Origin of the sequence: Janthinobacterium sp. P210006, from assembly GCF_036231885.1 — a bacterium.
In the GTDB taxonomy this organism is placed as follows: domain Bacteria; phylum Pseudomonadota; class Gammaproteobacteria; order Burkholderiales; family Burkholderiaceae_D; genus Janthinobacterium; species Janthinobacterium violaceinigrum.
Window position 1 is genome coordinate 168,523 of record NZ_JAZARD010000006.1, and the last position, 55,215, is coordinate 223,737.

At 62.7% G+C, this 55,215-nt stretch carries 57 protein-coding genes and 1 other RNA gene (2 of these 58 cut by a window edge); 41 read left to right on the forward strand and 17 right to left on the reverse strand.

Annotation, left to right across the window (positions count from 1 at the left end; all coding sequences use genetic code 11):
• The 5 genes in view from VPH41_RS26205 to VPH41_RS26225 are tightly spaced (at most 44 nt apart) and all read left to right on the forward strand, a layout consistent with a single transcriptional unit that may run on beyond the window.
• Positions 1–1,087: the 3' portion of a hypothetical protein gene (locus VPH41_RS26205; protein WP_328572012.1), read on the forward strand. Its footprint begins 383 nt before the window's first position; the window shows 1,087 of its 1,470 coding nt (coding positions 384–1,470); its start codon lies beyond the left edge, outside the window; the stop codon is at positions 1,085–1,087.
• Positions 1,088–1,131: 44 nt separating this feature from the next.
• Positions 1,132–1,581, forward strand: a complete 450-nt coding sequence (locus VPH41_RS26210) for a hypothetical protein (protein ID WP_152285109.1) — start codon at positions 1,132–1,134, stop codon at positions 1,579–1,581.
• 36 nt (positions 1,582–1,617) lie between these two features.
• Positions 1,618–5,313, forward strand: coding sequence for a tubulin-like doman-containing protein (locus VPH41_RS26215; RefSeq protein ID WP_328572013.1), 3,696 nt, complete (start codon positions 1,618–1,620; stop codon positions 5,311–5,313).
• Positions 5,314–5,346: 33 nt separating this feature from the next.
• Entirely contained in the window at positions 5,347–6,582 is a 1,236-nt protein-coding gene (locus tag VPH41_RS26220) for a hypothetical protein (protein WP_328572014.1), read from the forward strand.
• Between the two features lie 15 nt (positions 6,583–6,597).
• Complete coding sequence (locus tag VPH41_RS26225) at positions 6,598–7,356, forward strand: hypothetical protein (RefSeq protein ID WP_328572015.1); 759 nt, start codon at positions 6,598–6,600, stop codon at positions 7,354–7,356.
• 113 nt (positions 7,357–7,469) lie between these two features.
• On the opposite strand, the gene trmL is transcribed toward VPH41_RS26225, so the two are convergent.
• Positions 7,470–7,940: a tRNA (uridine(34)/cytosine(34)/5-carboxymethylaminomethyluridine(34)-2'-O)-methyltransferase TrmL gene (gene trmL / locus VPH41_RS26230; protein WP_152283819.1), complete on the reverse strand. Its 471-nt coding sequence runs from the start codon at positions 7,938–7,940 to the stop codon at positions 7,470–7,472.
• A gap of 31 nt (positions 7,941–7,971) precedes the next feature.
• Positions 7,972–8,739, reverse strand: a complete 768-nt coding sequence (locus VPH41_RS26235) for a ComF family protein (protein WP_328572016.1) — start codon at positions 8,737–8,739, stop codon at positions 7,972–7,974.
• A gap of 57 nt (positions 8,740–8,796) precedes the next feature.
• Here VPH41_RS26235 and VPH41_RS26240 point away from each other — a divergent pair, with 57 nt between their 5' ends.
• From VPH41_RS26240 to VPH41_RS26270, 7 genes are all read left to right on the forward strand, one after another.
• Positions 8,797–9,720 (forward strand): methyltransferase domain-containing protein, encoded by a 924-nt coding sequence (locus VPH41_RS26240; RefSeq protein WP_226941462.1) that lies wholly within the window; start codon positions 8,797–8,799, stop codon positions 9,718–9,720.
• A 477-nt stretch (positions 9,721–10,197) separates the two neighbouring features.
• Positions 10,198–11,406: a cytochrome c oxidase subunit II gene (coxB, locus tag VPH41_RS26245; protein ID WP_152283817.1), complete on the forward strand. Its 1,209-nt coding sequence runs from the start codon at positions 10,198–10,200 to the stop codon at positions 11,404–11,406.
• A 13-nt stretch (positions 11,407–11,419) separates the two neighbouring features.
• Entirely contained in the window at positions 11,420–13,018 is a 1,599-nt protein-coding gene (gene ctaD, locus VPH41_RS26250) for a cytochrome c oxidase subunit I (protein ID WP_152257709.1), read from the forward strand.
• Between the two features lie 94 nt (positions 13,019–13,112).
• Positions 13,113–13,232, forward strand: a complete 120-nt coding sequence (locus tag VPH41_RS26255) for a cytochrome oxidase small assembly protein (protein WP_218965284.1) — start codon at positions 13,113–13,115, stop codon at positions 13,230–13,232.
• Between the two features lie 8 nt (positions 13,233–13,240).
• Complete coding sequence (locus VPH41_RS26260) at positions 13,241–13,801, forward strand: cytochrome c oxidase assembly protein (RefSeq protein WP_328572017.1); 561 nt, start codon at positions 13,241–13,243, stop codon at positions 13,799–13,801.
• Positions 13,802–13,810: 9 nt separating this feature from the next.
• A complete protein-coding gene (locus VPH41_RS26265) occupies positions 13,811–14,017 on the forward strand; it encodes a DUF2970 domain-containing protein (protein WP_152283815.1) in 207 nt (68 codons plus the stop codon).
• A gap of 40 nt (positions 14,018–14,057) precedes the next feature.
• Positions 14,058–14,918 carry a cytochrome c oxidase subunit 3 gene (locus tag VPH41_RS26270; protein ID WP_099665459.1) on the forward strand — a complete coding sequence of 287 codons (861 nt, stop codon included), beginning with the start codon at positions 14,058–14,060 and terminating at the stop codon, positions 14,916–14,918.
• Between the two features lie 123 nt (positions 14,919–15,041).
• Here VPH41_RS26270 and VPH41_RS26275 read toward each other — a convergent pair whose 3' ends face one another.
• Positions 15,042–15,242: a twin transmembrane helix small protein gene (locus VPH41_RS26275; RefSeq protein ID WP_034748996.1), complete on the reverse strand. Its 201-nt coding sequence runs from the start codon at positions 15,240–15,242 to the stop codon at positions 15,042–15,044.
• 36 nt (positions 15,243–15,278) lie between these two features.
• Here VPH41_RS26275 and VPH41_RS26280 point away from each other — a divergent pair, with 36 nt between their 5' ends.
• From VPH41_RS26280 to VPH41_RS26305, 6 genes are read left to right on the forward strand one after another with little or no spacing between them, the layout of a single operon-like run.
• Positions 15,279–16,037, forward strand: coding sequence for an SURF1 family protein (locus VPH41_RS26280; protein WP_328572018.1), 759 nt, complete (start codon positions 15,279–15,281; stop codon positions 16,035–16,037).
• A 4-nt stretch (positions 16,038–16,041) separates the two neighbouring features.
• Entirely contained in the window at positions 16,042–16,647 is a 606-nt protein-coding gene (locus VPH41_RS26285; RefSeq protein ID WP_152257722.1) for an SCO family protein, read from the forward strand.
• An 18-nt stretch (positions 16,648–16,665) separates the two neighbouring features.
• Positions 16,666–17,835: a COX15/CtaA family protein gene (locus VPH41_RS26290; RefSeq protein ID WP_328572069.1), complete on the forward strand. Its 1,170-nt coding sequence runs from the start codon at positions 16,666–16,668 to the stop codon at positions 17,833–17,835.
• Positions 17,836–18,735, forward strand: a complete 900-nt coding sequence (cyoE, locus tag VPH41_RS26295) for a heme o synthase (protein ID WP_328572019.1) — start codon at positions 17,836–17,838, stop codon at positions 18,733–18,735.
• On the forward strand, positions 18,732–19,325 hold the full coding sequence (locus tag VPH41_RS26300; RefSeq protein ID WP_328572020.1) for an SCO family protein: 594 nt from the start codon (positions 18,732–18,734) through the stop codon (positions 19,323–19,325). The genes cyoE and VPH41_RS26300 overlap by 4 nt, the downstream gene beginning before the upstream one ends.
• A 42-nt stretch (positions 19,326–19,367) precedes the next feature.
• Positions 19,368–20,447, forward strand: a complete 1,080-nt coding sequence (locus VPH41_RS26305; protein ID WP_328572021.1) for an AI-2E family transporter — start codon at positions 19,368–19,370, stop codon at positions 20,445–20,447.
• On the opposite strand, the gene VPH41_RS26310 is transcribed toward VPH41_RS26305, so the two are convergent.
• From VPH41_RS26310 to nhaR, 4 genes are all read right to left on the reverse strand, one after another.
• Positions 20,444–21,784 carry a hemolysin family protein gene (locus VPH41_RS26310; protein ID WP_034749482.1) on the reverse strand — a complete coding sequence of 447 codons (1,341 nt, stop codon included), beginning with the start codon at positions 21,782–21,784 and terminating at the stop codon, positions 20,444–20,446. The genes VPH41_RS26305 and VPH41_RS26310 overlap by 4 nt on opposite strands.
• An 88-nt stretch (positions 21,785–21,872) precedes the next feature.
• Entirely contained in the window at positions 21,873–22,550 is a 678-nt protein-coding gene (locus tag VPH41_RS26315; protein ID WP_328572022.1) for a suppressor of fused domain protein, read from the reverse strand.
• Between the two features lie 86 nt (positions 22,551–22,636).
• Positions 22,637–23,980: an MFS transporter gene (locus VPH41_RS26320; protein ID WP_328572023.1), complete on the reverse strand. Its 1,344-nt coding sequence runs from the start codon at positions 23,978–23,980 to the stop codon at positions 22,637–22,639.
• 123 nt (positions 23,981–24,103) lie between these two features.
• On the reverse strand, positions 24,104–25,018 hold the full coding sequence (gene nhaR, locus VPH41_RS26325) for a transcriptional activator NhaR (RefSeq protein ID WP_152283808.1): 915 nt from the start codon (positions 25,016–25,018) through the stop codon (positions 24,104–24,106).
• Positions 25,019–25,135: 117 nt separating this feature from the next.
• On the opposite strand from nhaR, the gene VPH41_RS26330 reads away from it, so the two are divergent.
• The 5 genes from VPH41_RS26330 (at position 25,136) to VPH41_RS26350 (ending at position 28,897) form a co-directional block, all read left to right on the forward strand.
• Complete coding sequence (locus VPH41_RS26330; protein WP_328572024.1) at positions 25,136–26,218, forward strand: DUF475 domain-containing protein; 1,083 nt, start codon at positions 25,136–25,138, stop codon at positions 26,216–26,218.
• A 157-nt stretch (positions 26,219–26,375) separates the two neighbouring features.
• Positions 26,376–26,951, forward strand: coding sequence for a TerD family protein (locus VPH41_RS26335; RefSeq protein WP_152283806.1), 576 nt, complete (start codon positions 26,376–26,378; stop codon positions 26,949–26,951).
• Between the two features lie 197 nt (positions 26,952–27,148).
• Complete coding sequence (locus VPH41_RS26340) at positions 27,149–27,844, forward strand: TIGR00266 family protein (protein ID WP_152283805.1); 696 nt, start codon at positions 27,149–27,151, stop codon at positions 27,842–27,844.
• Positions 27,845–27,878: 34 nt separating this feature from the next.
• Positions 27,879–28,460 (forward strand): TerD family protein, encoded by a 582-nt coding sequence (locus VPH41_RS26345; RefSeq protein WP_152257699.1) that lies wholly within the window; start codon positions 27,879–27,881, stop codon positions 28,458–28,460.
• Positions 28,461–28,723: 263 nt separating this feature from the next.
• Entirely contained in the window at positions 28,724–28,897 is a 174-nt protein-coding gene (locus tag VPH41_RS26350; protein ID WP_319633301.1) for a YqaE/Pmp3 family membrane protein, read from the forward strand.
• 70 nt (positions 28,898–28,967) lie between these two features.
• On the opposite strand, the gene VPH41_RS26355 is transcribed toward VPH41_RS26350, so the two are convergent.
• The 3 genes from VPH41_RS26355 to VPH41_RS26365 form a co-directional block, all read right to left on the reverse strand.
• On the reverse strand, positions 28,968–30,608 hold the full coding sequence (locus tag VPH41_RS26355) for a patatin-like phospholipase family protein (protein ID WP_328572025.1): 1,641 nt from the start codon (positions 30,606–30,608) through the stop codon (positions 28,968–28,970).
• Positions 30,609–30,841: 233 nt separating this feature from the next.
• Positions 30,842–31,705: a DUF3667 domain-containing protein gene (locus VPH41_RS26360; RefSeq protein ID WP_328572026.1), complete on the reverse strand. Its 864-nt coding sequence runs from the start codon at positions 31,703–31,705 to the stop codon at positions 30,842–30,844.
• 132 nt (positions 31,706–31,837) lie between these two features.
• Positions 31,838–32,536, reverse strand: a complete 699-nt coding sequence (locus VPH41_RS26365; protein ID WP_328572027.1) for an ArsR/SmtB family transcription factor — start codon at positions 32,534–32,536, stop codon at positions 31,838–31,840.
• A gap of 76 nt (positions 32,537–32,612) precedes the next feature.
• On the opposite strand from VPH41_RS26365, the gene VPH41_RS26370 reads away from it, so the two are divergent.
• Positions 32,613–33,782 (forward strand): cytochrome P450, encoded by a 1,170-nt coding sequence (locus VPH41_RS26370; RefSeq protein WP_328572028.1) that lies wholly within the window; start codon positions 32,613–32,615, stop codon positions 33,780–33,782.
• On the forward strand, positions 33,779–34,126 hold the full coding sequence (locus tag VPH41_RS26375; RefSeq protein WP_152257694.1) for an antibiotic biosynthesis monooxygenase family protein: 348 nt from the start codon (positions 33,779–33,781) through the stop codon (positions 34,124–34,126). Before VPH41_RS26370 ends, VPH41_RS26375 begins: the two co-directional genes overlap by 4 nt.
• Here VPH41_RS26375 and VPH41_RS26380 read toward each other — a convergent pair.
• Positions 34,123–34,575: a hypothetical protein gene (locus tag VPH41_RS26380; protein ID WP_152283800.1), complete on the reverse strand. Its 453-nt coding sequence runs from the start codon at positions 34,573–34,575 to the stop codon at positions 34,123–34,125. The genes VPH41_RS26375 and VPH41_RS26380 overlap by 4 nt on opposite strands.
• Before the next feature lie 178 nt (positions 34,576–34,753).
• Here VPH41_RS26380 and VPH41_RS26385 point away from each other — a divergent pair, with 178 nt between their 5' ends.
• Positions 34,754–35,020: a hypothetical protein gene (locus tag VPH41_RS26385; RefSeq protein ID WP_152283799.1), complete on the forward strand. Its 267-nt coding sequence runs from the start codon at positions 34,754–34,756 to the stop codon at positions 35,018–35,020.
• A 90-nt stretch (positions 35,021–35,110) separates the two neighbouring features.
• On the opposite strand, the gene rpoH is transcribed toward VPH41_RS26385, so the two are convergent.
• The 5 genes from rpoH to VPH41_RS26410 all read right to left on the reverse strand — a co-directional run bounded on the left by rpoH (position 35,111) and on the right by VPH41_RS26410 (position 40,326).
• A complete protein-coding gene (gene rpoH / locus VPH41_RS26390; RefSeq protein WP_070222520.1) occupies positions 35,111–36,004 on the reverse strand; it encodes an RNA polymerase sigma factor RpoH in 894 nt (297 codons plus the stop codon).
• Positions 36,005–36,488: 484 nt separating this feature from the next.
• Complete coding sequence (gene ftsX, locus VPH41_RS26395) at positions 36,489–37,409, reverse strand: permease-like cell division protein FtsX (RefSeq protein ID WP_099665445.1); 921 nt, start codon at positions 37,407–37,409, stop codon at positions 36,489–36,491.
• A complete protein-coding gene (locus VPH41_RS26400) occupies positions 37,406–38,143 on the reverse strand; it encodes a cell division ATP-binding protein FtsE (protein ID WP_152257691.1) in 738 nt (245 codons plus the stop codon). The genes ftsX and VPH41_RS26400 overlap by 4 nt, the downstream gene beginning before the upstream one ends.
• Before the next feature lie 8 nt (positions 38,144–38,151).
• Positions 38,152–39,219, reverse strand: coding sequence for a signal recognition particle-docking protein FtsY (gene ftsY, locus VPH41_RS26405; RefSeq protein ID WP_152283798.1), 1,068 nt, complete (start codon positions 39,217–39,219; stop codon positions 38,152–38,154).
• 165 nt (positions 39,220–39,384) lie between these two features.
• On the reverse strand, positions 39,385–40,326 hold the full coding sequence (locus VPH41_RS26410; protein ID WP_287775594.1) for a MerR family transcriptional regulator: 942 nt from the start codon (positions 40,324–40,326) through the stop codon (positions 39,385–39,387).
• A gap of 204 nt (positions 40,327–40,530) precedes the next feature.
• Between VPH41_RS26410 and VPH41_RS26415 the strand changes: the two genes are divergently transcribed.
• The 10 genes from VPH41_RS26415 (at position 40,531) to VPH41_RS26460 (ending at position 50,202) form a co-directional block, all read left to right on the forward strand.
• A complete protein-coding gene (locus VPH41_RS26415) occupies positions 40,531–41,844 on the forward strand; it encodes an NAD(P)/FAD-dependent oxidoreductase (RefSeq protein ID WP_328572029.1) in 1,314 nt (437 codons plus the stop codon).
• Positions 41,834–42,631, forward strand: coding sequence for a DUF1365 domain-containing protein (locus VPH41_RS26420; protein ID WP_328572030.1), 798 nt, complete (start codon positions 41,834–41,836; stop codon positions 42,629–42,631). Before VPH41_RS26415 ends, VPH41_RS26420 begins: the two co-directional genes overlap by 11 nt.
• A gap of 23 nt (positions 42,632–42,654) precedes the next feature.
• Positions 42,655–43,881, forward strand: coding sequence for a cyclopropane-fatty-acyl-phospholipid synthase family protein (locus VPH41_RS26425; protein ID WP_328572070.1), 1,227 nt, complete (start codon positions 42,655–42,657; stop codon positions 43,879–43,881).
• Positions 43,882–43,883: 2 nt separating this feature from the next.
• On the forward strand, positions 43,884–44,438 hold the full coding sequence (locus tag VPH41_RS26430; RefSeq protein ID WP_328572031.1) for a chalcone isomerase family protein: 555 nt from the start codon (positions 43,884–43,886) through the stop codon (positions 44,436–44,438).
• Positions 44,435–45,715, forward strand: a complete 1,281-nt coding sequence (locus VPH41_RS26435; RefSeq protein ID WP_328572032.1) for an MFS transporter — start codon at positions 44,435–44,437, stop codon at positions 45,713–45,715. The genes VPH41_RS26430 and VPH41_RS26435 overlap by 4 nt, the downstream gene beginning before the upstream one ends.
• On the forward strand, positions 45,703–46,263 hold the full coding sequence (locus tag VPH41_RS26440; protein ID WP_328572033.1) for a DUF3833 domain-containing protein: 561 nt from the start codon (positions 45,703–45,705) through the stop codon (positions 46,261–46,263). Before VPH41_RS26435 ends, VPH41_RS26440 begins: the two co-directional genes overlap by 13 nt.
• Complete coding sequence (locus VPH41_RS26445; RefSeq protein WP_328572034.1) at positions 46,260–47,027, forward strand: SDR family NAD(P)-dependent oxidoreductase; 768 nt, start codon at positions 46,260–46,262, stop codon at positions 47,025–47,027. Before VPH41_RS26440 ends, VPH41_RS26445 begins: the two co-directional genes overlap by 4 nt.
• Positions 47,024–47,479 carry a nuclear transport factor 2 family protein gene (locus VPH41_RS26450; RefSeq protein ID WP_328572035.1) on the forward strand — a complete coding sequence of 152 codons (456 nt, stop codon included), beginning with the start codon at positions 47,024–47,026 and terminating at the stop codon, positions 47,477–47,479. The genes VPH41_RS26445 and VPH41_RS26450 overlap by 4 nt, the downstream gene beginning before the upstream one ends.
• A 573-nt stretch (positions 47,480–48,052) precedes the next feature.
• On the forward strand, positions 48,053–49,525 hold the full coding sequence (locus tag VPH41_RS26455; RefSeq protein ID WP_328572036.1) for a porin: 1,473 nt from the start codon (positions 48,053–48,055) through the stop codon (positions 49,523–49,525).
• A gap of 149 nt (positions 49,526–49,674) precedes the next feature.
• A complete protein-coding gene (locus tag VPH41_RS26460; protein ID WP_328572037.1) occupies positions 49,675–50,202 on the forward strand; it encodes a hypothetical protein in 528 nt (175 codons plus the stop codon).
• A 73-nt stretch (positions 50,203–50,275) separates the two neighbouring features.
• Here the strand turns inward: VPH41_RS26460 and VPH41_RS26465 are convergent, their stop codons facing one another.
• A complete protein-coding gene (locus tag VPH41_RS26465) occupies positions 50,276–51,979 on the reverse strand; it encodes a thiamine pyrophosphate-binding protein (protein WP_328572038.1) in 1,704 nt (567 codons plus the stop codon).
• Between the two features lie 226 nt (positions 51,980–52,205).
• On the opposite strand from VPH41_RS26465, the gene rnpB reads away from it, so the two are divergent.
• The 5 genes from rnpB to VPH41_RS26490 form a co-directional block, all read left to right on the forward strand.
• Positions 52,206–52,545: RNase P RNA component class A (rnpB, locus tag VPH41_RS26470), an RNA gene on the forward strand.
• Between the two features lie 661 nt (positions 52,546–53,206).
• The gene (gene mraZ, locus VPH41_RS26475; protein WP_034748899.1) at positions 53,207–53,635 is read left to right on the forward strand and encodes a division/cell wall cluster transcriptional repressor MraZ; all 429 of its coding nucleotides are present in this window, start codon (positions 53,207–53,209) and stop codon (positions 53,633–53,635) included.
• 9 nt (positions 53,636–53,644) lie between these two features.
• Complete coding sequence (rsmH, locus tag VPH41_RS26480) at positions 53,645–54,622, forward strand: 16S rRNA (cytosine(1402)-N(4))-methyltransferase RsmH (RefSeq protein ID WP_152257680.1); 978 nt, start codon at positions 53,645–53,647, stop codon at positions 54,620–54,622.
• Positions 54,619–54,888, forward strand: a complete 270-nt coding sequence (ftsL, locus tag VPH41_RS26485; RefSeq protein WP_010394930.1) for a cell division protein FtsL — start codon at positions 54,619–54,621, stop codon at positions 54,886–54,888. Before rsmH ends, ftsL begins: the two co-directional genes overlap by 4 nt.
• Positions 54,888–55,215: the start of a peptidoglycan D,D-transpeptidase FtsI family protein gene (locus VPH41_RS26490; RefSeq protein ID WP_034748891.1), read on the forward strand. 1,451 nt of this gene lie beyond the right edge of the window; 328 of the gene's 1,779 nt are visible here — the first part of the coding sequence; its start codon is at positions 54,888–54,890; the stop codon falls past the right edge of the window. Before ftsL ends, VPH41_RS26490 begins: the two co-directional genes overlap by 1 nt.

The following is a 55,215-nucleotide window of genomic DNA, read 5'->3' on the forward strand; positions in this document are numbered from 1 at the left end:
GTCCGCGTCCGGCATCGTGTGGATTTTTACCAATAACAAGAACAGCCCGAACAACGACAGCCAGACGGCCGAGCGCAACCGCGACTTCTATCGCTTGCTGCACCTGGAGCCGTCGATCGCCAAGACGGTGGTGTTTCCGTTGCGCATGCCCGTGCAGGGCAAGCTGTACAGCGCCAAGGGCTTGATGGTGTATGCGCTCGCGTATGGCCAGCCGGCGTCCGAGGCTTTGACCCGCATCCTGGCCGAAGGGCGGCTGTCGCAAGTGCTGACGCGTCCGCCCGCGCGCCTGAAACCCGTGGACCAGGATGCCGTGCGCATCGTGCCCCAGTCCGTCAAGAACAGCGCCAACGTGCACGCCAGCCTGGGCCGCGACGGGCGCACCATCGTGCTCGACGTCGATGCGGCAAAGCTGGTGCCGCAAGTGGTGCTGCAGGCGTCCCTGCAAAACATGTTTTTCCCGTACGTGATCGACAGCGCCAGGGTGCACGCCAGCCTGGCGGGCCAGAATGCGCCACTGCACGTTGCGCCGGATCAAATCCGCCACCTGCAGCCGGGCGCCAGCCAGTCCGTGCAGGTGCAGTTTTCCCTGCCGATGGCGCAGATACCGTCGCCGTGGTCGGCGCAGGCGATTGCCGCCATGGGCAAGCAGGTGATGCTGCCCATGCAGGCGCAGGTGGGCCTGTCGGAGCAGCGGCTGGCGCTGGCGTCCAGCTTTGGCAAGGACTTGCAGGAACTGTTCCCTGGCGACCCCATCTCGGAAATGTTCACGCCGCCCGACAGCGTGCGCGCCTCGCAGGCAACGATACCGCTGCTGGTGCGCATCCAGTATCCGCTGCTGCCCGTGCTGGCGATGCTGGGCGGCATCCTGGCGTTCGTGCTGGGCTTGCTGGCGCTGGGTCTGGTCAGCACGCGCGCCACGCGCTACAAGGTGATGGCTGACGGCGTGCAGCGGCAAGTGCTGCTGAAACCATTTAAAAGCGTGCAGATCCGCGACGATGACGGCCGCGACATTGGCGAACTCAAGCGGGGCCTGGGCCAGCCGCAAGTCGTGCGCGTGGCCGAGGGCCATACGCTGAGCCTGGCCTGAGCAATATTTCTTTTTAAACTATTCAAACCCATTAGAGGCATACCATGGCGCAAGACACTCCAAAAGACAACGCAGGTTTCACTTTGCCGGCCCCGGTAACGGCGCCGGCATCGGCACCTCCCGCCGCGGATGCTTCCGCCGCGGCCAGTGCCACTACCGCAACGACCGAAGCTGCGCCCGCGTTTGACGCTGCGGGCACCACCGACACCTCGTCGCGCGACACCCTGGTGGGCGGCGTCGTGCTGTTGCTGCTGTTCATCGCCTTTTTCTTTGCCAAGAATGCCTATGCGAATGGCCTGGTGGCCAAGCGCGTGCCGCCGAACAAGGCCAATGCCTCGGGCTGGTGGCTGTTCATCTTCCTGGCCAGCCTGGCGACGGGCGTGGTGCTGGCTGCCGTGAACGCGCATAAGTTCCTGGCGCCATTGTTCATGGGACCGCTGGTGCTGGTGGGCCTCGTTGCCCTGTTGCTCACATTTACCTCGAGCCGCCGCTAAGAACACGCCGTTGCACGCATCATCGAAGGAACCACCATGGCAGAGAACCTGAACCAAACCATCACCGGCGGCGCCAGCGAGCGCAAGCAGGACAAGATCATCGAACTGCGCCCGACCCTGTTCATCGGCATCGGCGGCACGGGCATGCAGGTGCTGATGCGCGTGCGCCGGCGCATCCTCAACACCCTGTGGGGCGGCGCGGGCAACCGCACGCGCATCGAGGGCTTGAGCGACTTTCCCATCGCGCAATTCATCCATTTCGACCTGGACAATGGCGCCGTGATCGAAAGCGGCGAGTCGCAGGCGAAGGACTTGCAGTTCGACCAGGTGAAGTTCACGGATGACGACAAGGTGGTCGAATCGTTCGACATGGACAAGTACAGCCGTGATGAAGATTCGCTGGAGAAATATCCGCACATCAAGGAATGGCTGCCTTTGACGCCGCAGCGCATCCGTGAGCTGCGTTTCGACATGAGCAGCGGTGCGGGCCAGATCCGCGCCGTGTCGCGCCTGTATTTCTTCGACAAGTATGCAAAGATCCGCGACAAGATCCGTTTGAAATTGAAAGCCTTGAAGGCGGGCCTGTCGCACGAGCGCCAGCTGGCCGAACTGGGCTTGCGCATGGAAACGAACCGTTTCCGTATCGTCATCGTTGGTTCCGTGGCGGGCGGCACGGGGTCCGGCTCCTTCCTGGACATGGGCTTGCTGGCGCGCTGGCTGGCGCGCAGCGAAGTGGGCGCGGCCGACGTCGAGCTGATGCTGTTCTTGCCGACCGGCTACACCAAGGCCAACAAGGACCGGGTCGAGGCCAATGGCTATGCGGCGCTGATGGAGCTGGAATCGGCCATGATGGGCAACAAGGGCTATGTGGGCCGCTGGGATGCCTATGACCGTCCGGAACTGTCGCGCGAGCCGTACAGCGAGGTCTATTTGATCGATTCGGGCAATCTTGCGCAGCAGCACACCAAGGATGTCAGCGACGTCTACCACATGGTGGCCGACTCGCTGTTCGAAGATTTCGCCTCGGCCGACTTTGCGCGCGCCAAGCGCTCGATCGCCGTCAACCAGGCACAGCACAAGAATTCCCTGTACAACGCGCCCGTGCCGCAAGACCGCTTCGGCGACATGCGCCTGTATTTCTCGAAGCGCTTTTCCTCGTTCGGCATGGCCGTGCTCGATACGCGCCAGGAAGCCGCGCGCGACGAGCGGGCCCACCGCTGGGCCGGCGCCATGCTGCAAGCGTTCTTCGGCGTGGGCGGCACGGATGCGGGCGCCAACCGCGCCACGGATACGCAGCGCGATAATTTCCTCGCCGCCAATATGTTCCTGAAGGGCACGCCGTTCAGCGATTTCCCCGAGTTTTCCGACAAGAGCATCGAGCTGAAGCGCTCCAGCGGCGACTTCATCGATTTCCGCGTCGTCGACGAATTGCTGGAAGACCGCCACGGCCACCTGCTGGCCGGCGTGGAAAACCGGGTCAATACGCGCATCAACGATATCCGCACGGGGTTCGACCGCAGCGAATGGCCGGCCCAGGTGCGCGATGCCATGAAACACCTGGAACGCGACGCCGTGCGCGACCAGGATTCCACGGCCGACACGACGGAAGACCGCATCAGCAAGCGCCGCCGCGAAGTGCTCGACGACGTCAAGAAAGTCGTGCGCGACCAGCTGTATGGCTACCTGGACAACAAGGAATTCGGCGGCCTCGAATACGTGCTGTCGCTGGTGGAGCAGATCAAGGACCGCATCGAGGCGCCGGGCAGCGGCTTGACGGCGCAGATCGGCGCCAATGCCGAGCGCTACCGCGAAATCAAGGAAGCCGTGCGCTCGCGCGAATACGAGCGCCTGCTGAACAACCTGGAACAGACGCGCAGCACCTTCGGTTTCCTCAGCAATGGCGAAAAGCAGGCGGGCGTGGTGATGGACCATTTGCGCACGGAAATGGCGAATGCGCTGAAATTTCATTTGCGGGCCAAGGCGGCGGACGAGTCCGTCATCCTGCTGGGCGAACTGTCGCGCTGGCTGGGCAACCGGGTCGGCGTCGATGCGCAGGGCCGCGCGCAGTGGAATGGCCTCGTGGGCGAGCTGCAATCGGGCCGCGAAGGCGTGCTGGCCATGCTGGCGGAACTCAAAACGGCCAATACCATCCTGCAAAAGGACCTGGACAAGGAACACGCGACCCTGATCGTCATTCCCGTCACGGAAAAAGACATTGCGCTGCCCTCGGCAGCCACCTTGCGCCAGTGGGCCGATGAAGCGTTCAAGGACATGGGCGGCTCGAAAGCGCTGTTCCCCATGCTGGGCGAACCGGCGCAGCGCGGTTTGATCCTGGCCAAGGTGACGCGCATGGCCGAGAACATGATCGCCACGGCGGGCCTGGCCGAAGGGGCGACGAGCACGCCCGATCCCCTGTTCGACGCGCTGGAACAGATGGACGTGTCCGAACGGCTGGACCGTTTCCGCAAGCTGCTGGCCTGCTCCATGCCGTGGATCGACGCCAACATGGCGGGCGATTTCACGGTCGTGTCGGACCAGTTCAAGTGCGTGATCGGCGTGGCCAACGCGGCCGCCTTCAAGGCGAAGTTCGGCGCCGAGCTCGAATCGTGCATGCCGACCCAGGTGGGCATCACGGTGAGCCAGCTGGAAATCGTCGAGACGGGCATCCGCGGGCGCGCCGTCTGCTATTGCGAACTGGCCGGCGTGCCGATGACGGTGCTGCGGGGCCTGGAAGGCTGGCGCACCAGCTACCGCAAGGAAGGCGACAACGACAAGGCGCCGACCCACACGCATATCGATCCCACGCAGTTCACGCATCCGATCGCGCCGAACACGGACGAGATGAAGCGCCTGGCGGAAGACTTCGGCGAATTCCTGCAAGCGATCATGCTGGGCGTGCTGACGCGCCACACGGGCCGGGTCGTGCCGCCGGGCCAGTACCAGTTTGCCGTCGAACCGGGCGACTTGCGCCGCATCGGCAATGAGCGGGCCATCCGCCAGAACGGCATGCCCGCCTCGTACGAGAAAAATATCGCCCTGCGCATCGAGGAAAAATTGACGGCGCTTGACGCCGTGCAGACGGCGGCCATGGCGGCGCTGGCAAAATACTATGAGCGGGGCGTGTATGCGCCCAAGCTGGTGGCGCAGGCCGATGGCTCGCAGCTGCCGTATATCGGCTTTGGCAGCGCCATTTCCGCCGAGTTGGGGGCGCGCCTGCGCGAGTCGGCGCGCCGCAAGGGCATGGCCGGCGATGAGCTCGACCGCACGGTGCAAGCGCTGCTGGGACGCCTGAAGGAATGGGCGAACGTCATCGGCGACTCCGACAGCGATGCCTACGACTGGGAAGTGCGCGAGCCGGAAGCGGACGGCCAGCCCCGCCTGAAATACGCGATCAAGCCGGAGATGCTGGAAGCGGGGCGCCTGGAGCAACTGCTGCGCCCGGCCGGTGCGGCGGCCCCTGCGGCAGCCCCGTTCGGCATGGCGCCGCCACCGCTGGGCGGCATGCCGCCGCCGCTGGTGGAATTCCAGTATTTCCTGGGCATTAACGGCCAGCAGCAGGGGCCGTTCACGGCCCAGCAGATCGTGCAGTACGTGCAGGCGGGACAAGTCGTGCCGGCCACCGCCAAGGTGTGGCGCGCGGGCTTGCCGGCCTGGGTCGACCTGGCCCAGTTCGCCGAGCTGGCGCCCCTGTTCCTCAGCGCGCCGCCACCGTTGATGCCGCCACCGTTGTGAACGCTGGAATGACGTGGGAATGAAGGAATAGTTTTGGATATCTGCATCAAATGTAAAACGGGCCTGTGGACCGCCGTCAGCCATTGCCCGTACTGCGGGCAGGCGCAGGCGGGCGCGGCCCAGCCAGCTGCCGCCGTGCCGCCGCCGCTGCCGCCCGCGCCACCGCCCGCGCCAGTGCCAGTGCCACCGCCCGTGGCGCCCAAGCCGCCGCCCGTGCCGGTGGCGCCTGCGCCTGCGCCGAAGGCCCAGCCGGTGCCGAAACCGCCGCCGGTGTCCGCGCCGGCTGCCTTGCCGCCGCCGCCAAAGCCGGTGCAGCCGCAAGCGGCACCGAAGCCCGTGCCGCCGCCGGAGCCCCCCGTGCCGCCGCCACCGCCGCGCAAGTGGCTGCGCTGGCTGGGCGGCATTGCCGTGCTGGCCATGGTGATCGTCTACATGAACGGCAAGCCGGGCAGCAAGAATGAATCGGCCTGCAATGACGCCATCGACAGCGGCTTGAAACTGGTGGCAAATGGCAGCCTGGACGGCGCTCGCCAGAAGCTGGCGACGGCGAAAACAGCGTGCACGGGCAAGTCCAGCGCCAAGGCCGACGATTTGCAGGCGGCGATCGGCAAGGCGGGCGCCGCGTCCGGCGGGTGCCAGCGCAGCGTGCGCGCCATCGAGCGCAACATCGATGGCCATCAATTGCAAAGCGCGGCCAGGGGCATCGCCGCGCTCGACGCCGATTGCGCGGGCGCATCCAGCGTGGATTCCTTGCGCAAGCAGCTGGCGCGCCAGCAGGCGGCAGCCGCATCCGTGCTGGTGGGGCTGCGCCAGGCGCTCGATGGCAAGGACGCGACGGCGGCCCAGAATGGCATCGCCAGGCTGGAAGCGATCGACCGCGAAGCGGCGGAATTGCCGCAGTTGAAGGCCGACGCGCAAGCGCTGTCGGCGGCCGCGCCCGTTTCAGTACCGGCACCTGTGACGGTGCCGACGACGACGGTGCAGCCGGAACCGGCGCCCGCGCGCGCGGTCGAACGTCCAGCGGTGGCCGAGCGCCGCCCGCAGGAAACGTCGCCCGTCGATAGCGGCGCGGCCATGCGCAACGAGATGGCGCAATCGTTCCTGCGCGACGCCGAGCGTTCTTTGTTGGAAGGCAAGTTCGACGCGGCCAAGACGTATCTGGAAAGCGCGCGCCGCGTCGATCCCGGCAATGCGCGCATCGACAATCTGTCGCGCCGCATCCGCGAGCGCGAACGGCAAGTGCTGCAGACGGAAACAACGATCAATTAATTATCAGAGGGCATCATGCTGAATCAAACCACCTTGCGCGCCGCTGCCGCGCTGACCATCGCGGCCCTGCTGGCCGGCTGCGCCACGGCGCCGATGAATCCGAATGGCGTGCGCCAGGACGGCTCCTATCCGCAAAATGGGCAGGCACCGCAGGCGGGCGCGACGGACGACGACCCGTGCAGCGTGGGCACGTCGGCCGCGGCCGGTGCCGCCGTGGGGGCGCTGCTGGGCGCGCTGGCAGGCGGCAAGAATGGCGCGCTGAAGGGGGCGGCCATCGGCGGCGGCCTGGCGGCGGCCGGCTGCCTGGCCATCAACGTCAATTCGCGCCAGACCAAGACGGCGGCGCAGGCGGACCGCGACTACATCCGCACGCGGGGCGCGCTGCCGCGCGAGCCGCAAGTGGTGTCGTACACGCCGCAGCTGAGCGCGTCGACCGTCAAGCGCGGCCAGCCGTTCAAGGTGAATTCGGTGGTGGAGCTGGTCAACGGCAGCGCGCAGAACGTCAACGACGTGCGCGAAGAGCTGGTGGTGCTCGACCCGCAGGGCCAGCCGTTCAAGTCCGGCTCCAAGGCCCTGGCCAGCAACAACAAGTCGGGCGGGCGCTTTGAAAACTCGTTCGAGCTGACCTTGCCGGCCGGCGTGTCGCAGGGCGTGTATGGCGTCAAGACGAATCTGTATGTGAACGGCAAGCTGGCCGCCACGCGCGACCTGCGCACGCAACTGGTGATGCGGGATGTGGATACGGGCGTTGACGCGCAGCTGGCGCTGCGCTGATTGCCGTATGCAAACGCGAAGGTCGGATTAGCGGGGTAAAGCCCCGCGTGGTCCGACAACACCACTAACGTCAACAATGTTGTCGGATTACGGCCCCTTGGGCCTAATCCGACCTACGCGCCACCCTGGTAGCCGTGCTGGCGCCAGGCCTCGTAGACGACGACGGCCACCGTATTCGACAGATTCAAACTGCGGTTGTCGGGGCGCATGGGCAGGCGGATGCGCTGCTCGGCCGGAAAGCCGTCGCGCAGGGCCGGATCCAGGCCTTTTGTTTCTGAACCGAATACGAACACGTCGCCCGGCAGGAAGGCCACGTCGCCGAACGGGCGCGAGCCGCGCGTGGTCATGGCGAACATGCGGGCCGGGTCGGGCTGGGTGTCGGCCAGGAACGCTTCCCAGTTCTTGTGCACCTTCATGCTGGCGTAATCGTGGTAATCGAGGCCGGCGCGCTTCATCTTGGCATCGTCGAGCGGAAAGCCCAGCGGTTCGACCAGATGCAGCTGCGCGCCCGTGTTGGCGCACAGGCGGATGACGTTGCCCGTGTTGGGCGGGATTTCAGGTTCTACCAAAACAACGTGAAACAAAATGCTCTCCTCATATATGTAGCGAATCTATCTAATGCGGCGGCGTGCGCGCCACAGCCAGGATGCTGACCCTGGCCGCTCCCGCGCTCTTGCAGGCGGTGGCCAGCGCGTTGACGGTGTGGCCGCTGCTCATCACGTCGTCGACGATGCCCACATGGCATCCTTGCAAAAAGGCCCCATGTTCCGGCGCGATGGCGAAGGCGCGCGCCAGGTTGGCTTGCCGTTCCTGCGGCGCCACCCCGCTTTGCGCCCGGGTTTCGCGCACCCGCAGCGCCAAACGCGGTTGCAAGGGCACGTCCAGCAGGCGCGCCAGCGGACGGGCAATTTCCAGCGCCTGGTTAAAGCCCCGTTCGGCCAGCCGGGCCGGGCCCAGCGGCACGGGGCACAGCAGTTGCGGCGCGTCCCAGGCCGTTTGTTGCTGAATGGCAACGTGCAGCAGTTGCGCAAACAGGGGCGCCAGCGCCAGGCGCGCACCGAATTTCAGCTGCAGCAGCAACTGGTCGACGGGCGGCGCATAGTCGAACGCCGTGACCGTGGCGTCATACGCGGGCCGCTGGCGCAAACAGCGTCCGCACAGCTGCGCCACGTCGATGCCGGCAAGCGGATTGGAGCACTGGCGGCAGCGGGGCCGTGCCTGTCCCTGTCCTGGCGCCAGGTACTGCGCGCGGCAGGGCGGACACAGCAGTTCCGGGCAGCCGGCGCCGCACAGCGCGCACTGGGCCGGCAGCAAGGTGGCGCCCAGCCACCGGTGCAGCGCCTGCCAGGCGGCGTCAAGGCGGGGCTGGGCGGCGGTCCGCATCGCGATGGCGTCGTTCCATGTACACTGCCGACATTATCTCACCTCACCCGATTCAACATGCCAGTTCCCACCAGTCCGCCCAAAATGAGTGCGCCCATCGATGCGGTGCAAGTACGCGATTTCTTTTCCCGTCCGGCGCGCGTCGCGCCGTCGGACTTCCTGCGCCGCGAAGTATCGCAGCGCATGCACGAACGCCTGGAACTGGTGAAGATCACGCCCTTGCGCGTGCTCGACGCCGGCTGCGGCCCGGGCGCGGACCTGGCGCAGTTGCAAAAGGATTATCCCGCCGCGCAGATTATCGGTCTCGATGCAGCGCAAGCGATGATGCAGGCGGCGCGCGCGCCCGCGTCGAAACTGGCGGGCCTGAACCAGTTCCTCAGCAAGCTGCTGCCGGCCAAGACGGGCGTGGATTTATTGTGCGGCGACCTGGGCGACCTGCCGCTGGCGGCCAATAGCGTCGACCTCGTGTGGTCGAACCTGGCGCTGCACTGGCATGCCCAGCCCGACCGCGTGTTTGCCGAATGGCGGCGCGCGCTGCGTCTCGATGGCTTGCTGATGTTTTCCTGTTTCGGCCCCGACACGTTCCGCGAAGTGCGCGACGCCTTTGCCGAAGCGGATCTGTATCCGCACGCCTTGCCCTTTGTCGACATGCACGACTTTGGCGACATGCTGGTCGAGACGGGCTTTTCCACGCCCGTGCTGGACATGGAGATCATCACCGTCACCTACGACACGGCGGAAAAGCTGCTGGCGGACGTGCGCGCGTTCGGCGGCAACCCGCTGACCACACGCCGGCGCGGCCTGATGGGCAAGGCGGCCTGGCAGCGCATGCTGGACGCGCTGGAAAAGAGGCGCCGTCCCGACGGCAAGCTGGGCCTGAGTTTCGAAGTGATCTATGGCCACGCCTTCCGTCCCGCGCCGCGCGTGACGCGCAATGGCGAAGCCATCATCCGTTTCGACTTGCCGCGAAAACCCAAATAAAAGCCGTATTCAAGCGGAAAGAAACCGACACTTGGTCGGCATCCGTGCGTCTCTGCAGCAGCAAGCGTTGCAAAGCGCGCGGCGGCCGGGCCGGGGGCGCGCACAATGCCGATTATTGCTTGATGGATTCAAGTTTACTTGATTATAATCGTTGATTGTTTGTCAGCTTGTTAAGTAGAAAAAACAAGGGCTGCATACAAAATAAAAAAAACAAAGCAAGACTTATTGGAAGTTACTGCATTAGTATAGTAACCATCTTCCACACAAGGCCATTTCAATGTGGGGAAGAAAAACAGGGTTCCAGCATGGTTGCGCGCCGCCGTTTTTTGCTGCGGCAGCCAGCATGGAATTCGCTGGTGCTTGACGCACATGGCCGCATTCCGGCCGTGTTGCTTTCATGGAGGAGCGGCAGCGGTCCAGTACGGAGAAGTCCGCAGCCGTTTAAAATATCATTATTTTTGGGTGGTTGGGGAAAACATGACACATGCAAAGCGACTTCAATCGTTGCTGCTCGGGCTGTCTTTGACAGCGTTTGGCATCGGGCGATGGGCCACGGCGGCACCGGCTGCCAGTACCTATCCCGGCACCGGCGGTCCCGTGCCGTTCGAAATGAATCTGCAACCGCCGGCGACACAGATCGCCCATGAAATCTACGATTTGCACACCTTGATGATGATCATCTGCCTGGTGATCTTCGTGGCTGTGTTCGGCGTCATGTTCTATTCCATCTTCAAGCACCGCAAGTCCCTGGGCCACAAACCGGCCACCTTCCACGAAAGCACCACCGTCGAGATCGCCTGGACCGTCGTGCCTTTCCTGATCGTCATCGGCATGGCCCTGCCTGCCACGCGCACCGTGGTGGGCATGAAGGATACCTCGAACGCCGACATCACCATCAAGGCCACCGGCATGCAGTGGAAATGGGGCTATGACTACCTGAAAGGCGAAGGCGAAGGCATTTCCTTCCTTTCCAACCTGGCCACGCCGCGCTCGCAAGTGGGTGCGCCGGGCATGCCGCCGACGGAAAAACGGGGCGAAAACTACCTGATCGAAGTCGACAACGAAGTCGTGGTGCCGGTCAACAAGAAGATCCGCGTGGTGCTGACGGCCAATGACGTCATCCACGCCTGGTCCGTGCCCGCCTTTGGCGTGAAACAGGATGCGATTCCCGGTTTCGTGCGCGACACCTGGTTCAAGGCCGACCATATCGGCACCTTCCGCGGCAATTGCGCCGAGCTGTGCGGCAAGGAACATGCGTTCATGCCCATCGTCGTCAAGGTCGTCTCGGCAGATGATTACAAGGCCTGGGTTGATGTGAAACAAAAGGAAATGGCCGCATTGGCTGATGATCCAAGCAAGGTGTGGACCATCGACGAATTGAAGGTCAAGGGCGAGAAAGTGTATGCGACCAACTGCGTGGTCTGCCACCAGGCGACAGGCAAGGGCGTGCCCGGTGCGTTTGCGCCGCTGGACGGCTCGGCCGTGGTGAACGGTCCGAAAGCGGAACAGATTCATGTCTTGCTGAACGGGCAAAAGAGCGGCAAGTTCCCAGCGGAAATGCCTGCCTGGAAACAGCTGTCCGACACGGAAATTGCCGCAGTGATCACTTACACGCGCAATTCCTGGTCGAACAAGGCCGAAGAGAACATCGTTCAACCAGCCGAAGTCGTGGCTGCACGCAAGTAATTAGGAGCCGTACATGAGCACTAGCACTAGCACCTTGGACCACGCCGGTCACGATCACGACCACGCCCACGACCACCCGACGGGCCTGCGCCGCTGGCTGTTTGCCACCAACCATAAAGATATCGGTACCTTGTACCTGTGGTTTTCGTTCATCATGCTGCTGTCGGGCGGCGTGCTGGCCCTGATGATCCGTACGGAACTGTTTCACCCAGGCTTGCAATTTTTCCACCCTGAATTCTTCAACCAGCTGACCACCATGCACGGCCTGGTGATGGTGTTTGGCGCCATCATGCCCGCCTTCGTGGGCTATGCCAACTGGATGATCCCGCTGCAGGTGGGCGCGTCCGACATGGCGTTTGCCCGCATGAACAACTTCTCGTTCTGGCTGCTGCCGCCGGCCGCGCTGCTGCTGGCCACGTCCTTCCTCGTGCCGGGCGGCGCCACGGCTGCCGGCTGGACCCTGTACGCGCCGCTGTCGACGCAGATGGGCCCCGGCATGGACATGGCGATTTTCGCCATGCACCTGATGGGCGCCTCGTCCATCATGGGCTCGATCAACATCATCGTCACCATCCTCAACATGCGCGCGCCCGGCATGACCCTGATGAAAATGCCGATGTTCTGCTGGACCTGGCTGATTACCGCGTATCTGTTGATCGCCGTCATGCCCGTGCTGGCCGGCGCCATTACCATGACCCTGACGGACCGCCATTTCGGCACGTCCTTCTTCAATGCGGCAGGCGGCGGCGACCCCGTCATGTACCAGCACATCTTCTGGTTCTTCGGCCACCCCGAGGTCTACATCATGATCTTGCCGGCCTTCGGCATCGTCTCGCAGATCCTGCCCGCGTTTGCCCGCAAACCGCTGTTCGGCTACGCTTCGATGGTGTACGCCACGGCCTCGATCGCCATCCTGTCGTTCATCGTCTGGGCGCATCACATGTTCACCACCGGCATGCCGGTGACGAGCCAGCTGTTCTTCATGTACGCAACCATGCTGATTGCCGTGCCCACGGGCGTGAAAGTGTTCAACTGGATCGCCACGATGTGGAAGGGCTCGATGACGTTCGAAACGCCGATGCTGTTCTCGGTGGGCTTCATCTTCGTCTTCACCATGGGCGGCTTCACGGGCCTGATCCTGGCCGTGACGCCGATCGACATCCAGCTGCAGGATACCTATTATGTGGTGGCGCATTTCCACTACGTGCTGGTGGCCGGTTCGCTGTTTGCCCTGTTCGCCGGCTTCTACTACTGGTCGCCGAAATGGACGGGCCACATGTACAACGAGACGCGCGGCAAGATCCACTTCTGGCTGTCCCTGATCACGTTCAACGTGACCTTCTTCCCGATGCACTTCCTGGGCCTGGCCGGCATGCCGCGCCGCTACGCCGATTATCCGGCGCAGTTCACGGATTTCAATATGATCGCTTCGATCGGCGGCTTCGGCTTCGGCCTGATGCAGGTGTACTTCCTGTTCTTCGTGGTCTTGCCGACCATCCGCGGCGGCAAGGCTGCCCCGGCGAAACCATGGGAAGGCGCGGAAGGCCTGGAATGGACCGTGCCGAGCCCGGCGCCTTTCCACACGTTTGAAACGCCGCCAACCGTCAAGTAGTCATCGTCAAGTAGTCGTCGTCAAGTAGTAATCCGCAAGTAATGCCAGTGTCACGGGCCGGCGCCTGCCGGCCCCTTTGAATAGAGTGCCTGCCATGACCGAAGTGAAAACCGAGCGTAAGAAACCGAACAACCTGCGTACGGGGCTGATACTGGGGGCCCTGGCCGCCTTCTTCTTCCTGTCCGTGTTCGCCAAGCGGCTGTGGCTGTCGTGACGACGCCCGTGCAAGAGGAAACACGCGGCCTGAACCGCAAGATGCTGGGCAAGCTGATCGTCATTGCCATCCTGATGTTTGGCTTTGGCTATGCCCTGATTCCCGTCTACAAGCAGATTTGCGAAGTGATGGGCATCAACGTGCTGACGCAAAAAGATGGCACGGTGGCTTACGACAACAATACGCAGGTCGACACGACGCGCAGCATCACCGTCGAGTTCGACGGCAATGCGCAGGGGCCATGGCGCTTCCGCCCCACCGTGTCGAGCATGCAGGTGCATCCGGGCGAGCTGGTGACCGTCCTGTATGAAGTGGTCAACACCCAGAACCGCGTCGTCAATGCGCAAGCCATCCCCAGTTACGCGCCGCAGAGCGCCACGCCGCATTTCAAGAAGGTCGAGTGCTTCTGCTTCAAGCAGCAGACCTTGAAACCGAACGAAGCGCGGCAGATGCCGGTGGTGTTCTTCCTCGATCCGGCCCTGCCGAAAGAGGTGAAAACCATCACCCTGTCGTACACGTTTTTCGAGATTGCCGGTCTGAGCCAGGCTCAGACGCCGGCTGTCCAATAGGAGAGCGCCATGGGCGAAACCAAGCAGCCTGAAAAAGCGTCGTTCCTGTATTCGCTGCGGGCCGTCGTCTGGTCGTTTACGGGCCTGCGCCGCAAGAGCGATTTCGACACGGATTCGGCCAAGCTCAATCCCGTGCACATCGTCATCGCCGGCTTCCTGGTGGTGGCTTGCCTGATCGGCATCCTGATTTCGATAGTTAAATTCGTCGTTTTATAAATTATAAAAAACCACCCTATAAGTTCTTGAGGAGATGATGATGAGTTCCAACCACGCCGCCGTACCCTATTATTTCGTGCCCGGCCCGTCGCGCTGGCCCATGCTGGGCGGCGCCAGCCTGCTGCTGACGATGATCGGCGCCTCGGCCTGGGTCAACGACGTCTCCTGGGGCCCGTACGTCAACTACCTGGGCATCGCCGGCATCCTGCTGGTGCTGTATTTCTGGTTCGGCGACGCCATCAGCGAATCGGAGCAGGGCCTGTACAGCGAACGCATCGACCACTCGTTCCGCTGGAGCATGAGCTGGTTCATCTTTTCGGAAGTCATGTTCTTTGCCGCCTTCTTTGGCGCCCTGTTCTATGCGCGCAGCATTTCCATGCCATGGCTGGCCGACCTCGACCACAAGGTGATCTGGCCTGATTTTGCCGCCCACTGGGGCAATACGGGTCCGGCCGGCACGGTGCAGGAATTCACCACCATGACGCCGTTCTGGATTCCGACGATCAATACGGCCCTGCTGCTGACGTCGGGCGTCACCCTGACCATCTCGCACCACGCGCTGCGCGCCGGCCACCGCGCCATGACGGCCCTGTTCCTGTTCGCCACCATCGTGCTGGGCGCCATCTTCATGGGCTTCCAGGTCTACGAATACATCCACGCCTACAGCGAACTGAACTTGAAATTGACGTCCGGCATCTACGGCGCCACCTTCTTCATGCTGACGGGCTTCCACGGCTTCCACGTGACCCTGGGCGCCATCATGCTGTCCGTCATCCTGTACCGCGTGCTGAAAGGCCACTTTACGCCGGAGCACCACTTCGGCTTCGAAGGCGCCGCCTGGTACTGGCACTTTGTCGACGTCGTCTGGCTGGGCCTGTACGTGGTCGTGTATTGGTTATAATGGCGGGGCAGGGCGCGCGCCGTTGACGCGTGCGTCCGCACCATAAAAAAAGCCGTACCGGGACATCCTGGGTACGGCTTTTTTCTTAGTCTGAAGAATTTGCCAATCAGGCAATGTCGGGTGTTAATGAATTCCAGTGGGCTGAATATAGCCAAGCTTGTGCGCCAGCAGGATCAGCAGGAACAGGGTGATCGACAAGCCCACGCGCAGGGCCAGCGCCTGCACGGTGCGGTTGCTCTTGCCCTTGTCGCGCATCAGGAAGAACAGGGCCGAGCCCAGGCTGCCCAGGATCAGGATGAAGGCAATGGCAACGAGGATTTTCATGGATGGTAGCGCCAGGCTTGAGGAGGTTTCATTGTAATGCGTATCCGCTTCCATTTTAGATGGATTCCATTTGTTGTAATGCTGCTACTGGTGGCGCTGGGCGTCTCCTTGGCGCAATGGCAGCAGCGCCGCGGCGATGAAAAGGTCGCGCGCGCCGCCCGGCTCGAGGCGGGCAACCAGGCCGCGCCGCTATCCTTGACGGCCACGCCCATGCTGGCGGCCGACGCGCAAGCGATCGAATACCGCAGGGTTACCGTCACGGGCCATTTCGTGCCCGCCTGGACGCTCTACCTGGACAACCGCCCCTACAAGGGGCAAGCGGGTTTCCACGTACTTACGCCATTCCGGATCGACGGTTCCCCTATGCACGTGCTGGTGGCGCAGGGCTGGCTGCCGCGCAACAATGCCGAACGCACGCGCATCCCCGATTACGCCACGCCCACGGGCACCGTCACCATTGCCGGCATCGCGCGCCTGAACGCGGGCCATGTGATGGAACTGGGCACGGCGCCGGCCCTGGCGCCGCACGCCATCGTGCAGAATGCCGATATCGCCCAGCTGGCGCAAGCCAGCGGCCTGGCCTTGCAGCCTTTTATCCTTGAACAAACAGCTGATCCAGTCGATGCGGCAGCCACGGCGCCAGCGTCCAGCCAGCTTCCCGTGCGCGACTGGCCGGCGCCGGACCTGGGCGCCGACAAGCACCGCGGCTATGCATTCCAGTGGTATGCACTGGCACTGATGGCTTTTTTATTTTTTGTCTTTACAGGATTTCGACGTGCAAACAAACAACCCTGAAGCAATGCAAGACAACCCCGGCAAGCAGGCACAGAACACGGGACGGTGGAAACTATTGGCCGTGGTGGCTGTGTGCGCATTTCCCATCATCGCCTCGTATTTCACGTATTACATCATCAAGCCCACGGGCCGCAACAATTACGGCGCCCTGATCGACCCCCGCTTGCACCCGATACCGGAAGCGCAGCTGCAGGTGACGGAACTGGACGGCAAGGCCGCACCGTTGGCCCAGTTCAAGGGCAAGTGGGTGCTGCTGCAAACGGGGCCAGCCGACTGCCAGGCCGCGTGCAAGAAGCAATTATTTGACATGCAACAACTGCGTTTGATGCAGGGCAAGGAGCGCGAGCGCCTGGAACGCGTCTGGCTGGTGACGGATGCCCAGCCGCTCGACACCCTGGTGATGCGCGAATTCGACGGCACCAGCATGCTGCGCGTGAATGGCGACGCCCTGAAAGCCTGGCTGCCCGTGGAGCCGGGCGGCCAGACCAGCGACCACCTGTATCTGATCGATCCGCTGGGCAATCTGATGATGCGCTTCCCGAAGGACGCGGACCCGAACAAGATCAAGAAAGACATCGCCAAGCTGCTCAAAGCTTCGGCGATAGGTTAAGGGGAACGCATGCCGACGATGCATCTTTCCGCGCTGGCCCAGCTGGGCTTGACGGGTCTGCTGGTGGCGTTGCTGCCTTTGACCATGGTGTGGGTGTCCGCGGACGCCAATAAATACCGCAAGCTCGTATGGATCGCCGTCTTCCTGACGGTCGACCTGATCATGTTCGGCGGCTTCACGCGCCTGTCCGATTCCGGCCTGGGCTGTCCCGACTGGCCAGGCTGCTATGGTTCGGCCAACCCATTCCTTGCGCACGAGCACATCGTGGCGGCGGAAACCCTGATGCCGACGGGCCCCGTGACGGTGGTCAAGGCGTGGATCGAGATGACGCACCGCTACCTGGCCATGGCCATTGGCGTGCTGATCGTGGCGATGATGGTGCAGGCATGGCGCCAGTGGCGCAAGAGTCGCCGCGAGGAGTTCACCCCCGCGCTGCCGACGGCCCTGTTCCTGTTCGTTTGCCTGCAAGGCGCGTTCGGCGCCTGGACCGTCACCCTGAAGCTGCAACCGGTGATCGTCACCATCCATTTGCTGCTGGGCATGGGCCTGCTGGCCATGCTGACGTGGCTGGGCGGACGCCAGGATTATGCCGTCAAGCCCTTGCTGCGCGCCGATGCGGACGCGGCCGTGCTGCGTCCCGTGCGCGCGCTGGCCGTTTTCTCGCTGGTGCTGCTCACCGTGCAGATCGCGCTGGGCGGCTGGGTGAGCACCAACTACGCCACCCTGGCCTGCACGGATTTCCCCCTGTGCGGCGGCAAGGTCATACCGGAGATGGATTTCGAGCATGGTTTCCATTTGTGGCGCGAGCTGGGCAAGACGGCCGCCGGCCACTATTTGCCGTTTTCCGCGCTGACGGCCATCCACTGGGTGCACCGCAATTTCGCCTTCATCGTGCTGGCCGGCATCGGCTACACCGTGTGGCGCGCGTGGACATTGCCGTCCCTGCGCGGCACGGCACGGTGGATAGCGCTGGTGCTGGCCCTGCAGGCGGCCACGGGCCTGGCGACGATCTACCTGAGCTGGCCATTGTCGATTGCCGTCATGCATAACGGCGGGGCGGCGCTGCTCGTGTTGTTGCTGACCATGTTAAACTACAAGGCTAAATTCCAACTCGATGTAGCGCGGAAATCTGCTTCCGCCGCCGCGCCAGTGCCCTCGGCACCAGCCAGTCCTTCCCGTACCGCATAAATGACTACTCAGACCATCAGCCGTAAACCCTCCCCCCGCATCGCCCAGTATTGGGCGCTGACCAAGCCCCGCGTGACGCAGCTGGCCGTGTTTTGCGCCGTCATCGGCATGTTCCTGGCCAGCGAGGAATTGCCGGACTGGCATGCGGTGGTGTTCGGCACCATCGGTATCTGGCTGCTGGCGGGCGCCGCGTTTGCCGTCAACTGCCTGGCCGAGCGCGAAATCGATGCGCGCATGGCCCGCACGGCGCGCCGCCCCATGGCCATGGGCGACATCACGGTGAAGCAGACAGTCGTGTTCGCGCTGGTGATCGGCGGCCTGGGCATGGCGATTCTGTACCACCTCGTCAATCCGCTGACCATGTGGCTGACCTTTGTCACCTTTGTCGGCTACGCGCTGATCTACACCATGGTGCTGAAACCGGCCACGCCGCAAAACATCGTCATCGGCGGCCTGTCCGGCGCCATGCCGCCCGCGCTGGGCTGGGCCGCCGTGGCCAACGACGTGCCGATGCAGGCCTGGCTGCTGGTCCTGATCATTTTCGTCTGGACGCCGCCCCATTTCTGGGCCCTGGCCATGTACCGCCGCGACGATTACGCGCGCTCGGGCCTGCCCATGCTGCCCGTCACGCACGGCTTGAAATTCACGCAATTCCACGTCTGGCTGTACTCGATCGCGCTGGCCGCCACCACCTTGCTGCCGTACGCCGTGCGCATGAGCGGCCTGATCTACCTGGTCTCGGCAGTGGTGCTCAATGCCGGTTTCCTGTATTACGCATGGAAGATGTACCGCCACTATACGGACTTGATCGCGCGCAAAGCCTTTACGTATTCCATCATCTACCTGGCATTGCTGTTCGCGGCCTTGCTGGTCGACCACTACATTCCCCTCGGAACATGAAAAAATACCTGACCTTATTGCTGGCGGCCGCGCTGGCCGTCGTGCTGGCTGGCTGCGGCAAGCCTGCCGCCACCAAGCTGGAATTCAAGAACACGGACGTGACGGGCCTGGGCTACGCGCGCGAGTTCGCGCTGACGGACCATACGGGCCACCCGCGCACCCTGGCCGACTACAAGGGCAAGCTGGTGCTGATGTTCTTCGGCTACACGCAGTGCCCGGACGTGTGTCCCACCACCATGGCCGACATGGCGCAGGTGATGCAGGAAATGGGGCCGCAGGCGGACCAGGTGCAAGTGCTGTTCGTTACCGTCGACCCCGAGCGCGACACGCAGCAATTGCTGGCGCAGTATGTGCCCGCCTTCGACAAGCGTTTCGTGGGCCTGTATGGCAGCCTCGAGGCGACGGCCAAGGTGGCCAAGGAATTCAAGGTGTATTACGCCAAGGTCGAGGGCGAAACGGACAGCAGCTACACGGTCGACCATACGGCCGGCACCTATGTGTTCGACCGCGAAGGCAAGATCCGCCTGTTCGTGCGCCACGGCGAAAAACCTGCCGCCATCGCGCACGATCTTAAACTTCTGCTATCCTGACCCGGTCGCGCCGTCAGGCGCCATCTTCAGGATTGGCAGTACATGGATAAACGTTTCGAGCCTCACGCCCGCCTGGCAGCCATCATCTTCTTGCTGATCGGCTGCTTTTTCGTCTTGCGGCCCTTCCTGGCAGCCATGCTGTTCGCCGCCTGCGTGGGCATTTCCAGCTGGCCCTTGTACCTGCTGCTGCTCGACCGGCTGAAAGGCCGGCGCAACTGGGCGGCCGCCATCATGACCGTGTCGCTGGTGCTGGTCATCGTGCTGCCGCTGGCCCTCGTCACCTACAACCTGGCCGACAATGTGTCGCGCGTGTACGACCAGATCCGCGCCGCGCTGGAATCGGGCGGCCTGCATCCTCCCGCCTGGCTGGCCAGCATTCCCGTGGTGGGCGAAACCATCGATGGCTATGTGCGGCGCCTGCTGGAAGACCGCGAGGAATTATTGAATTTGGGTAAGACCATGCTGGAGCCGGCGCGCCATTTCCTCGCTTCCGGCGGCATCCTGCTGGGCACGGGCCTGGCGCAGACCAGCCTGGCCGTGTTCGTCAGCTTCTTCCTCTACCGCGACGGCCAGCAGCTGAGCCGTGCCTTGATGACGGGTGCCGGCCGCATCATCGGCGACAGCGCGCCGGGCGTGGGCCTGACCATCAGCCGCACCGTGCGCGGCGTCATGTACGGCTTGCTGGGCACGGCGCTGGCGCAGGCCCTGGTGGCCGTGGTGGGCTTCTTGATCGCCGGCGTGCCGGCCGTGGCGCTGCTGGGCGTGGCCACCTTCATATTCTCGCTGATTCCCGTGGGGCCGCCGCTGATCTGGGGCGGCGCCGCCATCTGGCTGTTTAGCGACGGGCAGACGGGCTGGGGCATTTTCATGCTGGTGTGGGGCGCGCTGCTGATCAGCGGCGTGGACAATGTGGTCAAGCCCATGCTGATCAGCCGCGGCAGCAGCTTGCCCTTCCTGCTGGTGCTGCTGGGTGTGCTGGGCGGCGTGCTGGCCTTCGGCTTCGTCGGCATCTTTATCGGCCCGACCCTGCTGGCGGTACTGTACAGCTTGCTGCAAACGTGGACGGTGGGCGAGACCACCGTGCCGCAGGGCAAAGATACGATTACCTTGAAAAAAGATTAATCGCGCAAGTCCGCATCCAGGTCGCGTTCCTGCTTGGGAATCACCTTGATCAGAACGATGCGGGGCCCGTTCATCTTCTTGACGACGATGTCGAAGTCGACAAAGGTGATGCGCTGGCCCTGCTTCGGGATATCCCCCAGCTTGACCATGATCAAGCCGCCCACCGATTCCACGTCGTCCAGCCCCAGTTCCTCGTTTTCGATATCGATGCCGAGGATGCGTTCGAGCGAGAAGATGGGCAGGCTGGCCTTGCCGATCAGGGTGCCGTCGCTTTGCTTGAGCCAGTCGTTTTCATTGCGGCGGAATTCATCGCGGATTTCACCGACCATGGCGCCGAGCAAGTTGTCCAGTGTGATGAACCCCAGCGGGCGCTTGCCCTTCTCGCCGATCAGGGCGAAGTGGGGCGCGCCGTCGCGGAAGCGCCGGAACAGTTCCAGCGCGGGCGTGCGGGCGGAAATGATGTCCACGGGACGTAAAAACGGTGTGAGCGAGGTGATCGGCTTGCCCGCCTGCTGGGCAAAGAACAGGTCTTTCAAGTGCACCACGCCCAGCACGTCGTCTTCGTTCGTGTCGAAATACGGGTAGCGGCTGAAACGGTTGCGCAGCACCGTGTCGAGGTTTTCTTCCAGCGTGTTTGAGGCGTGCAGGGCGATCACTTCATTGATCGGGCGCATCAGGTCCGACACCGTCATCTGTTCGAAATCGAGCGACTGGGCCAGGATGTTGCGCTCGTCGCGCGTAAACTTTTCGCCGGGCTGGCTGGTGCGCAGGATCAGTTTCAACTCTTCGGAAGAATAATGGGCATCGTGGCCGCCCTTGCCGGACAGGCCCGCCAGGCGCAGCACCCAGTTGGCGCTGGCGTTGAGCAGGTAGATGGCCGGGTACATGGTCCAGTAAAAGCCGTACAGGGGAATCGCGCTCCACAGGCCAACGGCTTCCGGGTTGCGGATGGCCATTGATTTGGGTGCCAGTTCGCCCACGACGATGTGCAGGAAGGAAATGACGCTGAAGGCGACGACAAACGATACGCCGTGGATCAGCTCTTGCGAGGTGACGCCGATGGCGCCGAACAGCGGTTCCAGCAAGCCGGCAAACGCCGGTTCGCCGACCCAGCCCAGGCCCAGCGACGCCAGGGTGATGCCCAGCTGGCAGGCGGACAGGTAGGCGTCCAGCTGGCCGTGCACCTTGGCCAGGATGCGGCCCCGCAATCCCTGGGTCTTGGCGATGGCGCGGATGCGGGTGCGCCGCAAGGTGACGATGCCAAACTCGGCGGCAACAAAAAAACCGTTCAGAGCGACCAGGAAGAGGGCGAGCAGGACTAGCAAGACATTGTGCATGGGGGCGCAATAAGATGGGCTGTAAAAACGTCATCTTAAACGACGAAGGGCGCAGTATGCTAATTTCCAACAAATCGGCCCTGCGGTTTTACACGATGCTGCCGCGTGCGGCGTCCACCAGCGGCGCGGCGCCCCGTTCTCCCAGCATCTGCAACAAGTCCTCGAAGTCATGCGCGCGGCCATGCGCCAGCTCGGCAGCGCTGAGTCCGATAATCTGCAGGAAGGCAAATTTACCCGAGACCAGTTGATATTCTTCCGGGTAATGTTCGCTGGGCACCATCATGATGGCGCTCAGTGCGGACTGTTCGCCATCGATGGGGCCGCCAACGGACATGCGGTCCCAGGCGTCCAGCGGTTCCTGGTCGCCGAAGCGGCCTGCCGCCAGCAGCATCTGGTAAGCGGCGAACCGGCGCACCAAGGTCAGCGCCCATGGCGACTGTTGCGGGCATTCCAGCAGCAGTTCGCGGCCCAGTCCCGTCCATTCTTCATCGTCATCGGGGTTGTCGTCCCAGGGATTGGACAGGCCGGACGACACGTAGACCCAGTGCGGCCGCCCGGGTGTCGGCGGACATTCGAACACGCCGATATGCAGCCAGCGCGGGTCGACTTGCGTGCAGTTGAACATCTGTTCAAACAGGGACAAGTCCAGCGGGTAGATGCCCGGGCCCAGGTCCCCGAACAGGGTAGTGTAGAGCGTTTCTTCGCGCTGGGCCCAGGCTGTTTCCAGAAGGCTGTTTGCCGCGCCGTCATTGGCAAGGTTGGTCATGTCGGTTCACTGAAATGGATGAGCATTTGAGTATAAAACATGCAACTTTATGACGGCGTACGGTTCAACAGGCCCATGCGCCGGCCTCAGGCGGTTGCCTTGGCGCGGGCCGTTTGCGGCCCGCCGCGCATGGCAAAGACCATGACGGCCGAGACGATGGCCGGGATGGCGACGACGAGGAAAATCGTGCTGTTGGGCCAGTTCAGGCGGATCAGCTCGCCACCGAGCACGGGGCCGATGATGGAGCCGATGCGGCCCACGCCCAGACTCCAGCCGATGCCCGTCGAGCGCAGGGTGGTCGGGTAGTAGCTGGCTGCCAGGGCGTTGACGGCCGGCTGGCCGCCCACCACGCAAAAGCCCGCGATGAAAATCGTGATGAACAGGAAGGCCAGCGACACGTCGGGACGGCCGATCAGGGCGATGGCGACGGCGGCCACTAAAAAGCACGGCAGCAGGATGCGGCGGAAGCTGGAGCGGTCGATCAGCTGGCCCATGACGAGGGTGCCGATGGTGCCGCCCACTTGCAGGGCCGTGCCGGCCAGCACGGCGTTGGCCGTGGACAGGCCCGCTTCCTTGGCAATCGTCGGCAGCCAGTTCGACAGGAAATACAGGTTCAGCAAGTTCATGAAGTTGATGACCCACAGCAAGATCGTCATCTTGGCGCGGCCGCCCGTAAACAATTGCAGCACGGGCGCACCCTTGTGTTCCTTTTCATGCACGACGTATTGCGTGTCGGCCGTGATGGTGACCGTCGGGTCGATGCGCTTGAGCCATTGCGCGACCTTGTCCAGCTTGCGTTTCTTGAGTACCAGGAATTGCATCGATTCCGGCAGCAGGAAGAACATCAGCACGCCGATCACCAGCGGCACCACGCCGCCCACGTAAAACACGGATTGCCAGCCGAATGCGGGGATCAGCGCGGCCGACAACAGCCCGCCGAGCACGGCGCCGAGCGTAAAGCCGCACGAGACCAGCATCATCAGGGTGACTTTCTTGCGCAGGGGGCTGTATTCGCCGGCCAGCGCCATGGCGTTCGGCATCACGGCGCCCAGGCCCAGGCCCGTGATGAAACGGATCAGCTGCAATTGCTCGATGGTAGTGGCCAGCGGCGTGACCAGCATGCACAGCGCAAAGAAGATGGTCGAGCCGATCAGCACGGGGCGGCGGCCGAACTTGTCGGCCGTGATGCTGAACACGAGCGAACCGACCAGCATGCCCAGCAAGCCAGCGCCAAACACGGGGCCCAGGTTGGCCTTGCTGACATGCCAGTCGGCAATGATGGCGGGCGCCACATAACCCATCGCTTGCACGTCGAAGCCATCCATGATGACGCACAGTCCGCACAGGATCAGCATGCCGATCTGGAAGGAACCGATCTTGTTGTGATTGATGAGATCGGGAATATCGATCGTCTTGCCTGCCGTGGACATGGTGCCGCTCCTGTTTTTTATGGTGGTCGCGCCTTTCCGGCGAGGGAGGGGCGCGTGTTTGTCTCAGGCTTCATTACAATCGCTTTTGATTGATTATTCAAACGTTATTTTCGAATGGATTTATCAGGTTTCCTTGTGAATCTTCGGGTGGTCCTGGATGGCGGCCAGGATCACCTCCAAGGCCGGGTGCATGATCTTGCGTTCGTTGGAAATGACGTAAAACTGTTCGCGCAGGGACGAGGCGTCGCCCACCAGCACGGCGCCGAATTGCTCCTCGATATCGGCGGCCAGGCTGGCCGAGGCGAAGAACAGGCCCAGGCCCTTGCGGCCGAACGCGTTGAGCATGGCGTTGTCTTCGAATTCACCGACCACGTCGGGGCGCACGCCCTGCTGCACCATCCATTCGTCGATGCGTCCCCGCAGGGCGTTGTTGCGCGCGGGCAGCAGAAACGGGGCGCCGTGCAGGCTGTGCGGGAAATTGTCGCGGTATTGTCCCGCCAGCGCGGGGATGCCGAACAGTTTCATGGCGCTCTCGCCCCATAAATGGCTGGACACGCGCAGGCTGGCGCCGGCCGGCACGGCGCGGTCCGTCAAGACCAGGTCCAGCTTGTGCAAGGCCAGGTCGGCCAGCAGGGATTCGAATTCATCTTCCAGGCATACGAGCTTGACGGGCTGGTCCAGGCTGCGCGTGGCGTCGAGCATGCGGTAGGCCATCAGTTTCGGCAGGGAATCGGAAATACCCACCGTCAGGCGCATCTTTTCCGCGTCCGCGTCGGCCAGCGCATCCTGCATCTGCTCGCCCAGCAGGAAAATCTGGTCCGCGTAGCCGAGCGCCAGCCGGCCCGCTTCCGTGGGCACCAGACGGCGTCCCTGCGGCTGCAGCAGGGACTTGCCCAGTTCCTTTTCCAGCAGGGCCAGCTGGGTGCTGATGGTTTGCACGGCCAGGCCCAGCCGTTCAGCCGCGCGCGTCACGCCGCCTTCCTTGGCCACCACCCAAAAGAAGTACAAATGGCGGTAATTGAAACCCGTGGTTTTCATCGCTGCATCCTCTATCTTCTGTTTTTACGAAGTAATGCTTCCATTATCTTCTATTTTTAAATGTGTCACACGTCCCTATACTACGTTCCATTGAATTTGGATAAAGGGGAACTATCGATGAAACATTTCAGAGTGTCATTTCTAGTGACATTTATCTGCCTGGGTATTTCCGCCTGGTGGGGTTACACGCACGGTGGCGTGCAGACGATGCTGGCAGCGCTCGGTATCGCCGTGATCCTGGGCGTGATGGAAGTCTCGCTGTCGTTTGACAATGCGGTGGTCAACGCCTCGGTGCTGAAGAACTGGGACAAGTTCTGGCAGGGCCTGTTCCTGGGCGTGGGCATCATCATCGCCGTCTTCGGCATGCGTCTGGTATTCCCGCTGGTTATCGTGGCGCAAGCGGCTGACCTGGGCTTGATGGAAGTGTGGAATCTGGCACTGAGCAATCCGGAACAGTATTCGATGCACCTGACGAACCACCACGCGGAAGTGGCAGCCTTCGGCGGCATTTTCCTGCTGCTGGTGTTCCTGAACTTCCTGCTGGACGCGGAAAAGGAAACGCACTGGCTGGGCCGTATCGAAGAAAAATTGGGCGCGCTGGGCAAGATTTCCTCGATTTCCGTGATGGTGGCTTTGGGCACCCTGATGGCCAGCCTGTCGATGATAGACGAAGGCCAGAAACTGGTGGTCTTGACGGCCGGCCTGTGGGGCATTTTGACCTACGTAGGCGTCGATGTGGTCAGTGGCTTGCTGGAAGGCGATAACGGCGACGGCAACGTGGGCGACATCGTCAAGCGCGGCGGTATTGGCGGCTTCCTGTACCTGGAAGTGCTCGATGCCTCGTTCAGCTTTGACGGCGTGATCGGCGCGTTCGCCATCACCAAGGATGTCGTGATCATCATGCTGGGCCTGGCCATCGGCGCGATGTTCGTGCGGTCGATGACGGTGTTCCTGGTGCGCAAGGGCACGCTCGACGAGTTCGTTTATCTGGAGCACGGCGCGCACTATGCGATCGGTATCCTGGCCGTGATCATGTTGGTCAGCATGAAGTTCCACATTCCCGAGATCTTCACGGGTCTGATCGGCGTGGCCTTCATTCTCGCCTCGCTGTGGTCGTCGATCCGCTACAAGCGACGCATGGCCTTGCTGGAAGGCGAAGACGAAAAGCAGCCTGAGCTGGAAACAGCCGCCAAGGCCTAAGAGATACGCGGCAAACGACGACACCCGTTTGCCAGCGTGATGCAGCAAGCGCTGTCCCCGGTCCGGGGAGTCGGGCCGGAGACAGCGCCAGGTGTACACAAGTAGTTATTTGGTTTTATACACGCTGGACTTTTATTTCACATAGGAGAAATACATCATGGCAATCAGTCTGCAAAAAGGCGGCAACGTCAACCTGAGCAAGGAAGCGCCTGGCATCTCGAAAATGATCATCGGCCTGGGCTGGGATGCCCGCGCCACCGATGGCGCCGCGTTCGACATCGACGGTTCCGTGTTCCTGCTGAAGGCCGACGGCAAGGTACGCGCCGACGTCGACATGATTTTCTACAACAACCTGAAATCGAGCGACGGTTCCGTCACCCACTCGGGCGACAACACCACGGGCGCCGGCGATGGCGATGATGAAACCGTCGTCGTCGACCTGGCTACGGTGCCAGCCGAGATCGACAAGATCGCCGTCTGCGTGACGATCCACGATGCCGAAGCGCGCAAGCAAAACTTTGGTATGGTATCGAAGGCCTACGTGCGTTGCGTCAACGCCAACGGCAACACGGAAATCGCCCGCTTCGACCTGTCGGAAGACGGCTCGGCGGAAACGGCCATGGTCTTCGGCGAAATCTACCGCAATGGCAGCGATTGGAAATTCAAGGCCATCGGCCAGGGCTACAAGGGCGGCCTGGGCCCCCTGGCAGCCTCGTTCGGCGTCGGCGTGTAAGGTAGCCACACCAAACCTACTGCGCGGTGCGCTTTGCGGCCGGCGATGCTCACCGTACTAAAGTACGGTTGCGCTTCTCGGCCACAAATCACATCCGCTCGCTACGGTTTTGTGCGGCACCGTTATTCTGTAGTAAGGGCGGTTTAGCCCGACATCATCATCATCATCATCATCATCGTCAAGGAAGGAACAGTCAGATGCCAGTTTTTAATATTACCGGGGACGTCGACCCGTTTCTGCATGTGTCGCTGGCCAAGGGCGAGAAGATTTATTGCGAATCCGATGCGATGGTGATGATGGAAACCAATCTTGAGCTGAAAGGCAAGATGACGGGCGGCATAGGCGCCGCGCTGATGCGCACCTTTGCCAACGGCGAATCGTTCTTTCAGCAGCATATCGAGGCCATGCGCGGCGACGGCGATTGTCTGCTGTCGCCCACCTTGCCCGGCGCGATGCGGGTGCTCGAGGTTGGCGCCCAGCAATACATGATCAGCGACGGCGCCTTCGTGGCGGCCACGTCTGGCGTGGAATTGAAGGTGCGCACGCAAAGCCTTGGCAATGCGCTGTTTGCCCAGAGCGGTGGTTTTTTCATCACCGAGACGGCAGGCAGCGGCCAGCTGGCGGTGTCCGGTTTTGGCGCGATGTCGGAACTGGAAGTGACGCCTGGCAAGGACGTGGTGATCGATAACTCGCACGTCGTGTGCTGGGACAACCGCCTGCAATACGAGATTTCCATGACGACCGGCAGCAGCGGCGGCTTTCTGGGTAACCTGATCAATAGCCAGACCAGCGGCGAGGGCATGGTGCTGAAGTTTTCAGGCACGGGAAAAATCCTCGTGTGCTCGCGCAACCGCGCGGCCTTCCTCGCCTGGACCCAAAGCAAGCCGGCGTAATCAAGCAGTAACCAACCCAACAGGAGCTATGCGTATGTCTGTCAATTTGAGCAAGGGCCAGAAGATTTCTCTGGACAAAGAAGCTGGTACCACCCTGACCCGTATCACCATGGGCCTGGGCTGGGATGCGGCCAAGACCAAGGGTTTCCTCGGTTTCGGTTCGAAGACGGAAGCCGTCGACCTGGATGCCTCGTGCGTCATGTTCGACGACAACAAGAGCACGTCCGATATCGTCTGGTTCCGCCAGCTGAAAAGCAAGGACGGCAGCATCGTCCACACGGGCGACAACCGCACGGGCGCGGGCGATGGCGACGACGAACAGATCAATGTCGATCTGTCGAAAGTGCCGGCGCACGTGAAAAGCCTCGTCTTCACCGTCAACAGCTTTACTGGCCAGAACTTCTCGCAGGTGGAAAACGCCTATTGCCGCATCTTGAATGCCAGCAATAACCAGGAAGTCGCGCGTTTCAACCTGTCTGTGCAAGGTTCCCACACGGCACAGATCATGGCCAAGTTGTACCGCCATAACGGCGAATGGAAGATGCACGCCATCGGAGAAAACGGCAACGGTCGCACCTTTGACGACCTGATGCCGCAGATTGCCGTGCATCTATAAACGTCAGGCCAAATCTGCTGCGCGCCGCGATTTGCGGCCTGCGATGCTCACTGCCTCGGCGGCCCCGTGCCTACGCACAGCTGCGCTTCTCGGCCACAACTCGCATTCGCTCGCGACGATTTTGCCAGACGTTATTAAAGAGCAGTACGCAGCGGGCGGGGGACGGACCGGATACCGGCCCTTGTCCGCTGCTCTATATTGAAGGAGAGTATGTCGTGATGCGATTGCTGATAGCCTTGCTACTTCCGTGTCTCACGTTTTTCATGCTGAAGCGCCCGCTGGCCGGCGCCGCCGCCTTGATCATGCAGTGCACTGTGATCGGCTGGGTGCCGGCGGCCCTGTGGGCCCTGTACACGGTGAACCAGCATAAAACGGAGCAGGAACTGGAAGGCGCGTTAAGCCGCAGCTACATGCGCAGGCGTAGTCGGTTGATCTAGATCAGCCGGGCGCCAGGTATCCTTGCGCTAAAGCCCGCACGAGTGATCGTGCGGGCTTTTTTGTGCGCGTTCACTTCTTGCAGCGTATCGGCACGTTCACGGAATTGCCGTCCGAACTCAGGTTGCGGTACTGCAAATCTTCGCTTTCAATGGCGAAGCGGGGCACGGCGTGCACGTAGCGCTGCTTGCAGATGGTGTCGTCATTGATCAGCTGGCCCGCCAGCATGTAGTCGCACAGGGCGAAGCGCGATTCCTCGTCGTCGAGGATCAGCACGCGCGCGGCGCTGTACAGGGCCGATTGCAGGACGTCCGGGCTGCAGTTTTCCGGACCCGTCAGCTTCAGATGGGTCTTCGTTTGCGTGGCCAGGCGCTGCAGCTTGACGAGGGCGGCGCGTTCTTCCTTGCGCGCACTGTCGACCTGCGCATCGCCGCTGGCCAGGCGCAGCGCCAGCGAGGCGATCTGGTCGATGGAAATATGCCAGGCAAAGCCTTCCAGCCGCGTGCGGATCTGGCCCGGCAAGGGATCGGCCGCATCGATTTCGCAGCGGAACTGGCCCAGGTGGGGCCGGCACAGCACGGGGATGGCAAAGGCCGAGGTGCGCTTGCCCTTGACGAATTTCTGGCTCAGGTCGCCGAAGTTTTCATGCGTGATGGTATCGAAACGGGCTTGCCCAAAGCCCATCTTGACGAGGTTTTCCTTGCGCTGGCGTGAAAACAGGGCGTCGACGGCATCGTAGATATTCTTGTTGAAGATGCGGTCCAGCGGCTGGCGCTCGTCCGACATCTTTTCGAATACGGCGCTGGAATTGGGCGCGTTGGCATCGATGGAAATGAGGATGAAGGGCTTGCTGTTCAGGCGTGGCGGCACGACGGCCATGTCGTTGCCGTACAGCTGCGTCAGGGCCACGTCCCACAGGGTTTCCACGCCGAGGTTATCGGCCGCGCCGCCGTCGAACAGGTGCACATAGGACGGCGACTCGCGCGACTCGGAACCCAGCTCCGGCACGAAACTGTTTTTCGGGCGGAAACGCTCGAAGGTGACGGAATCGAACACGCCGGGAAAGGCGGCCGAGGTGGCCACGGCCGTGGCCAGGCGGATATCCTGGATCGGCGAATGCAGGGTGCCGTAAAAATATTCGTAGGAAAACACCACGCGCTTGCCGCCATCGGTGGCGTCCGTCGCGTTGGCCAGGAAGATGGGACCGTCGTGGGGCAAGTCTTGGTAGGTTTTCTTGTCGTACAGCACATCGTCAAACACGTCGGACAGGAAGGACGTGCGGGTCTTGTTCGTCAACAGCATCGTCGTCAGGTTGGCCGGTTTCAAGATGGTCTGGCCGAAGAAATCCGTTTTCAGTTTGCTGCGCAGCAAGGGCCAATCCGTCTGCTTGCCATGCAGCGCATAGTAGCCGCCCGCGATGGCGCCGCCCGAGACACCGGAGATGGCCGAGGCGCCGCTGACGAGGCCGAACTGTTCCAGCTGCTCCAGCGAGGCGGCCGAGAAATTGGCCGCGCGGCTGCCTCCGCCGGACAGGGCGATGCCGATGAAATGGTCGCTGGGCATGGGATTCTGGATGCGCGCCTTGGGCGCGTCGATGCGCAGGCGCGGGGTTTCCTGCACGGCAAACGTGCGGTTTTCGACGCCGCTGTTGGGACGCAGGGCGAGCACCGTGCAGCCGCTCAGCAGCGCAACGAGGATAAATGGTACAAACAAGCGTGGATTCATGCGCGATCTGTGCGTAGTCATTGGTTGGGATACGGACGGAAACGTGTGCGATTCTAGCAAACTTGTCGGTGCGTAACATGAAGATCGCGGCGCGATGGCAATGGCCCGCCATGCGGGCAGCACGCGTTCCGGCTCGCTGCGTGAAGCACGCGGCGAGCATCATGCATCCAGTAGAAAAGATGGATAGCCTGAGACTTGTCTCCGGCAGGGGGTATTGCGCTTTAATGGCGCAGCATCACGCCCGTGGCGATGCAGGCCACGATAGCCAGGCCCATGGTCAGGACATATGCCGCCATCAGCAGGGCCCAGCGGCAGATGGTGGCGAGTTTTCCGCTCGGATACACGCGCCACATGGCCCAGGGCAGGTAGGCGAGCAGCCAGGCGCCGAGCGCGAGGCGGACTATGTCGACGGGGATCACAATCATCAGCGCCATCGTGATGAAGGCAAAGGCATTCGTGTGCAGGGCGAACAGGAAATGCTCGCCGTAGCGCCGCCCGCTGCCCAGGTAGAGGATTTTCAGGAACAGGGCGAACAGGGGCATCAGGCAAAACATGGCGTACGGCGCGTAATGGAAAAAACTTTCCACCACGAGTTTTTGTTTCTCGGCCGTGGGCAGCTGCTCAAAGTCTTGCCATTGGCGCGGCAGGGTGGGTGTCTGCCCCAAGATGCTGACCTGCATGTGCGATGGCTTGTTCTCGGGAAGTTGACGGGCCCCGTGGTCGCTCACCTGGGCTTGCTGGTCGTGCACGGTGAGGAACATGTCGGGGCTGCTGAACTTGAGGATGGCAAAGAACAGGATGCTGAAGGTCAGGTAGACGCGCAGCGGCTCCACGTAGCGCACGCGGCGTCCCGCGATGTATTCCTTGCTCAGCACGCCCGGACGAAACAGCAGCAGGGCCAGGGTACGCCACAGCTTGCCTTCGAGCGCCACATAGTGCGCGACGAATTCATGCAGGAATTCGCGCGCGCTGGGCAGGTGCAAGGTGGTGGACTGGCCGCAGGCGCTGCAGAAGTTGCCTGGCGCATCCGTGTGGCAGTTATGGCAGGTACCGGCGGGAAGTGTGCTGGACGACGCTGTTTTCAAGTTGGACTCTTTCCATGGGCGAAAGGTAGAAATGATCGCCCAAGGGCGCAACATATGATGAATGAAAACAATGATAAAAGGGCATTTTTTTCGCTATCTAGTTGCTTCGGAGATACAAACTGCCTGGGCCGTTCAGCGGGTGCCGAAGGCTGCCAGCAGGCGCCGCTCGCCGTCCGGCGTGAGGCGCAGGGCGCGGCTGTCGAGTTCGCGCTCGGCCCAGCGCTGGCGCAGGGCCAGCTGCAGGATGGCGGCGCCCAGCGCGCCGCCGAGGTGAGCGCGCCGTTCGCTCCAGTCCAGGCAGGCACAGGCGAAGCGGCGGCGCTGCTGCTGCAGTTGCGGCACGTCGATGCCCAGGGCTGCCATGCCGGCCGCGCCCGCTTCCGACAAACGGTACTCTCCATCCTCGTCCCGCAGCCAGCCTTGCGTGTGCAGTTGGTCGTGCAGGGCGACGGCGACGGTGCCGGCCATGTGGTCGTAGCAGGTGCGCGCATGGCGCAAGCGGTCCGGCGTGGTGGGCGTGAACGGCGTTGCCTGCACGCCTGCCACCACCAGCAGTGCTTCCAGCGCCCGTCCCACTTCCGGGCTGGCCAGGCGGTAATAGCGGTGCTTGCCCTGCGCCACCATCGATAGCAAGCCATCGTCGCGCAGGCGGCTCAAATGGGCGCTGGCCGTCGAGGCGCCTACCTCGGCCAGCGCCGCCAGTTCCGTGGCCGTGCGCGCATGGCCGTCGAGCAGGCTGCACAGCATGCGCGCGCGGGCCGGTTCGGCGATGGCGCCGGCCAGCTGCGCCAGGCGTCCATCGGCCGTGTGGGGAACGGTGCTGTCATCCATGATTCGTCCGTCAGCGAAGTGTTGTGGTGGAAGGAACAGCATACTCGTGTCCCCACCTCACTGCAATGGAATGCGCATGCCGCTCACCGATCCGCTTCACCCGATTGCCGCCGTCACCCACGCGGCGCCCTACGACTACTATCGCCGCCTGGCCGACGGTCCGCCGTTGCGTTTCGATGCCGCGCTCGGCTGCTGGCTGGCGACGGGGGCGGCCGGCGTGCGGGCCGTGCTCGAGCATCCCGCCTGCCGCGTGCGCCTGCCCGGGCAGGCCGTGCCGCCCAACCTGGCGGGCACGCCGTGCGGCGCGATCTTTACGGAACTGGTGCGCATGAACGATGGCGAGCGGCATGCCGTGCCGAAACAGGTGCTGGCGCGCGCACTGGGCCAGGTGGACCTGGCGCGCCTGCAGGGGCGGGTGGCGCATCTGGCCGGCGACCGCGTTCCCGGCAGCGCCGGCCAGCTCAATGCTGCGCTGTTCGAGCTGCCCCTGTACGCGATGGCGGATTTGCTGGGCTTTGCGCCGGCGCAATGGCCGGCGCTGGCTGCCTGGACGCGTGATTTTGTCGCTTGCCTGTCGCCGCTGAGCAATGGCGCGCAGCTGGCCGGTGCGCAGGTGGCGGCCGACGCCTTGCTACAAGGTTTTTCCGTGCTGCTGCGCGAAGGGACGGCGATTCCCGGCAGCTTGCTCGACGATGTCGTGTCCGGCGCGCGGCAGGCAGGCTGGCACGCATCGGGCGCCGTGCTGGCCAACCTGGCGGGTTTGCTGTCGCAGACTTGCGAGGCGACGGCCGGCTTGCTGGGCAATGCCATCGTGGCCTTGCGCGCGCAGCCGCAGTTAGTGCCGCAGCGGGGCGCGGCGCCCCAGCCATGGCCGGCCATGCTGCGCGAAGTGAGCCGGCATGATCCGGCCATCCACAACACGCGCCGCTACACGGCGCAGGACGCGGATTTGAATGGCGTGCTCATACCGCAGGGACAGTTGATCGTGGTGGTGCTGGCCAGCGCCTGCCACGATGCCAGCGTGTATGCCGAACCGGGCCGTTTCCTGCTGCAACGGCCCGGGCTGGCGCTGCCGGGCTTTGGCCATGGCCGCCACGTTTGTCCGGGCCAGTCCATCGCGCAGGCCATCGCCGCAGCCTGCCTGCAGGCATGGGCCGGCGGGCTGGCCGGTATGCCGCTGGCATGGCGTTATCTGCCGTCGCTGAACGCGCGCATCCCCGTATTTAGTCCAGGAGAAATGACATGATCGCCGTGATATTCGAAGTCTGGCCCAGCGCCGCAGGGCGCCAGCAGTACCTTGACCTGGCCGCCGCGCTGCGGCCCCTGCTCGACGAAGTCGATGGTTTCATTTCCATCGAGCGTTTCAGCAGCCTGAGCGAGCCGGGCAAATTGCTGTCGCTATCGTTTTTCCGCGACGAGGCGGCGCTGGCGCAGTGGCGGCAGCTGGAAGCGCACCGCGCGGCCCAGTCGGCGGGCCGGCACGGCGTGTTTGACGACTACCGGCTGCGCATTGCCGCCGTGGTGCGCGATTACGGCATGCTGGACCGGCAACAGGCGCCCGCCGACAGCCAGCGGCGCCACGATGCTTAGCGGGGCAGCGCGCCCTGCGTGATCTTGACCTTGACCCGGTACGTGGGCTCGGCCGCATTCAGGGCGGGCGGCGTGGCCGGGTCGACGTCGAGCAGGGTGAACGTCAGGTGGTTGACGGTGACGGAACTGGCCGCGCCGGGCATGGAGTCGGACAGGACGATGTCCGTGGCGCCCGCGCTGTTGAGCAAGCTGAAGCTGTAGCTGACGTAGCCTTTCCACACGCACACGGCGCCCTTGCGGCAGCGGCTGTCGTTGACGCGCTCCAGTTTCAGGGTATCGGTGGCCGTGATGGCCACCTGTTCGCCCGGCGAGAGCACGTGGGTGACGCTGCGCGGCGTGTTTTCCGCGTCGCCGGCGCTGCCGGCCGCGCCGCAGCCGGCCAGCACGGCCAGGCAGGCAAGGAACAGGGGAAGCAACAGGGTACGGCAAGATCGGGTCAGGTAAGGCATGCTTTTCCTTTCAGAGAGAGCGTCTTCGGCGTGGCATCCACGCGCAAGATGAAAATGATAGTAACAAAATGATATTTTCCCGGCGCGCCGTTGGCGTGCTGCGGAGGAATTGACGCGCCGGCCACGCGGCGCGCCGATTACTGCGTAGAATGGCTGTTTTGAAAATCAGGAAACAACCATGAAAAAAACCGACCTGGCCAAAAGCGATGCCAAGAAACTGATGGGAAAGATGAATGTTCCCGGCGCCGGTGCATTCGGTAAGGAAGCGGTGGTCATCGACCGCCGCGAGCAGCGCAAGCGCGATCAGGCCCTGGGCCTGGTGCCATTCGCCGTCAAGCTGAACAGCGATCTGGTCTTGCAATTGCAGACCCTGGCCAAGGAGCGCGGCGCGGATCTGAATGAAGTCGTCGCCGAGCTGATCACCAAGGGCTTGGCTGCAGCGTAACGGCTGACAATGTTTATCTGTTGATAAACATCAAGGTTTAAAACTAAAAGGCGCCTTGCGGCGCCTTTTACATTGCGGCATTGCTTGCGATTACACGTAGGCCGCCAGCGCGCCCTTCATTTTTTTCAGCGCCGCCACTTCGATCTGGCGGATGCGCTCGGCCGATACGCCGAACTCTTCAGCCAGTGCGTGCAGGGTGGCGCCGGAACCGTCGTCGTTGGCCAGCCAGCGCGCTTCGATGATGCGGCGCGAACGGGCGTCCAGCTTGGACAGTGCCGTTTCCAGGCCTTCCGATTGCAGGCGCGTCACTTGTTCCGCTTCCAGCACCTTGGTCGGCTCGCTTTGCTCCGACGACAGGTAGGCGATCGGCGAAAACTTGTCGTCTTCATCGTCGGTCGGCGATTCCAGCGCGATGTCGCGGCCGCTCAGGCGCGTTTCCATCTCGATCACTTCTTCGCGCTTCACGTCGAGCAGCTTGGCCAGCGCATCGATCTGCTTCGGCGTCATCGCGTCCAGGCCCGTCTTGTGGCTGCGCAGGTTGAAGAACAGCTTGCGCTGTGCCTTCGTCGTTGCCACCTTGACCAGGCGCCAGTTTTTCAGGATGTACTCATGCATCTCGGCTTTCACCCAGTGCATGGCGTACGACACCAGGCGCACGCCCTGGTCCGGATCGAAACGTTTCACGGCTTTCATCAAGCCGATATTGCCTTCCTGAATCAGGTCGGCGTGCGGCAAGCCATAGCCCAGGTAGCCGCGGGCAATCGAGACCACCAGGCGCAGGTGCGACAGCACCAGCTCTTGCGCGGCGGCCAGGTCATTTTTTTCACGCAGGCGTTTCGCCAGCGAAATTTCTTCGTCATGGGTCAACATGGGCAGACGGTTCACGGCCGAGATATAGGCGTCGATATTGCCCAGATTACCGGTGAACCCGAGGCCCAGCGCATTACTTTTGGTCGGAACCAATGCGGACGTTGCGGACATCATAGTCATGTTTTCTCCCTCGTAGTCTTGCTTTGTTCCAGTTGGCCATGTCACACGACATGGCAGCTTGTATCTTCGTTTTTGCGTATTCGGTCTTGCACTTCGCAGATCGCGGCACCATCTACATCTGGCGTCCATGGCGGTTCTGCTGCTGGTATGTCCCTATATTAGCACTCTCTGCTTGAGAGTGCCAATCAGCACATTTAATCGTCCTGATAGCCTAAATACTATGGCGATTTATTAATTAATACTTTATCTAAAACGCGCCGCCAGGGCGCATGGGCACTGCCGCGTGCACTTGCCGGGCCGTGCCCGCCAGGGTTGCACGGCGCTTCACGACAACATGGCTAGTCTACGGCCGCAAGCTGAAGCGAACCTTAAGAATACTTGCTAAATATCAATATCACCACAGTAGGGGGTGAATAGCAAAAAAACAAGGTGGATGGGGCGCATGGCGGCGCCGGGGGCGCCGCCATGGGAGGGAAGGTCAGTTCAGGCGCGCCAGGTGGCGCTGCACGCAGAGGAAGGCGCCGATCAGGCCCAGGCCGGCGCTGACGGCCAGCAAGCCGGCCATCGGCAGCGGCGCCAGCGGCACCAGCTGGAATTCGGACGCGTACAAACGGGCAAATTCGGCAATCGCCGTATTGAGCGGCTGCAAGGCCAGCGCCACGGCGCCCAGGGCCAGCGCGCCCGCGCACAGGCCCAGCAGGGCGCCCGTGTAATAGAAGGGGCGGTGGATGAAGGTGTCGGTGGCGCCGATCAATTTCGAGATGCTGATTTCATCGCGCTGCTGCATCACCTGCAGGCGGATGGTGTTGAAGACCACGGCGATCACGGCCACGCCCAGGGTAATGGCCAGCAGCAGCAGCACCAGGCGCAGCACGCCCAGCAGGGCAGCCAGGCGCTTGACCCAGGCCGAATCGACTTGCGCCGATTCCACGCCGGGCAAGTGGCGCAACTGTTCCGCCACCGCATCGACGTCCTGCGCCTCGCTGGCGCTGCTGAAAGCATCGAGTTTCAGCACATAGCTGTCGGGCAGGGGATTGTCGCCCAGGGTGCTGAGCACATCGGCCAGGCCATTCTTGTTTTTCAGCGAGTCCAGCGCCTGTTCGCGGGGGATGAAGACGATCTTCGCCTTTTGCTCGCCCACGATCTTGCGCATGGCGCCGGCCAGGCCCACGGCTTGCTCGCGCGGCGTGTCGATCTTCAGGAACACGCTGATTTCCGGGTCGACCGACATCTGTTCCGACATGGGGCGCACATTGTCGAGCATGGTCAAGCCGGCGAACGGCAGCGACAGGGCGATGGCGACGACGAGCACGTTCAATAGGAAGCCGCCTGGCGACTTGCGCAGATGAATCAGCGCCGAGCCCAGCGCGAAGCGGTGTTGACGGAACCAGCCTCTCATGCCTGTTCTCCTTCGCCGTCATCCAGGCCGGGGGCGAAATCGGGGTCGGGCGGGGCAAACACGGGTGCCTGCGTAGCCTTGTCGATGGCCACCAGCTGGCCGTTTTTCAGGTGGATCACGCGGGCGGCAGCGTCGAGCATCTGTTCGTCATGGCTGGAAATGAGGCAGGTCACGCCCACCGAGTGGAACGCTTTCAGGGCATCGAGCACCTTGTTGGCGCTGGCGCGGTCCAGGTTGGCCGTCGGCTCGTCGGCCAGGATGATCTGCGGCCGGTTGACGATGGCGCGCGCGATCGACACGCGCTGCTGCTCGCCGCCCGACAGCGACAGGGGACGCGCCATGGCGCGGTCCAGCAAGCCCACCTTGTCGAGCGCGGCGCGCGCGCGCTGTTCGGCGGCCGCCTTGTGGGCGCCCACGACGAGCAGCGGCAGCATGACATTGGCCAGGATGGAGCGGTCGTTGAGCAATTTCTGCTGCTGGAAGATCAGGCCCATGTTGCGGCGCAGGAAGGGCACGCCGGCCGGCTTGATCTTTGCCATGTCCTGGCCATTGACGATCAGCTTGCCCGACGTGGGGCGTTCCATGGCGGCGATCATTTTCAGCAGGGTGGACTTGCCGGCGCCCGAGGGACCGGCCAGGAAGACCAGCTCGCCTTTGGCAATACTGAGCGAAATGTCGCTGAGCGCCACGGCGTCGGGGGAGTATTGCTTGGAGACGTGCTGAAATTCAATCATGTATAGGCTTATCCGAGCAGCGCTTCGACAAATTCGGCAGCCACGAAAGGCTGCAAGTCTTCAATTTTCTCACCGATGCCGATGAAATACACGGGCACGGGGCGCACGCGGGCGATCGCCGCCAGCACGCCGCCCTTGGCGGTACCGTCCAGTTTGGTGATCACCAGGCCGCTCAACTGCAGGGCATCGTCGAAGGCCTTCACTTGCGTGAGGGCGTTCTGGCCCGTGTTGCCGTCGATGACGAGCAGGGTTTCATGGGGCGCGCCATCCATGCCCTTGCCGATCACGCGCTTGATTTTCTTCAATTCTTCCATCAGATGCAACTGCGTCGGCAAGCGGCCTGCCGTGTCGACCATGACCACGTCGATGCCGCGCGCCTTGGCCGATTGTACGGAGTCGTAGGCCACGGCGGCCGGGTCGCCCGATTCCTGCGAAATCACGGTGACGTTGTTGCGCTCGCCCCAGACCATCAGTTGCTCGCGCGCGGCGGCGCGGAAGGTGTCGCCCGCGGCCAGCAGCACGGACTGGTTGTTCGACTGCATGTGCTTGGCCAGCTTGCCGATGGTGGTGGTCTTGCCGGCGCCATTCACGCCGGAAATCATCATCACCAGCGGCTTGTGACGGCCCAGCTCGAAGCGTTTTTCCAGCGGCAAGAGCAGCTCGATCAGCAGCACTTTCAGCGCTGCCTTGACGGCGGCCGCGTCGAGCAGCTTGTCTTCCTTGACCTTTTTCTTCAATTCCGTGAGCAGGAATTCCGTGGCGTCGATGCCCGCGTCGGACATCAGCAGCGCCGCTTCCAGCTCTTCGTACAGGGCGTCGTCGATCTTGGCGCCGACGAACAGCACGGACAGGGTATTCGAGGTCTTCGACAGGCCCGCCTTCAGGCGCGTCATCCACGATTTTTTCTCGGGTTCGGCGGCCACGATCACGGGCACGAGCTCGGCCGGCGCACCGCTCAGCGGTGCAGCGGCGGGAGTCGCTGCCGGCGCGGCAGGCGGCGTGGCGGCAGGAAGAACGGGGGGCTCGGCTGGCGTAGCCTCGGGAGTGATGGGTTTTTTCTTGAAGAAACTAAACATGGATGTGTGGTGGCGGGTGCTGACCTAAGGCCCGGCGGCGCCGGACACTGTTGTTACTGGCTATTCTACCAGAGCGCGCCCGGCCCTTCATGCTTTACTGTTCGATTGGCAACATTGCGCCGCTATCTACGAAGATCGCCGCAGTTGCCGCGCTTTTCAGCCGGTTCAGTGGGTTTGCAGCGCGTGCGCCTGATGGCGGCGGCGCCAGTCGGCGATGCTTTCCTCGACTTGCCGCAAGTCCAGCACATGCAGGAAGGGCGGCGGCTGCCTGGACAAGGCGGGACTGCGTCCGCCCGCCCACAATTCCATGCCTGGCTGCAAGCTCGCGTGCAATTGCTGCAGGCTGTCGCGCGTCTGCCGCTGCTTGCTGGCACTGGAAAACGACAGGGCCACGATGTCAGCCCGCTGCGCGCGGGCGGCCGCGACGATGTCGGTCAGCGGCGTTTCCACCCCCAGCGACATGCAGTGGGCGCCTGCCGCCGTACACAGCGCTTCGGCCATCAGCAGGCCCAGGCCGTGGCGTTCCTGCGGCAAGGTGCTGAGCACGATGCGCGGCGTGCGCGTGGATGGGCTGCTGGCTTGTGGCAGGGAAAAAATGGCGTGGCGCATTACCGTCTGCAAGGTTTCGCTATACAGATGCTCCTCGTACACGGCCAGGTCGCCGCAGGCCCACGCTTCGCCCACCATGGCGGTGAGGGGGGCGATGACGTCGATGGTGAATGCCTTCAAGCCCAGCACGGCCAGCGCCTGGCGCAGGGCATTGCCCAGTTCCGCCATCTGATGGCCGCGGCACAGGGCTAGATAGTGTTCGAGCTGCGGCGCCGGCGCCGGTGGCGGCGTGGCGCCTGCGCTGGCCAGCTGCTGCAGTTGCAGGGTGCTGTGCTGCATGATTTTGCCCGGGCGAAATCCGAGGTCCAGCAGGCGCTTGACCATGCGCAATTTCTGCACTTGCTCGGCGGGGTAGCTGCGTTCGCCAAAGGCATCGCGCTGGGGCTGGGGAAACGCGTAGCGGCGCTCCCAGACACGCAAGGTTTCCTTGGCCAGCCCGGTGTCGCGCTCGACATCGCTGATGCTGAAGGCAGGAGAGAGTTGCAGGTCAGTATCCATACCAGGGGGCGTGCTCGCGTGCCGAAAGATCGTATCTGACATTTTACGCCTTCCACCGCCCCGTACCAAATAGCTGAATCCGATTGGAAATTGCCTGCGTATAAGTTTTTGAACGGATTCGCGGCCTCATTGACACAGATCAATATTTGACTGACTATCGATGAAGCTTACTTTGTCCAGGACAAACATAACACAGGTGCGCTCATGAAAATCGCCGTCGTCGGTGCGGGAATTGCAGGATTGTCGTGTGCCTATCGGCTAGCGCAGGCGGGCCAGGATGTGACCTTGTATGAGGCGGGCGCGTATTTTGGCGGCCACAGCCATACGGTCGATGTCACGCTCGATGGCGTCACGCATGGCGTCGACACGGGCTTTCTCGTGTTTAACCACGCCACGTATCCGAACCTGGTGCAACTGTTCCAGGAACTGGGTGTCGAGGCGGCCGACAGCGATATGTCGTTTTCCGTGAAGATGCCGCTGGGTTCCGCGCCCGGTGCCCGCGTGCTGGAATGGGCGGGCGCGAATCTGGACACCGTGTTTGCCCAGCGCAGCAACCTGCTGCGCCCCGCTTTCTTGCGCATGCTGCGCGACATCGTGCGCTTCAACCGCCAGGCCAGCGCGCTGGCCACGGCCGCCTTGCCGGCGCCGGCCCTGTCGCTGGGAGAATTCCTCGACCTGCACGGGTATGGCGAGGAATTCCGCCACTGGTATCTGTTGCCGATGGCTGCCTGCATCTGGTCGTGTCCGGCGCGCCAGATGCTGGCCTTTCCGCTGGCGACCTTCATCCGTTTTTGCCACAACCATGGCTTGCTGCAGGTCAATGACCGGCCGCAATGGCGCACGGTGCGCGGCGGCTCGCGCGTGTACGTGGAAAAACTGCTGGCGGGTATTGCGCAGCAGCGCCTGGCTTGCCCCGTGCTGGCCGTGCGCCGCCAGCCGCACGGTGGCGCGCGCATGATCGAGCTGTACACGGCCGCCGGCGTCGAACATGCCGATCACGTGGTGCTCGCTTGCCACAGCGACCAGTCGCTGGCCCTGCTGGGCGATATCCGCGACGACGAGCGCGCCGTGCTCGAAGCCGTGCGCTACCAGCCGAACCGGGCCGTGCTGCACACGGATGCCAGCTGCCTGCCGCGGCGCCGCAAGGCCTGGTCGGCCTGGAATTACCAGGGCAGGCCGGCAGTGGCGGAAGGCGCCGCGCCGCAGGTATGCGTGCATTATTTGCTGAACCAGCTGCAGCCCTTGCCCTTTGCCACGCCCGTCATCGTCTCGCTCAATCCGCTCGACGAGCCCGATCCGGCAAGCATCATCGACGAGTTTTCCTATGCCCACCCCGTGTTCGATGGCGCGGCCATTGCAGCCCAGGCGCGCCTGGCCGGCTTCCAGGGCGCGCAGCACACGTGGTTCGCGGGCGCCTGGACGGGCTACGGCTTCCATGAAGACGGCTTGAAGTCTGGCCTGGGCGTGGCGCAAAGCCTGCTGGGCCTGGCGTCGGCGGAGCTCGGCCATGCCGCGTGATCCCTCGCTGCCCGTGCAGGCCCAGCCCCAGCTGTGCCTGGGACAGGTGCGCCATGCGCGGCTGCGTCCGCGCGCGCATGCGTTCAGCTACGGCATGTTCTATCTGCGCTTGCCCCTGCGCAGCATGGGCGCGCAGGATTTTCCCGCCCGTTTGATCTCGCGCAACGGCGTCAATGTGCTGTCCTTCCGCGACAGCGACCATGGCGATGGCGCGGCGCCGCTGCTGGACTGGATCGACGGCCTCCTGCGCCAGCACGGCGTGGATGACGCGGGCGGCGAAATCTGGCTGCAGACCATGCCGCGCCTGTTCGGCTATGTGTTCAATCCCGTCAGCTTCTGGTTTTGCCACCGCCCGGACGGCGCGCTGCGCGCCGTGGTGTGCGATGTGCGCAATACCTTTGGCGAGCGCCATCTGTACTTGCTCGAACAGGGCGGCGCGATTGTCTTTGGCAGCGAACTGGTCGCCAGGAAAATCTTTCACGTGTCGCCGTTTTGCAAGGTGGAAGGCCAATACCGTTTCCGTTTCCTGCGCAACAACGACAAGGGGGGCGAACGCCACCTGGCCCGGGTCGATTACGACGACCTCGACGGTCCGCTGCTGCAGACGAGCTTGTCCGGCACGGCGCAGCCGCTGCGCGATGGCGCCATGGCCTGGGCCTTGCTGCGCTACCCCCTGATGACGTTTGGCGTGATGGCGCGCATCCATTGGCAGGCTTTGCGCCTGTGGCTGCGCCGCGTGCCGTTTTTCAGCAAACCCCTCCCCCCACAAGAAAAGGTGTCCCGATGAGCTCTGATTCCCTGCCGACCGGCATGCATGCGCGCAGCAGCGCACGTCCTGCCCACATGCCCGATCACACGCACCTGGACTTGCCCGCTTCCGGGCGCATGATCGTGCGCCTGCTGGAAAAATTGCAATACGGCGCCCTGCGCCTGCGCACGCCGGACGGCAGCATCTTGCTGTACGGCGATGGCAGCCATCCCGTCACCCTGGACTTGCACAACTGGCGCCTGTGCCCGGCGGTCCTGCGCTCGGGCGACATCGGCTTTGCCGAAACGTTTATCGCGGGCGATTGGCGCACGGACAATTTGCCGGGCTTGATCGAATTGATGATACGCAACCGCGCGCACATCGAGTCCCTGATCTACGGTAACTGGTGGGGCAACCTGATCTATAAGGTGCGCCATCTGCTGCATCGCAATTCGCGCGCCGGCAGCAAGAAGAATATCCACGCCCATTACGACATCGGCAACGCCTTTTACCAGCTGTGGCTGGACCCGTCGATGACGTATTCGAGCGCCCTGTTCACCGAGGGCGCCAGCCTGGAGCAGGCGCAGGGCGCGAAATACGCGCGCATCGCGGAACAGCTGCAACTGCAGGTGCAGCGGGGCCAGCGCGTGCTGGAAATCGGCTGCGGCTGGGGCGGTTTTGCGGAAGCGGCGGCGCGCGACTACGGCGCCCACGTGACGGGCCTGACCTTGTCGACCGAGCAGCTCGCGTATGCGCGCCAGCGCCTGCAGGACGCGGGGCTGGCGGCGCAGGCCGACCTGCAACTGTGCGACTACCGCGACAGCCATGGCCAGTACGACGCCATCGCCTCGATCGAGATGTTCGAAGCCGTGGGACAAAGCTACTGGCCCGGCTATTTCGCATGCGTGGCGCGCAACCTGAAGCAGGGCGGGCGCGCCTGCATCCAGACCATCGTCATCGCCGACGCCTTGTTCGAGCGCTACAGCAAGAGCACTGACTTCATCCAGCAGTACATTTTTCCGGGCGGCATGCTGCCATCGCCCGCCGAGTTTCGCCGCGCGGCCCAGGCGCAGGGCTTGCGCGTGGTGGACGCCTTCAGCTTTGGCCTCGATTACGCGGAAACCCTGCGCCAGTGGCGCGCCAGCTTCCTGGCCCAGCGCGTGGCGCTGGAAAAGCAGGGTTTCGATGGCCGTTTCCTGCTGACCTGGGAGTTTTACCTCGCGTATTGCGAGGCCGCTTTCCAGGCGCACAATACGGATGTCATGCAATTTACCTTGGTCAAGGAGTAATCATGCGCCGTCTGCTCGTTTTGTTCTGTCTGTCATTCTTCATGTTGGGCGCCTCGGCCCAGGCCGCCCCGCCGGCCTTTGTCGCGGCCGACGTGCCTGACGCCCGGCTGGCGGGCGAGGGCGACTATACCTGGTTCGGCATGCGTATTTACCGGGCCCAGCTTTGGGTGGGCGCGCAGGGCTACCAGGGCGCGGCTTCGGCCACGGCGCCTTTCGTGCTGGAATTGCGCTATGCGCGTTCGCTCGACGGCAGGAAGATCGCCGAAGCCAGCTACGAACAGATGCAGAAAATCGGCGCGGGCACGCCGGAGCAGCGGCTGGCGTGGCTGGCCATCATGCAGCGCATCTTTCCAGACGTCAAGGAAGACCAGCGCATCGCGGGCGCCTACCGTGCCGGCATCGCGCCCGGCGTGCGTTTTTATCTCGATGGCAAGGTGCTGGCCGACGTGAGCGACGGCGACTTCGCGCGCGCCTTCTTCGCCATCTGGCTGTCGCCCGACACGACGGCGCCGAAGCTGCGGGGCGCCCTGCTGCAGCATGCGGCACCGCTGCCATGAATGCCGGGGCCAGCGCGTTGAGCTTGCCGGCCCTGTTCCACTACGGCCTGTTCGGCTTGCCGCTGGCCATGCTGGCGCTGCCCATCTATATATATGTGGCGCCGTTTTATGCGCAGCGCAGCAGCCTTGATCTGGCGCAGATCGGCGCCGTGCTGCTGGCGGCCCGTATCGCGGCCGCCTTCATCGACCCGGCCCTGGGCGCCTGGATGGCGCGCGGCGGGCGCAGCTACGCCGCACTCATCGCCGTCTCGCTGCCCTTGCTGCTACTGGGCTTTGGCGCCCTGTTCCATCCGCCTGCCATGCCGCAAGCGGCCACCCTGGCCTGGTTCCTGGCCGCCTTGCTGCTCGTTTACACCGCCTATGGCCTGGCCGGCATCGCGCACCAGAGCTGGGGCGCGGCCCTGAGCCAGGCGCGCGCGCAGCGTGCGCGCGTGGCGGCCGTGCGCGAAGGCTGCGGCTTGCTGGGCGTGATCCTGGCGGCGGGACTGACTTCCGTGCTCGGCTATGACGGCTTGTCGCTGGCCTTTGCCGTCTGCCTGCTGGCGGCGGGCGCGCTGCTGCTGGCGCGCGCGCCGCGTCCGGCCGTGTCCGGCGTCACGGCGGCAGCGCCCCGCAGCGGCTGGCGGCTGCCATTTCGCCAGCGCGCGTTTCGCTGGCTGTTCGCCGTCTTGCTCGTCAATGGCGTGGCCGCCGCCATTCCCGCTACCCTGTTTTTGTTCTTTGCCGGCGATTATCTGCGCCTGGGCCATTACGCGGGGCCGTTCCTGATCGTGTACTTTTGCGCGGCGGCCGCCTCCATGCCTTTGTGGGTGGCCCTGGCGCGCCGCTTTGGCGAGGCGCGTGCCTGGGGCGGCGCCATGCTGCTGGCGGCCAGCGTGTTTGTCTGGGCGTATGGCCTCGGCGCGGGCGCCGCCTGGGGTTTTGCCGGTATCTGCCTGCTGTCGGGCCTGGCGCTGGGCGCCGACCTGGCCTTGCCGCCGGCCTTGCTGGCGGGGCTGATCGGCGCGGCGGGCCATGCCGGGCGGCATGAAGCGGCGTATTTCGGCTGGTGGAACTGGGGCGTGCAGATGAGTCTGGCACTGGCGGCCGGCATCGCCTTGCCCCTGCTGGCCTGGCTCGGCTACGTGCCGGGACAGGGAGGCGGCTTGCCGGCCCTGGCGGCGGCCTACGCCTTGCTGCCCTGCGCCTTGAAACTGCTGGCGGCGATGCTGCTGTGGCGCGCGCCCTTGCAACATATATATAGTGACCACCTGGAGAATCGCGCATGCGCCTCATGAGCTATTGCCAACGCCGCCTGCCGCTGGCGGCCCTGTTGCTGGCCTTGGCAGCCTGCTCCACGCCGCCCACGCCGGCCACGTACGCGCAGGAAACACCCAAGCTGGACTTGCAGCAGTACTTCAACGGCACCCTCGATGCCCACGGTATCTTCCAGGACCGCTCCGGCAAGGTGGTCAAGCGCTTCACCGTGGTGATACGGGCCAGCTGGGTGGGCGAGACGGGCACCCTGGACGAGGACTTCACGTATTCGGACGGCAGCAAACAACGCCGCGTGTGGACTTTGCGCAAGACGGCGCCCGGGCGCTTCATCGGCACGGCGCCCGACGTGATCGGGGAAGCCGTCGGCGAAGTGGCCGGCAATGCGCTGCGCTGGCAATACGTGCTGGCGCTGCCCGTCGATGGCACGCTCTACCATGTCGACTTCGAGGACTGGATGTTCCTGATGGATGACACGGTCATGCTCAACCGCGCTGCCATGAGCAAATTTGGTTTCAGCCTGGGCGCCGTCACTTTATCGTTCAGCAAGCGTCCGCAGGCGGCCCCATGAATCGCAAGATCGCCATCTGGGCGGGCAAGCGCGTGTGGATCATCGGCGCTTCCAGCGGCATCGGCGCCGCGTGCGCCACCTTGCTGCTGGAGCAGGGCGCCTGCGTGGCCCTGTCGGCCCGCCATCGGGCCAGCCTGGAGCAGCTGTGCGTGGGCCAGCCGCTGGCGCAGGCATTGCCGCTCGATATTACCCAGCCCCTGCAAGTCCGGGCCGTGTGCGGCGAGCTGCGGCGCCAATGGTCGCATGTCGACCTGATCCTGGTGGTGGCCGGCGGCTATCAGGCCATGCGCGCCGACAGCTTCGACCTCGAGGCGGCGCAGGGCTTGCTGGCCCTGAATGTGGGCGGCGTGTTCAATTGCCTGGAGCAAGCCTTGCCGTGGTTGTTGCAACAGGGGAGCGGCGGCATCGGCATTGTCGCCTCCGTGGCCGGCTATGGCGGCTTGCCCAAGGCGCTCGCGTACGGCGCCAGCAAGGCGGCGCTGATCAACCTGACGGAGTCGCTGTATTTGGATTTGCATGGGCGCGGTATTGATGTGTATCAAATCAATCCTGGTTTCGTCGCCACGCCTTTGACGGCGGACAATGATTTCAAGATGCCGGCCCTGATGACGGCGCGCGACGCTGCCGCCGCCATGCTCGACGGCATCGAGCGGGGCCAGTTTCACATCCACTTTCCCAAACGCTTTACCAATACCCTGCGCCTGGCGCGGCTCTTGCCGTACCGCGCGTATTTTTGGCTGATCCGCAAGGTGACGGGCCTATGAACGTAAGCATGCCGGATGCGGGGCAGGGCGAGGGCGCGCTGGCGCGCCTGGTGGCGTTCTACGAGCAGCTGAGCCTGGAGAGCCTGGCCCAGCTGGGCGCCGTGTACGCGCCGGACGCCCGTTTCAAGGACCCGTTCAACGACGTCGTGGGGCATGCGGCCATCCTGGCCATCTTCGAACACATGTTCGTGCAAGTTGATGCACCGCGGTTTGTCGTGCTGGAAAGCCTGGGGCAGGGGCATCAGGCGTTCCTCACGTGGGAGTTTCGCTTCCGCATGAAACGCCTGGTATCTGGCGAACAATGTATTCGCGGCGCGACCCATATCCGTTTCGATGGGCAGGGACGGGTGGCAGTGCACCGCGACTATTGGGATGTCGCGGAAGAATTGTATGAAAAACTGCCTTTATTGGGCCCTTTCATGCGCCTGCTCCGGCGGGCCAGCCAGCGTTAAGCCTGTTTCTTGATGCTTTTAAGCAAAAAATTGAAAAAAGAAAAAGAAAATTGTGCGAAATCGGGGCGCATAAAACTTGATTTCGATCAATGTGTCGTTTTTTTGACACAAATATGTCGAAATATTGAGAAGGCAACATTGTAAGAAATTGTTTCAACTGATGCGCAATTTGCAAGCAAGAGTCGTCCTCATCCATTCCATCCCGCTAGCGGACTCTTGTGTTGGAAAACATGGAAAACATTTCTATGTGAGCAATTTAAATTACTGGAAAGTCAGTAATTGTGTTGATACTCTGTCTATTTTCCGACCGCCTGCGCCGACGTGCGAATTGGCGCCTACGCCCCTGAATAATGCGGCAACGCACCAAAACAGGGCGCGATATTTCCCGTTTTTGGGCGTCCGGCAGCAAACATTGGCGATGCCGTGTATGCTTCGTCCCGTTTATCCATTATCACCTGACAAATTGCGCGCTTTGTCGCGTAAATGATGCAGGGAAAATGATGGGTAAAGCATGTTGACGTTTTAATCACTCGCCTGATACTGTTGCACTAATACAACGGGTGCCAGCAAGCCATGCGCTATGATGGAATAGTCAATCAGGCCAATGCATTGGTTGGCAAGGGGCACTGGCTCTGTCGCGTAGTACGGTTGGCGATGGTCGGGATGCCTGAAAAAGCCCCCGGCCTGGTACCGGAAGTAACATGTTGGAACTTGATGGAATGTGAAACGGTCGTTATAGTGCCGCTTCCGGTGCCCTTTGAGCACCCGAAATGGCGCACGAATAACGGTCGTTATGCAGCCTTCAAGCTTATCGGTGCAATAGCGTGCCGATACCGATATGAATGTTCCCCTGACCGGAACAGCAATGTGGCAGGTGGAGACCTTGCCCTCACTCATAAAAAGCGCTCTGTTAGAGCGCAGCTCGAGATGCATAGGCTGTATTACTTTTTGCTTCAAAAATTAAAGGAAATTGCAATGAAAAAAACTCTGATCACCCTGGCAGTTCTGGCAGCAGCCACTGGCGTAGCCCAAGCTCAATCGAGCGTTGTTATCTACGGTACCGTTGACGCTGGTTTCGTCAGCGAGCGCGGCGGCGTTAACGGCAACGTTAACAAACTGGACAGCGGCGTTGCTTCGGCTTCCCGTCTGGGCTTCAAAGGCACCGAAGATCTGGGCAGCGGCCTGTCGGCTCTGTTCCTGTTGGAATCGGGCTTCAGCGTTGACAACGGTCAACAAGACGTTGCAGGTACCTTGTTCAATCGTCAAGCTTACGTTGGTCTGAGCAGCAAAACGACCGGTACCCTGACCCTGGGTCGTCAATACACCCCTTGGTACAACACCCTGTCGAAAGTTGCTGACCCATTCGCAGCTGGCTACGCTGGTTCCGCTAAGAACTTGTTCCCATCGAACACCCGCACCAGCAACACCGTGCTGTACACCTCGCCAAACTTCAACGGTTTTGACGGCGACGTAGCGTACACCTTCGGCGAAAACGCTGACTCGAACAAAATCGGCCGCAAAATCGGCGCGTCGGTTGGTTACAGCAATGGTCCTTTGAATGCTCGTCTGGCATACAACAACACCAGCAACGACACCGCAACGACCGAAGCCGGTAGCGGCCGTAACTGGTTGGCTGCAGCTAACTACGACTTCGCAGTTGCTAAAGCTTACGTTGCATACGGCGTGAACAAAGGCGCAAACAGCGCAAACCACAACAACGCAGACCGCTTTGCTTACAGCCTGACCCAAGCATCGGCAGCTCCTAGCATCGACAGCAACAACATCCTGGTCGGCGCAACCGTACCTGTTGGCCCAGCTGGCACCGTAATGGCTTCGTTCATCCGCACGAACGACAAAACCGCTGCTAACGCTGATGCTGATCAATGGGCACTGGGCTACTCGTACGCTCTGTCGAAGCGCACCAGCACCTACGCTTCGTACGCTAAAATCAAGAACAAAAACAACGCTGGCTACACCGTTGGTAACAACAGCAATGTTGGTACGGGCGACAAAGCCTTCAACGTTGGCGTTCGTCACTCGTTCTAATATTCGCGCAAGCGAAGCTTAGTACCGCTGCCGGCATCCCTTCGGGGATGCTGATAAGCAAGGAAACGCGTCTCCAGGCTAGTCCTGGGGCGCGTTTTTGCATGGGCGGCGCAGTTATAATGTTGCCGTCACTACAGTAAAGGAATGCCATGTATCCATACACATCGCCGCGCCTGGCCGCCATGCTGGCCGCCCTGGTGCTCGCCAGCGCCACGGGTGCCGCTTTTGCCGCGGCCAAAGGCAAGAAGCCGGCCGGACTGGAGCGCTATGGCGTGGCCGTCTACTCGGACCTGTGCCTGCAAAAGGATAGCGGCGAAATCGGCGGCCAGCGCGTCACCCTGCACCGCTTTGCCGAGGCCGATTCCGTCATCTATGAATTCACGGCAGGCGCCCTGAGCTGGCCCATCGTCGCCAACGACGTCAACCTGGACGCGGCCACGGGCGCCTTCGACTTCACCATCGCCGGCGCCGACAGCGAAGAGCGCACCATCGTCGGCAAGTTTTCCAAGGATGGGCAGACCCTGACCCTGGAAGGCGATTACTGCGGCGGCAATGTGCGCATGCCCATGAAATTGAGCCGCGTGCGCGATTTTGGCCGTCCCCTGAAGCATTGCACGCCATGCCCGCCCGCGCCGCCAGCACCGGCGCAGGACGGCGCCGAGGCGCCTGCCGCGTAAGCATTTTGACTGTCTGACAATGAAAAAGGCCCGGTATCGACCGGGCCTTGTTGTTTGAAGCGCTGAAACGGACTTATTTGGCCGCCTGCGCCTTTTCCGCCGTGGCGCGGATGGTGGCGAGCGTCGCGTTCGGCGTGATCAGGTTGCCGTCGTAGCGCAGCTCGATCAAGGCCGGCAAACTGTTGGCCCTGGCGTGCGCCAGCGCCCGTTGCAGGGCAGGGGCGAACTCTTCCGTCGTATTCACCACTTCGCCATGCGCGCCATACGCTTGCGCCAGGGCCGCAAAATCGGGGTTGTGCAGGGTCGTGCCCGAGACGCGGCCCGGGTAGTCGCGCTCCTGGTGCATGCGGATGGTGCCGAACATCTGGTTATTGAAGACGATGATGACCACGCCTGCCTGGTATTGCACGGCCGTGGCCAGTTCCTGGCCATTCATCATGTATTCGCCATCGCCGGCAAAGGTGATCACGGTGCGCTCCGGATGCACGATCTTCGCCGCCACGCCGGACGGCACGCCATAGCCCATGGCGCCATTGGTGGGCGCCAGTTGGGTGCGCATGCCGCCGTAGCGGTAGAAGCGGTGCGCCCACGAAGCGTAATTGCCGGCGCCGTTCGTCAGGATGGTGTCCGCTGGCACCTGGGCCATGATCTCCTGCGTGACTTGCCACAGGTCCAGCGGTGCCTGGCCATCCTGGAAGATGGGCGGCTGCTCCTGGTAGGCGGCCAGCTCGGCCTTCGCCTCGGCCGGCGTATGCCGCCAGGCGGATGCATCGACGGGTTCCATGGCAGCCAGCATGGCGCACACTTGCGGCATGCCGCTGTTGATCATCAGTTCGGCCTGGTAAACGCTGCCCAGCTCTTCGGCATCCGTGTGGATGTGCACGAGGCGCTGGCGCGGCACGGGCGAGTCGAACAGGGTGTAGCCGCCCGTCGTCATTTCGCCCAGGCGAGGGCCGATGGCGATGACGAGGTCGGCATTTTTCACGCGCGCGGCCAGTTTCGGGTTGATGCCGATGCCCACGTCGCCGATGTAGTTCGGGTGGGCATTGTCGAGCAGGTCCTGGAAGCGGAAGGCGCAGGCGACGGGCAAGTGATTCGTTTCGGCGAACTGCTGCAGGTCGGCGCACGCCTGCGGCGTCCAGGTGGTGCCGCCCAGCAAGACCAGCGGCTGCTTCGCGGTGGCCAGCATGGCGCGCAGCTGCTGCAGCTGCGCATCCGATGGGGCTGCCTGCACGGGCTGGTAGGCGCGCGTGTCGGCCACCGTGGCCAGCGAAATGAGCATGTCTTCCGGCAAGGCCAGCACGACGGGGCCGGGCCGGCCGCTGGTGGCCACCTGGAAGGCGCGCGCCAGGTATTCGGGGATGCGCTCGGCGCGGTCGATCTGCGCCACCCATTTGGCCATCTGGCCGTACATGCGGCGGTAGTCGATTTCCTGGAACGCTTCGCGGTCGATGAAATCGTTGCCCACCTGACCGATGAACAGAATCATCGGCGTGGAATCCTGGTAGGCCGTGTGCACGCCGATCGAGGCATTGGTGGCGCCCGGTCCCCGCGTGACGAAGCAGATGCCCGGCTTGCCCGTCAGCTTGCCGTAGGCTTCGGCCATGAAGGCGGCGCCGCCTTCCTGGCGGTTGATGATGAAGCGGATGCCCGAATCGTGCAGGGCGTCGAGCACGTCCAGGTAGCTTTCGCCAGGCACGCCAAAAGCGGTGTCGACACCGTGGATCTGCAGGGCATCGACCAGGATCTGGCCGCCGGTACGGGATTGTTGCGTCATGTTCGGCTCTTTATATTCTAGTTGGGTGGCAAAGAAATGGGGCAAGCGGTGCGCATGCGCTTGCATGCAAGCAGCTTGCCCCATTCTATGTGAGCCGATTTGGCCCGGCTTTTGAAATGGCGACACCGAATTACACAATCTCCCGGGCCGGGGCGGCGGCGAGGGTGCGCCGCGCCTGCACAGGCCTTTTTGCAGAAACATGCTGCGGCGCGGTACAATGGCGGGTGAAGCAGGCCAGACAGTCGCTGGCCGGCGCAGCAATGCGCTGGCGGGAGGAAGGTCCGGACTCCATAGAGCGGGGTGACGGTTAACGGCCGTCCGCCGAAAGCCGCAAGGTATAAGGCGAGGAATAGGGCCACAGAGACGAGCGTATTAAGTTACGGTGAAACGCGGTAACCTCCACCTGGTGCAATTTCAAATAGGCACGCGATGATGCTGCTCGCGGAGCGTGCGGGTAGAAAGCTTGAGCGCCCGAGTAATCTGGCGCCTAGAGGAATGACTGTCATAGCGCCGACCTGCAAGGGAAGGCGCCGTAACAAAATCCGGCCTACCGGCCTGCTTCACTTGAATTCCTGCTCCCTGGCTTGCCGGGGAGCATACCGGCCGCAGCGGTTTGCCCGCTGCGTGCCACCCAAAAGCCCCCGCAACGGGGCTTTTTTTGTTTCTAAAAGTATAGCAATCAAGATAAAGTTGTATATACAACTAAAAGTGAACAATTGGTTAAAGTTTCTTCGTTCTAATTAATTGCTGCATTGCAAAAATAGTTTTTCCGCTGCAGGCCAGGCCCGGAAAACAGGGGCGGTACGCGGCGTGGAAGATTTTTCTTTGCCTGAAACCAAGTCTTTTGCGGGCGATGATTGCTGTTGTGTCCGGATGACGAAAGTATTGTCATGTGTCAACTAACTGTAAAAAATTCAATTTTTCGATTTCGTTTTTTTCGATGTTTACGGTAGGAAAACACATGTGTGCAGATGAGGTAGCACATTCACTATCTTTCATAAGTATCTAATTTATCGATATATTTTTATTTGAGACTCCTTCAACGATATGCGCTAAGTCCTTAATTTCATTAATAAAATTCCTGTTTTGCCAATCGGAAACCGCTTGACCACTATCTTTGCTTCCTCTAAAGTGGGCAACTGTGTGAAAAAGTGTGTTTTTGTGGGAAATTTTCCCTTTTCATCATGATGCGCAAGCGTCGCAACCCAAGCTCAAAAAAGGTCTTCCGTGTTTCAAGGCGCGTCCGCAATCAATCTCGATGCCAAAGGCAGGATGTCTATCCCTGCCAAGCACCGTGACGCGCTGGCGATCCAATGCGAAGGCCGTTTGACCCTGACCAAACACCCCGATGGCTGCCTGCTGTTTTTCCCCCGTCCCGTGTGGGAAAGCCACCGCCAGCAAATCGCCGCCTGGCCCATGTCGGCGCGCGCCTGGCAGCGCATCTTCCTTGGCAACGCCGTGGACGTCGAGCTGGACTCGGCCGGCCGCGTGCTGATCTCGCCTGAATTGCGCAACGCCGTGGGACTGGCGCGCGAAGTCATGATGATCGGCATGGGCAGCCACTTTGAAATATGGGATGCCGCCAAGTTGGCCGACAAAGAACAGCAGGCGATCGATGCCGGCACCCCCGATGTACTTTCCAATTTTTCTTTCTAAGGCTCCGTAATGACACAACTCACGGTGCCGGAATTTCAGCATCGCACGGTGCTGCTCGATGAAGCGGTCGATGCGCTCGACCTGACGGGCGACCGCGCGCATGGCGTTTACGTCGACGGCACGTTTGGCCGCGGCGGCCATAGCCGCTTGATCCTGTCGCGCCTGGCCGCCGATGCGCGCCTGATCGGCTTCGACAAGGATTTGCAGGCGATCGCCACGGCAGAACAGATCGGCGACTCCCGCTTTGAAATCGTCCATGACAGCTTTGCCACCATGACGGCCAGCCTGGCCGCGCGCGGCGTGCAGCAAGTGGACGGCATCCTGCTCGACCTGGGCATCTCGTCGCCGCAGGTCGACGACGCGGCGCGCGGTTTCAGCTTCCGCAACGACGGACCGCTGGACATGCGCATGGATACCACGCGCGGCATCTCCGCGGCCGAATGGCTGGCGGTGGAAACCGAGCAGAATTTAGAGAAAGTGATACGCGATTATGGGGAAGAACGGTTTGCTTTTCAGATTGCAAAGGCGATTGTTGCTGGCCGGGCAGTCCAGCCAATTTCAAGCACACGACAGCTTGCCGGCATCGTGGCAGGCGCCGTCAAGACCCGCGAGAAGGGTAAGGACCCCGCTACCCGCACCTTTCAGGCCATACGCATTTTCATTAACAAAGAGCTCGAGGATCTCGAGATCGGTCTGAACCAGGCCTATGCCTGCCTGGCGCCCGGCGCGCGCATGGCCGTGATCAGTTTTCATTCGCTGGAAGACCGCATGGTCAAGCGCTTCTTCGCCTCGAAGGCGAACGTGGAGCAGCCTGACCGCCGCCTGCCGATCCGCGCGGTGGACTTGCCGCAGCCGGAAATGAAGCTGATTTCGAAGATGAAGCCGTCCGACGCCGAGATCGAGGGTAATCCCCGCTCGCGTTCGGCCGTGATGCGCGTGGCGCAGCGCCTGCCGTTGGCCGCTCCTGCACATGGCGGCGCCCGATGACTGGCAAGCTGTGTGTCGTGCTGTCGGCCCTGCTGGTGTGCTGCGGCCTGTCGCTGGTGAACGCGCAGTACCAGTCGCGCCACCTGCTGATCGACCTGGAACGCGCGCAAGCGCTGTCGCGCCAGCTCGACATCGACTGGGCGCAGCTGCAGCTGGACCAGTCGACCCTGGGCAAGCATGAACGCATCGAGGCGATTGCACGGCGCGACCTGAGCATGACGCCGTTGACGGCGGCACGGACGCAATACCTGACGGAGGGCGAATAATGAAGTTGGGCGGTAACAGCAACGGCCGGGTGGCAGCATCGAAAGGCGTGCCATTCTCGAAGAACCCCGTACTGGCAGTGCGCCTGCCCGTCTGGCGTTCGCGCGTCGTGCTGTTCCTGCTGTTCTTCGCTTTCGCCGGCCTGGGCGCGCGCGCCCTGTGGCTGCAGGGCGTGTCGACGCAGTTTTTGCAAAAGCAGGGCAAGGCGCGCTACGAGCGCACCCTGGAACTGCCGGCCACGCGCGGCAAGATCACCGACCGCAACGGCCAGGTGCTCGCGTCGTCCGTGCCCGTGAAAGCCATCTGGGCGATTCCCGACGACGTGCTGC

What these genes read in the sequence shown, in the direction of transcription:
- VPH41_RS26210 (WP_152285109.1), top strand. Translation starts at nt 1,132, where the DNA reads ATGGCGCAAGACACTCCAAAAGACAACGCAGGTTTCACTTTGCCGGCC.
- VPH41_RS26215 (WP_328572013.1), top strand. Translation starts at nt 1,618, where the DNA reads ATGGCAGAGAACCTGAACCAAACCATCACCGGCGGCGCCAGCGAGCGC.
- VPH41_RS26225 (WP_328572015.1), top strand. Translation starts at nt 6,598, where the DNA reads ATGCTGAATCAAACCACCTTGCGCGCCGCTGCCGCGCTGACCATCGCG.
- VPH41_RS26235 (WP_328572016.1), bottom strand. Translation starts at nt 8,739, where the DNA reads ATGCGGACCGCCGCCCAGCCCCGCCTTGACGCCGCCTGGCAGGCGCTG.
- VPH41_RS26240 (WP_226941462.1), top strand. Translation starts at nt 8,797, where the DNA reads ATGCCAGTTCCCACCAGTCCGCCCAAAATGAGTGCGCCCATCGATGCG.
- coxB (WP_152283817.1), top strand. Translation starts at nt 10,198, where the DNA reads ATGACACATGCAAAGCGACTTCAATCGTTGCTGCTCGGGCTGTCTTTG.
- ctaD (WP_152257709.1), top strand. Translation starts at nt 11,420, where the DNA reads ATGAGCACTAGCACTAGCACCTTGGACCACGCCGGTCACGATCACGAC.
- VPH41_RS26255 (WP_218965284.1), top strand. Translation starts at nt 13,113, where the DNA reads ATGACCGAAGTGAAAACCGAGCGTAAGAAACCGAACAACCTGCGTACG.
- VPH41_RS26265 (WP_152283815.1), top strand. Translation starts at nt 13,811, where the DNA reads ATGGGCGAAACCAAGCAGCCTGAAAAAGCGTCGTTCCTGTATTCGCTG.
- VPH41_RS26270 (WP_099665459.1), top strand. Translation starts at nt 14,058, where the DNA reads ATGAGTTCCAACCACGCCGCCGTACCCTATTATTTCGTGCCCGGCCCG.
- VPH41_RS26275 (WP_034748996.1), bottom strand. Translation starts at nt 15,242, where the DNA reads ATGAAAATCCTCGTTGCCATTGCCTTCATCCTGATCCTGGGCAGCCTG.
- VPH41_RS26280 (WP_328572018.1), top strand. Translation starts at nt 15,279, where the DNA reads ATGCGTATCCGCTTCCATTTTAGATGGATTCCATTTGTTGTAATGCTG.
- VPH41_RS26285 (WP_152257722.1), top strand. Translation starts at nt 16,042, where the DNA reads ATGCAAGACAACCCCGGCAAGCAGGCACAGAACACGGGACGGTGGAAA.
- VPH41_RS26290 (WP_328572069.1), top strand. Translation starts at nt 16,666, where the DNA reads ATGCATCTTTCCGCGCTGGCCCAGCTGGGCTTGACGGGTCTGCTGGTG.
- cyoE (WP_328572019.1), top strand. Translation starts at nt 17,836, where the DNA reads ATGACTACTCAGACCATCAGCCGTAAACCCTCCCCCCGCATCGCCCAG.
- VPH41_RS26300 (WP_328572020.1), top strand. Translation starts at nt 18,732, where the DNA reads ATGAAAAAATACCTGACCTTATTGCTGGCGGCCGCGCTGGCCGTCGTG.
- VPH41_RS26305 (WP_328572021.1), top strand. Translation starts at nt 19,368, where the DNA reads ATGGATAAACGTTTCGAGCCTCACGCCCGCCTGGCAGCCATCATCTTC.
- VPH41_RS26310 (WP_034749482.1), bottom strand. Translation starts at nt 21,784, where the DNA reads ATGCACAATGTCTTGCTAGTCCTGCTCGCCCTCTTCCTGGTCGCTCTG.
- VPH41_RS26315 (WP_328572022.1), bottom strand. Translation starts at nt 22,550, where the DNA reads ATGACCAACCTTGCCAATGACGGCGCGGCAAACAGCCTTCTGGAAACA.
- VPH41_RS26320 (WP_328572023.1), bottom strand. Translation starts at nt 23,980, where the DNA reads ATGTCCACGGCAGGCAAGACGATCGATATTCCCGATCTCATCAATCAC.
- nhaR (WP_152283808.1), bottom strand. Translation starts at nt 25,018, where the DNA reads ATGAAAACCACGGGTTTCAATTACCGCCATTTGTACTTCTTTTGGGTG.
- VPH41_RS26330 (WP_328572024.1), top strand. Translation starts at nt 25,136, where the DNA reads ATGAAACATTTCAGAGTGTCATTTCTAGTGACATTTATCTGCCTGGGT.
- VPH41_RS26335 (WP_152283806.1), top strand. Translation starts at nt 26,376, where the DNA reads ATGGCAATCAGTCTGCAAAAAGGCGGCAACGTCAACCTGAGCAAGGAA.
- VPH41_RS26340 (WP_152283805.1), top strand. Translation starts at nt 27,149, where the DNA reads ATGCCAGTTTTTAATATTACCGGGGACGTCGACCCGTTTCTGCATGTG.
- VPH41_RS26345 (WP_152257699.1), top strand. Translation starts at nt 27,879, where the DNA reads ATGTCTGTCAATTTGAGCAAGGGCCAGAAGATTTCTCTGGACAAAGAA.
- VPH41_RS26350 (WP_319633301.1), top strand. Translation starts at nt 28,724, where the DNA reads ATGCTGAAGCGCCCGCTGGCCGGCGCCGCCGCCTTGATCATGCAGTGC.
- VPH41_RS26365 (WP_328572027.1), bottom strand. Translation starts at nt 32,536, where the DNA reads ATGGATGACAGCACCGTTCCCCACACGGCCGATGGACGCCTGGCGCAG.
- VPH41_RS26370 (WP_328572028.1), top strand. Translation starts at nt 32,613, where the DNA reads ATGCCGCTCACCGATCCGCTTCACCCGATTGCCGCCGTCACCCACGCG.
- VPH41_RS26375 (WP_152257694.1), top strand. Translation starts at nt 33,779, where the DNA reads ATGATCGCCGTGATATTCGAAGTCTGGCCCAGCGCCGCAGGGCGCCAG.
- VPH41_RS26380 (WP_152283800.1), bottom strand. Translation starts at nt 34,575, where the DNA reads ATGCCTTACCTGACCCGATCTTGCCGTACCCTGTTGCTTCCCCTGTTC.
- VPH41_RS26385 (WP_152283799.1), top strand. Translation starts at nt 34,754, where the DNA reads ATGAAAAAAACCGACCTGGCCAAAAGCGATGCCAAGAAACTGATGGGA.
- rpoH (WP_070222520.1), bottom strand. Translation starts at nt 36,004, where the DNA reads ATGATGTCCGCAACGTCCGCATTGGTTCCGACCAAAAGTAATGCGCTG.
- ftsX (WP_099665445.1), bottom strand. Translation starts at nt 37,409, where the DNA reads ATGAGAGGCTGGTTCCGTCAACACCGCTTCGCGCTGGGCTCGGCGCTG.
- VPH41_RS26400 (WP_152257691.1), bottom strand. Translation starts at nt 38,143, where the DNA reads ATGATTGAATTTCAGCACGTCTCCAAGCAATACTCCCCCGACGCCGTG.
- ftsY (WP_152283798.1), bottom strand. Translation starts at nt 39,219, where the DNA reads ATGTTTAGTTTCTTCAAGAAAAAACCCATCACTCCCGAGGCTACGCCA.
- VPH41_RS26410 (WP_287775594.1), bottom strand. Translation starts at nt 40,326, where the DNA reads ATGGATACTGACCTGCAACTCTCTCCTGCCTTCAGCATCAGCGATGTC.
- VPH41_RS26415 (WP_328572029.1), top strand. Translation starts at nt 40,531, where the DNA reads ATGAAAATCGCCGTCGTCGGTGCGGGAATTGCAGGATTGTCGTGTGCC.
- VPH41_RS26420 (WP_328572030.1), top strand. Translation starts at nt 41,834, where the DNA reads ATGCCGCGTGATCCCTCGCTGCCCGTGCAGGCCCAGCCCCAGCTGTGC.
- VPH41_RS26425 (WP_328572070.1), top strand. Translation starts at nt 42,655, where the DNA reads ATGCATGCGCGCAGCAGCGCACGTCCTGCCCACATGCCCGATCACACG.
- VPH41_RS26430 (WP_328572031.1), top strand. Translation starts at nt 43,884, where the DNA reads ATGCGCCGTCTGCTCGTTTTGTTCTGTCTGTCATTCTTCATGTTGGGC.
- VPH41_RS26435 (WP_328572032.1), top strand. Translation starts at nt 44,435, where the DNA reads ATGAATGCCGGGGCCAGCGCGTTGAGCTTGCCGGCCCTGTTCCACTAC.
- VPH41_RS26440 (WP_328572033.1), top strand. Translation starts at nt 45,703, where the DNA reads ATGCGCCTCATGAGCTATTGCCAACGCCGCCTGCCGCTGGCGGCCCTG.
- VPH41_RS26445 (WP_328572034.1), top strand. Translation starts at nt 46,260, where the DNA reads ATGAATCGCAAGATCGCCATCTGGGCGGGCAAGCGCGTGTGGATCATC.
- VPH41_RS26450 (WP_328572035.1), top strand. Translation starts at nt 47,024, where the DNA reads ATGAACGTAAGCATGCCGGATGCGGGGCAGGGCGAGGGCGCGCTGGCG.
- VPH41_RS26455 (WP_328572036.1), top strand. Translation starts at nt 48,053, where the DNA reads ATGCGCTATGATGGAATAGTCAATCAGGCCAATGCATTGGTTGGCAAG.
- VPH41_RS26460 (WP_328572037.1), top strand. Translation starts at nt 49,675, where the DNA reads ATGTATCCATACACATCGCCGCGCCTGGCCGCCATGCTGGCCGCCCTG.
- VPH41_RS26465 (WP_328572038.1), bottom strand. Translation starts at nt 51,979, where the DNA reads ATGACGCAACAATCCCGTACCGGCGGCCAGATCCTGGTCGATGCCCTG.
- rsmH (WP_152257680.1), top strand. Translation starts at nt 53,645, where the DNA reads ATGACACAACTCACGGTGCCGGAATTTCAGCATCGCACGGTGCTGCTC.
- ftsL (WP_010394930.1), top strand. Translation starts at nt 54,619, where the DNA reads ATGACTGGCAAGCTGTGTGTCGTGCTGTCGGCCCTGCTGGTGTGCTGC.